Raw genomic sequence first — 57671 nt, 5'->3', positions numbered from 1 at the left:
TTATATTTCATAGAAACTCTCATTCTAGTTTCACCTAATTTAGCCGATGAAGGAACGGTAATAGTACCCGTTTGAGCATTGTTTTTGGCAGTACCAGAATCAAAAGCTACCTCATTAGTGTCAAATTCACCATTTTGATTGTAATCAATCCAAACTTTAAAATATTCAGGAGTAGGGTTTCCTGGGTATCCAGGTGTTAAGGTTGTTGAGGTTGCAACACCTATAGATAATGGTATCGTATTACTTGTTAAATCAATATAAGTTGCAGCGGTAGATGTTTTACTAAATGTACCTACTTGAACTCCTTCGATCCATTCGTAAGTTACTCTTGTACCTGAAGAAGCACAATAGGTAATTGGGGTAGTATCAGGTTCTTTAATAGTTATGTATCCAGTTTTTGATTCAGAATCGCTTCCAGCTGTATTAGTAGCTGTTAAAGTTACTTGGTATACACCAGGTGTGTTATACGTAATTGAAGGATTTTGAACTGAAGAAGTTGATGGGGTTCCACCAGTAAAAGACCATGACCATGAAGTAGGTGAGTTTGTTGATTGATCAGTAAATGAAATAGAAGCTCCTTTGTCTACTGATGTTGAATTTGCAATAAACTCTGCAACTGGAGCAGTAACAACATTTCCGTCATTAGTAATATCTACATTAAAATCTTGAACAGATCCGTCACCGATATTTCCACATGAACTAGCAGGTGCGCCATTATATTTCATAGACACTCTCATTCTAGTTACTCCTAATTTTGCACTTGAAGGGACAGTAATAGTTCCAGTTTGTGCATTCTTTTTTGCAGTTCCTGAATCAAAAGCAACTTCATTGGTGTCAAAAGTTCCATTTTGATTGTAATCAATCCACACTTTGAAATATTCATTGGTTGGGGTTCCTGGATATCCAGGCGTTAGTGTGGTACTAGTAGCTGTGCCTATGTTTAAAGGTATAGTTTTAGATGTTAAATCTGTGTAGGTTGCAGCAACAGAAGTATTAGAGAATGTTCCAATTGTTACTTCAGCAATCCATTCGTATTGAACTCTTGTTCCAGCAGATTCACAATAGGTTAATCCTCCAGAAGCATCTTCTTTAGTAGTGATATTTAAAATAGTACTAGCTACTGATTCATTTGCTTTTGCATCTTTTGCTTTTATAGAAAAAGAATATGATGTATTAGCTGTTAAATTAATTACATTATATGTTGTAGTTGTAATAGATGCTATTTTTATTCCTCCTTGATATATATCATATCCGGTAACTGCTACATTGTCTGTAGACGCCAACCAGTTTAAAGTTAAAGAGGTTTGTGTAATGTTAGAAGCAGTAAGGTTACTAGGAGTAGAAGGAGCCTCTGTGTCTGCAGGTATATCTTCTATTCTTGTAACTGTAATGAAATTATTAGATACATCAAAATCACCAGTTGCTAATCCAATATCTGAAATGTTTTTATTGGTAACCTGTAAATTTCCTTCAAAAGCAATTCCATACACTTTACATATTCCTATTGTTGCTCCTTCAAAATCATGTGAAGATGTTTCAAAAGTTAAAATTTTACCAACTTCATCAGTAATTAAATAAGAATAATTAGTATTAGAGGTGCTTGTATTTTTGAAAGCGATAACATCAGCAATGCCATCTCCAGTTGTAGTTGTTATTTGCGTTTTATCGTCAGTAGTAGAAACTGTTCCTGCATCAATTGGGTCAGGAGTAGTAATAACTCCGTCAAATTTAACTTCAAAAGTAATAGTTTGTACAGCATTTGCATTACAAGTAGTAGTATTAGTAACTGTAGCAGTATAAATTCCAGCATGAAGGTTTGAATCTGCGTTTTCTGTAATTTTTGCAGTACTTAATTTCGAACTGAAATTATTAGGGCCTGTCCAATTAATTGTTCCGTTAAAAGAAGTACTAGGTAATCTTAAGCTAATTTCATCACCTGTTTTTATAGTAACTTGATTATTTGTAGTACTAGTAAAGTTAGCACTATTAATTTTATGTTCTATTTTATTGGTTAAATCTTCTATGCCAACTTTAAGAGTAATTGTTGTTGAAGAATAACATTGTCCGTTATTAAATTCTAACTTGTATACTCCTTCATGTGATTTTTGAATATTATTAATATCCCAGGCAGTAGCTGAATCTGGTGTTGTATCAACAGTACCATCAGGGTATGTAATTTTCATATTTTCAACACCATATTTTGTGTTAGTACCTAAGGTAATATTATCTCCTTCACATGCAAATAAAGTTCTACTTTTTGTCCATTTGTTAGCATTGTCTTTTACCCAACCATCTAAAGCTTCTCTTCTCGGTCTTATTTCAAGTTCTACTGATCCAGAACAAGAAGCAGGGTCATTCCATGTAATAGTATATGTTCCATAGTTTTGATCAGTAATACTTGTGAATTCAAATCCAGTTCCAACATCTGGAGTGTTATCAGAAAAATTATTAGGTCCGGTAATTGTTACATTTTCTAAGCCAATATTTTTAATTCCTAAGTGAACCTTTTCACCAACACATGCTTCAACAAAAGATCGTTGTACCCATTTTCCATTCAAAGCTACCCAAGGAGTAATATTATTCTCGGTTATTAATTCTACTTGAGTAGAATATGTACAGCCTCCCATGTCATATAATATGGTATATACACCTGCATCTTGAGTAGTGATGTTATTAAATTTCCAAACCCCGTTGTCAGCAGCAACTGTGTGTAAATTACCATTTGGTAGTCTTAAGGTTGAGGTTCCTGGTCTATTAGCTTGCATACCTATGCTAATATTAGAGCCAGGACAAGCTTTAAGTTTATTTAAGTTGAACCAGTTTGTAGTAGTATTATCGTATTGTACCCATGGTCTAACTTTAAATCCAACATAAAGTCTAACTGTACCAAAACCAAAATTTCCGTTAGCATCTGTATATTTAATTAGGTAAGCTCCAGCATCACTTTCTTGAACATTATTAATGTTCCAATAGGTGCTAGCGTCAGGAGTGGTATCTATTTCTCCATTTGGTTTTAAAATTTCTACATTATTTAATCCTACATTTTGTATTCCTATTTTAACATTAGTGCCAGGACATACTTCAATCCAAGATGCATTTTCTTTCCATTTTGACCCATCATGCATTCTAGTAGTTACAGCAAGACTACCACCAGTACCAGTGGCAACTAGATTAGCATTTTGCCATAAAGGAAATCTAGCTTCATGATTTAAAGCAGCATACATCCTATCTGTTTGTCCTTTTGTAAACATTTTTGCACATCCACCTGTAGAATCATACCCCATGTAATTTTCATAGTTAATTAATGAATCACCACAATCAGTAGCTCCTGCTAAACAAAAATCATCAGCTGAAGCTACGTCTTCTTGTGGAGTGTCTTCTACATAGTCTTGGTTTATACTAGAACATCCACCTTCAAAAGTATGTAATAGGTTTAACCAATGTCCAAATTCATGGGTTAATATAGAAGCAAATTCATCATCAGTATTTCCTTTTAAGTAACGACCGTTATAAGTTACACGAGCACGCTTGGCGTCAGAATGTGTTTTGTTAGGGTACCAAGCAATACCGCTATTAGTTGTTACACCATCATCATGAATGTCGGCAGTTATATATACATTCATATATTTATAGTTGTCCCAAGCATCAGCAGCAACGATAGGGCTGTCATAGTTTCCTTGGCCTCCAGCTACAGGATGATCTACAATTCCTGAAGTTGGGTTGCCATTTGGATCAATAGTAGCTAGTTTAAAAGTAATATTTGTTGTAGATCGTCTATCTTTAAATAATGGATCAACTGTATGGAAATCTGGATTTAATCCATGAAAATCATCGTTAACCATTTGTAGAGAATTTAGAATTTTTTCATCCGTAACTGTTGCTCCGTTTTGTTCTCTTCCGTAAATGTGAAAGACAACAGGAATAATAATGTTTCCAGAAATACCTTTTGCTGAGGTTTTTAATTTGTTAGCACTTCGCTTTTTTGTGTAATCATTGAATTTTAGGAACTCTGCGTATTCTTTAGGGTTCTCTTTGTAGTATTTATTCATTGCTCTTGAAGTACCACAACCTATCTCTTGAGCTAGAGAGGAAAGTGTAAAGCATAAAAATAAAAATAAAGTAATTGGTTTTTTCATATTTCAGGGTGTTATTATATGGTAAAATCACAATTATCATACTCTCAATTAATTTTATTAAAACTTATGAATATGTTAATTATTTGGCGATATTAATGAAAAAAAACAATCAAAAATAACTTATGGTAATATGATATGTTATTTGGATAGTATTTGAGTAGTATGAAGTTAACTTTAAGATAATGTGAGCTTTTTGGAATAGAAAACTATATTTCTTTAGTTTTCTATTCACTTATGAAATATTGTTTAGGATTTGATTAAGAAAATAAACTTAAAGCATAGAAAAAAAACTTATACGGTTAGTATAAGTTTTTTTAATAAGATTATTATAATCAGAGGTTTTGAAGAACTGATTCAGTAAAGAAATTTTATTTGTTTTTATAAGTTATAAAACTCAAGGCTATCTTTAATTAGTTGATTTTGAACTTTACAATCAATTTTAAAATTTTGGTAATCGTTTAATAAAACAAAGTTAATTTCACCACCAACATTCTTTTTATCGTGCTTCATTAAATCAAAAATAGGAGTAAAATCATCTTCTAATAAATTAGTTTTACCGTATATGGCAATAATAGCTTCTTTAATATCCGTAAGTTTCTCTTTCGGAAAGCCTAAAAGTTTATGAGAAATATACGCTTCACAAACCATACCTATGGCAATAGCTTCACCATGAGTTAAGTTTTCTTTTGCATCGCTTTCTAAAAAATAAGACTCAATACCATGACCAATTGTATGACCCCAGTTTAAGACTTTTCGAACACTCTTTTCTTTAGGATCTTCTAAAACTACTTCATTTTTTATTTCAATAGAACGATGAATTAAGTCTACAATATTTAGCTCAGGATTATCTTTAATTTGGTTGAATAAATTAATATCATGAGTCATTCCATATTTAATAATTTCAGCAGTACCTGATCTAATTTCTCTTGGAGTTACAGTATGTAAGTATTCAGGGTCAATTACAATCATTTCTGGATTAGCAAAAACTCCAATCTGATTCTTTAAAACACCTAAATCTACTCCTGTTTTACCTCCAACAGAAGCATCAACCATACTTAGTAAAGTTGTAGGGATGTTTATAAAATCAATACCACGTTTAAAAGTAGAAGCAACAAAACCACCTAAATCAGTAATAACACCACCACCTAAGGTAATTAATAAACTACGTCTATCAGCACCTAATTCAGTCATAGCATTCCATACACCAACACAAGTTTCAATATTTTTATAAACTTCTCCAGGAGTTATTTGGATAACTTCTATAGGTTTATTGGTATTCAATAATTGCATAAATCGAGGATAACAACATTCTAGTGTGTTATCATCTACTAAAATAAAAATAGACGAGTAATTTTTAGTAGCTATTATTTTAGCCAATTCATCGTATGCTTTTTCTTCAAAATGGATAGGATATGTTACTGCCTGAATTGATGTCATTTTCTATTATTTTATAAAGGTGCAAATTAAATAGAAAAAATTGATATATGTCATACTAGTCGGTTATATTTGTTTTTCAAATTAAACAATAATAGTACTTAGTTGATGAAACTATTTGACAACACACAAACAGCATTTAAACTAAAATCTGACTCAGAGTTAGAAAGAGCGTATTTTTTATTTAGAATGATACAAAATCAACCAATGGTTCGTATTGGTACAGCAGTAACAAACTTTGCTTTAAAAGCACATTTACCAGTAGAAGGATTAATTAGGTCAACAGTATTTGATCATTTTTGTGGAGGAGTAACAGAAGAAGACTGTATTCCAACAATAGAAGAAATGTACAATAAAGGTGGAGTATCTAGTGTTTTAGATTATTCAGTTGAAGGTAAAGCTGAAGAAGCTAGTTTTGACGAAGCTTTAAATAAAATTTTAAAGATAATTCAGTTTTCTGAAGAAAAACAATCAATTCCATTTGCTGTATTTAAGCCTACAGGTTTTGGACGTTTTGCTTTGTACCAAAAATTAACGGAAGGAAAAGAGTTAACAACTAATGAAAAAAGCGAATGGGATAGAGTTGTAAATCGTTTTCATACTGTATGTAAAGCTGCAGTTAAAAAAGATGTTCCTTTATTAATTGATGCTGAAGAAAGTTGGATGCAAGATGCCGCAGATGATTTGATAGAAGAATTAATGGAAATTTACAATAAAGAAAAAGCTATTGTGTTTAATACATTACAAATGTATCGTCATGATAGAATGGAGTATTTACGTAATTTACACCAAAGAGCACACCAAAAAGGTTATCACATTGGAATGAAAGTGGTAAGAGGAGCTTACATGGAAAAAGAAAGAGCTAGAGCTGAAGAAAAAGAATATGAGTCTCCAATTTGTGTAAACAAACAAGCAACAGACACCAATTATGATGAAGCAGTTCGTTATATGATGGAGCATAAAAATATGGCTATTTTTGCAGGAACACATAATGAGGAAAGTTCTTTTTTACTAATGGAGTTAGCAAAAAAACATAATATAGCTGTAAGTGATAAACGTATGTGGTTTGGTCAATTATATGGTATGAGTGATCATATTAGTTTTAATTTAGCAGAAGAAGGTTATAATGTAGCTAAGTATGTTCCGTTTGGACCTGTAAGAGATGTGATGCCGTACCTAATTCGTAGAGCAGAAGAAAATACCTCAGTAGCAGGGCAAACCTCAAGAGAATTAAATTTATTAAAAACAGAAAAAGCACGTCGTAAACTTTAATGAATACTGTTGACGAAATAAAAGAAGCTATTCAAAAAAATAAAAAAAGATTAGCTAAAGAACTTAAAGAAAGCAAAGAGTTGGTTTCTTTAATAAAAAAGTCAATAACTACTTCTTTAACAAGTGAAGAAAGAAATAAGGTAAAAGAACAAATGTTAGACATTTGTAAGGCTGTTCCTGCGTTTACAATTTTTATGTTACCAGGAGGAGCCTTATTGCTACCTTTATTAATAAAACTTATACCAGATATTCTTCCAAGTGCCTTTAGAGAAGATGATGATTCAACAGAAAAAAAGGAAGAATAAATTAATAGCAAATAGAAAAATATATTGATTTAATAGCTAGTTAATTAACCTTTCGGGCACATTTTTAAAATTCGTATTTCAAAATTCATATTTTTTTAATAATAATACACTACTTTTGCGCCAAATTTAACGTAGCAAAATGCAATCAATTAGAAACATCGCTATTATAGCACACGTTGACCACGGAAAAACTACCTTGGTTGATAAAATTATAGATCAAGCTAAAATTTTAGATGACCGTAAAGAACGTACTGACTTATTATTAGATAATAATGATTTAGAGCGTGAACGTGGTATTACTATTTTATCTAAAAATGTATCTGTAAATTATAAAGATGTAAAAATCAATGTAATTGACACACCTGGGCATGCCGATTTTGGAGGAGAAGTAGAGCGTGTATTAAAAATGGCCGATGGTGTTTTATTATTGGTTGATGCTTTTGAAGGTCCTATGCCTCAAACTCGCTTTGTATTAGGAAAAGCAATAGAGTTAGGATTAACACCTATCGTTGTTGTAAACAAAGTAGATAAAGAAAACTGTACACCAGATTTAGTACATGAAAAAGTATTTGATTTAATGTTTGCTTTAGAAGCAACAGAAGATCAATTAGACTTTAAAACAATTTACGGTTCAGCTAAAAATGGTTGGATGAGTACAGACTGGAAAGATGAAAAAACAGATATTATCGATTTATTAGATGCGGTAATTGAAACAATTCCTGAAGCTCCTTACCGTGAAGGAAGTCCACAAATGCAAATTACTTCATTAGATTATTCTTCTTTTAAAGGAAGAATTGCTATTGGACGTGTATTTAGAGGAGATTTAGAAAAGAACAAAGATTATATGCTTTGTAAGGCTGATGGTACAAATAAAAAAGTACGTATTAAAGAATTACACGTTTTTGAAGGAATGGGTAAGGCTGAAACAGATAAAGTACGTAGTGGAGATATTTGTGCTATAACAGGTATTGATGATTTTGAAATTGGTGATACTATTGCTGATATTGAAGCGCCAGAAGCATTACCTAGAATTGAAGTAGATCAACCTACTATGAGTATGTTGTTTACTATTAATAATTCACCATTCTTTGGTAAAGAAGGAAAATTTGTTACTTCTCGTCACTTACGTGATCGTTTATTCAAAGAAATGGAAAAAAACTTAGCATTACGTGTTGATACTACTGATTCTGAAGACAAATTTAATGTTTTTGGTCGTGGAGTACTTCATTTATCTGTATTGATAGAAACAATGCGTCGTGAAGGGTATGAATTACAAGTAGGTCGTCCTCAAGTAATTTTAAAAGAAATTGATGGTGTTAAATGTGAGCCTTATGAAACATTATCTATTGATGTTCCTGAAGATGTAGCATCAAAAGCTATTAATTTAGTATCTCTTAGAAAAGGTGATTTATTAGTAATGGAGCCTAAAGGAGATTTACAACACTTAGAATTTACTATTCCTTCAAGAGGATTAATAGGTTTACGTAATAAAATATTAACTGCTACTGCTGGTCAGGCTATTATTAACCATAGGTTTAGTGAGTATGGACCTTTTAAAGGTGATTTTACTGAAGATATAAAAGGAGCGATAGTTTCTTCTGCAGCTGGTAAAGCAACTGCATATGCAATTGATAGATTACAAGATAGAGGTAGATTTTTTATTGATCCTAACCAAGAAATATATATTGGTCAGGTAGTAGGAGAGAATGCTAAGTCTGATGATATGGGAGTGAATTTAATTAAAGGGAAAAAATTAACAAACGTACGTTCTTCTGGAACTGATGATAGTGTTAAGATTGCTCCAAAAATTGATTTCTCTTTAGAAGAATGTATGGAGTATATTAAAGGAGATGAATATTTAGAGGTTACTCCTGAGAGCTTACGTATGCGTAAAATAACATATAGACCATAATTTGGTTTTTAAATAGTTTAAAAAAGCTCAAGTTATTAACTTGAGCTTTTTTTATGCTTTTATATGATAAAGTATAAGGTGTTATTTTTCAGGTTTTGAATCAATTTCATCAATCATTTTAATAGCTTCTGCTCTTGGAGGAAATATTTTTGATACAATAATACCAATAATCATTGAAACTAGAAAAGAAGGAGCAAGTACGTCAAGAGCAACAAAGTACTCACCTATATTTTCTAATTCTTTAAAAACAAAATTAAATAGTATTACAGCTATAAAGCCTGATACCATGGAAGCAATAGCCCCTTTTTCTGAATAACCTTTCCAAAAAAGAGAGAGAATAATAACTGGGCAAAAAGTAGCTGCTATACCAGACCAACCGAAAATGATTACCCAGAATATTTGTCTGTCAGGCGATAGGTAATTCATTATAATAGCAATTATTAATGCTGTAAATGCCATTATAATAGTTGAAGTTCTTGATATTTTTGTAAGATTTTCATCTTTTATATCTGGACGAAATATTTTTTGATAAAAATCTCTTGTAATAGCACTTGATGCTAAAATTAAAAGCGAATCGATAGTAGACATTATTGCAGATAAAACGATTGCGATAAAAATAGCAACCAGTATTGTGGGTAAAAAGCTTTCAGTAATCATGCTTAATACATCTTCACCGTTATTTCCTAGAATGGCTTCAGGATCTTGTCCTTCCTTTGTAAAATAAATACGAGCAAGAATTCCTATAGTTACTGCCGCTGCATCAGTTAACAATGTAAATATAACAGCAATCCATTTACCTTTATCTATTTCTTTTTTGTTTTTTATAGACATAAATCGGACGTAAACCTGAGGGGAACCAAGAAAACCTAAACCAATCATAGAAAACCCTAAAATTGTAAAAAGATTCATCCATCCATCTTCACTTCTTCCCATTATTTGTGTTAATGTTGGGTCTATAGTATTTAAACTATTAGTAACTCCAGTTCCGTGATCCATAGAAAACCAAACTACTATTGGTAATAAAACGAGACCAAAGAACATGAGTAATCCTTGGAATAAATCTGACCAAACTGCGGCAACAAACCCCCCAATAAATATATAAGCAAGTACTATTAAAAATCCAATTAAAGCCCCTATTTTATAATCAATTCCTAGCATAGATCTAAAAGCAACTCCTGTAACATCTATTTGAGAAGCAACATATATAACTATAAAAATTACTAATACTGATGCGGCTAAAATTCGTAGTGTTTGAGTTGTTGATTTAAAATGACTATGAAGATAATCAGGGATAGTAATTGCTCCATAGGAATCTGATCTTTTCTTGAAACGTTTAGCCATAAACTGCCAAGAAACAAATACGCCTAATAATTCACCAACAACAACCCAATATCCAGAATATCCTGCCATAGCACCCATTCCAGTTAAACCAATGAGTAACCAACCAGATTCACCAGTTGCTCTTGCAGAAAAAGCAACAGCCCAGAAGCCCATGTTTTTTCCACCTACATAATAGTCACTCATACTTTTTATTCGTTTTGAGGCAAATATTCCAATTAAAAAAAGTATTCCAACATAGACTATTAATACAGCTATCTTGATTGTTAAATTTGGGTCTTGCATAATGGTTCAATTTTTGGTTAGTTGTGTACTTTTATGTGCATAAATAACTTATGAGTTTATTAAAAATATTTTAAAGGTTTTGAAAAGTACTCAAAAAATGATCAGAATTGGTGTTTTTTTATATATTTTAAGCTTAAAAATTAATAAAAATCATAAAATTGGCTATATTTGTTAAACTTAGCATGATTGAATTAATCATATTAAATTATTTAGTTGGATTTAAGGAATGACCTTGAATTTGTAAATTAAATGAACCCCAAAAGTAGAAACCTATTTGAATTCTAGCGAACACACTCCAAAAGTACCACAATCATTAGATGAATTAATTACTGCTCTCACTGAGGGAGAGAGGACGACTTTTAGTCACATAATACAATCCATAAAATTTAAACCGAACGCATTTGATAAATATAGTTCCTGGTCTAACGAGTGTTATACTAGAAATTGTATCATTAATAATGAAAATTTTGAACTGATATTAATTTGTTGGTGTGAAGGACATGCTACTCCAATACACGATCATGGAGGTGAAGAGTGTTGGGTGAAAGTTATTGATGGTGAATTTAGAGAGGTTATATATAAAGAGAATGAAGAAGGAGAGTTATATGCTATTAAATCAACAGTTTCTAAACCTAATGAAGTTACTTACATGAAAGATTTTATGGGATTTCATAGCTTGGAAAATGTTTCTAAACAAAGAAGTATGTCACTTCATTTATATGCAAAGCCAATTCGTGAATGTAGAGCTTATGATGAAAAAACAAAAACTTTTATAAGTAGATTTTTAACTTATAATACGACAGTTTAATTAATAATAAAATTTAAAAAGAGTAAAAATGTCTAATATAAATAATGATTTAACTTTATTTAATGAACTAGTAGAAACTCTTATTAAAGAAGAGGAAAGTAGCCCTGTTGCTGAAAGAATTGACGCAAAAAAATTATACGATTCAATTGATTTATCTCTTAATGATTCAGGAATGATAGATGATGAATTTAAAACGTTATTACGTCAAATTCTTGTTTCAACTCCAAAAACAGCAACCAAATTGTTTTTTAATCAACTTTTTGGAGGAAGGCAGAGTAAAGCAATTTTAGGTGATTTATTAGCAGTAATGCTTAATAATAGTATGTATACATACAAGGTGGCTGGTCCTCAAGTTGGTATTGAACAAGAAATTATTAGACAATCTTGTGATTTAATAGGGTATGGATCTAAAAGTAATGGTACATTTCCAACAGGAGGCTCAATGAGTAATTATATGGCATTGGTAATGGCACGTGATGCAAAAGATCCCAAATGTAGATTAGAAGGAATGTCTAAGCCATTAATTGTTTATACATCAAAGGAGTCTCATTATTCGAATTCAAAGAATGTTAGTTTTACAGGAATAGGAAGAAATAATATTCGATATATTAAAGCTGATTCTAAAGGAAGAATGATTCCAGAATTGTTAGAAGAGCAGATAAATAAAGATATAAACGATGGATTTATCCCTACCTATGTTAATGCTACGGCAGGTACAACAGTATTAGGTGCTTTTGATCCAATTGATGATATTGCTAATATTACAGAAAAGTATAAAATGTGGCTTCATGTAGATGGTGCTTATTGTGGAAGTGTAATTTTTAGCGAAAAATATAAACATCTTTTAAAGGGAGTAGAAAGATCAAACTCTTTTAGTTACAATGCACATAAAATGCTTGGTACACCGTTAACTTGTTCAATTATCTTAGTAAATGATAAAAGGCAGTTGTATGATTCATTTAGTAATGATGCTGATTATTTGTATCAAACTGATGGAGATGATTTTAATTTAGGTAAAACTTCCTTCCAGTGTGGTAGAAGAAATGATGCTTTAAAATTTTGGACATTATGGAAATCTGTAGGAGGAAAAGGGTTAAGAAATATTGTAGATAAGCAATTTGATTTAGCTAATGTTGCTCTTGATTATATTAGAAATAATTCTGATTACACATTATATAGTTTTGATGATTCAATATCTATTTGTTTTAATTACAAAAATATTGACCCTACTGAGCTTTGTACTGCATTGTATGAACATCAAGTAACTGTTGTTGGCTTTGGTTCTTTTGAAGAAAATACTTTCATTAGGTTAGTTACGATTAATGCAAATAATGAGAAGGAAGATATACTAAACTTTTTTAAAGTTTTAGAAGGTTTTGTTGAGAAAACACCTAGTTTAAAGAAAATGAAAGAAATTAGTATTTAAAAAAACTTTTATTGAATAAAAAAGCACCTTTTTAAGGTGTTTTTTTTGTTTACAGCGTTAGTTAATTATAGAAGTTTTATTCAATTATAAATATTGAAAAAACGACTCTTTGTAAGTTTAAAAACTTGTATTGTTTTAGAAGTGATAGTAAAAAATAAAAAAGCTATCAAAAACAGGGATGAAATTTTTTTAATTTTTCAAGGGAATGATTGTTTTGATAGCTTAATAATTGAAATTACTAAAAAGGGGAAACAATTAATAAATTCTTTACAAAGATACTAGATAAAATAAGGCTTTATAGCTATGTAGTAGTATTGATGTGTTATATTTTTATACTACAATTATACTTAATAAAATAGCTAAAATATTTGAAAATCAGCTTTTTGTTTTTCTTTTGAAGCGTGTTGGTGATTTTCTAGAGAAAAAAATAAAAATAGTAACGTAAATTAATAAGTGAGGTTTGTATAAAAAACAAAAAAATTACCAAAAATGCAATGTAGTAGGTAATATTATAATTGCTTTTTGGTAATTTATTATAGATGAATTAACAAGGGGAAAATTAATAAATCTTTAATCAAATATATAAGTTGAAATAGCGCAAAAACTCATTGTAGTGTTTTTGAAGTATGTTTATTTTATGTTTAAAAACCTTGATTTATTGCTTTTTATTATTGTTTATTAGTTTATTACATCTAATAAATTGAAGTGTTTAAATAATCATTTTTTTATCATATGTAGTATTTTTGATGTATATTTATAGAACTTAAAAAGTAAGGATTAGGGGTTTTCTTTAAATTTTAACTAAAATTATTTATAGAATTTGGACGTAATGAAAATAAGTACTGCTTTTATGTACTGTTTTTTGGGCTTTTGTAGTTTTTTCTTAAATGCACAGAATTCTGATCAACAGTTAAAACCTAATAATTATAAAGAACAAATAGTTCACAGTTATTATTTGTTTCAAAAACACGAAAATGAACGGTTATTAGATAGCGTATTGCGTTTTATTAAGTTAAATGAGTTTGTAATAAAAGAAGATTCTATAAATAGTAAAATTTATTATTTAAAAGGAGTAAGTAATCTTTATTTGAAGAGGTATGAAAAAGCTGAATCCTATTTTTTAAGATCATTTGATTTAGCTGAAAAAACAAATGACATTCTTTTAAAAGGTACTATTTATAATTCAAGGGGTGTTTGTGTCTCAATGGGAAAAAAGAATTATATAAAAGCAGAAGAATTATATAAAAAAGCGATAAAAAACTATGTAAAAATTAATGAACTTCCCCAACAAATAGATTCTTATTATAATTTGACATTAAATGAAAGGAAAAGGAAGAATTGGGAAAAATCTTCTGAGTATGCAATAACTTGCTTAAAGTTAATTGATGAAGATAAAGAACGTGTTGGAGGAATTAGTCGTTTGTATTATTTTATAGCTGATAATAATTTTGAATTGAATAAAAATGAAGAGGCAATTCAAAACTTACGGAAGGCTGAAAAATATGCAGCATCAGATGATAGTTATGTAAATGGGTTTATTAATGAAACGTATGCTAAAATATATGAATCTAAAAAAGAGTATACTTTAGCCTTAGAAAGGTATAAAAAAGTTAATCAAAACTTGCGACAAACTAATGAGAAAAATGAAGGTAAATTAAGTAAGTCGTTTATAAAAGAACTAGATTTAGAAAGTAAATTAAAGTCAGAAAAAGAAGCAATAATAGATACTCAGAGTAAACAGTTACTATTAAGTGTTTTGATAATTGTAACTTTTCTATTGTTAACGATAGTTCTTTATTGGTTAATCAAAAAAAATAAGAAAAAAAATAATAGAATTAAACAATTAAATTCTGATTTACAAAGTTTGATTTTGAATCTAAAAAATAAGAATCATGATTTAGTCGATAAGAAACAAGAAATAGAAAACTTATTAAAGTTAAACGAGCAAGCTACCTTCTCTAGAGTTTTAAAAATAAATACTTACAATGATGCTATTAGAAAAATAACTGACGATATTGAAATTTATACTGAAAATAATTCTAGCGCTTCTAGTTATTTAATTACAGTAAATAAAAAACTTTTAGCTTTGATTTCTGAAGAAGAACTTTGGCAGGATTTTAAAATACAGTTTGAAAAAATTAGACCTGATTTTTTTAATAAATTGAAAGAACATACACCTAGTTTGTCAATAAATGATCTAAAGCATTGTACATATATTATTTCAAACTTAAAAAGTAAAGAAGTAGCACAGCTTATAAATGTGTCGCCAAGAAGTGTTGAAACAACAAGGTATAGAATTAAGAAAAAAATGGGGCTCGATAAAGAAGATAATATTTATGATTTACTGAGTGTGTTGTAAAATAAAACAAAAGCAGTAAAAATGTTTAAAAATATTTTTTATTAAAAATAACTTGTGTAATCAAAAAAATATTACGGATATTTGCATCAACAAAAATAAGAACATGATTTTTATTCAATTACATCATCATCATCATATTTGCACTCAAGCGAACTGAAGATGTATTGAATAAAAACAAAATATATTTTAAACCCGTTTGAGTAAATCAAACGGGTTTTTTATTTCTGATTAAAAGGAAATTATCTTCACGAAAAGATTTACTCAAACAAATAAACTAACAACATGAGTAAATTAAGAATAGCAATTCAAAAATCAGGAAGATTAAATCAAGATTCCTTACAACTTCTAAAAGACTGTGGTATATCCATAGATAATGGTAAAGACCAATTAAAAGCATCGTCAAGTAATTTTTCATTAGAAATTTTTTACTTGCGTAATGGAGACATTCCTCAGTATTTAAAAGATGGGGTAGTTGATGCTGCAATAATAGGAGAAAACTTATTAGTTGAAAAAGGAGGCGATATTCAGTTTGTAGAAAAATTGGGCTTTTCAAAATGTAAAGTTTCTTTAGCTATCCCTAAAGGAGAAGAGTATGAGGGATTGTCTTTTTTTCAGAACAAGAAAATAGCAACTTCTTATCCTAAAACAGTTCAAGATTATTTAGCAAAAAATAATATCAGTTCTCAGTTACATATTATTAATGGGTCTGTAGAAATAGCACCTAATATAGGATTAGCAGACGGAATATGTGATATTGTATCAAGTGGATCTACGTTATTTAAAAATAACTTAAAAGAGGTAGAAGTAATATTGAAATCAGAGGCAGTATTAGCAGTTTCTCCGAAATTAGAAGTTGCTCAACAAGATATTTTAAATAAATTACAGTTTAGAATTCAATCAGTTTTAAAAGGAAGACGCTCTAAATATATTCTATTAAATGCTCCAAATGATAAGCTTGAAAAGATTATAGATATTTTGCCAGGAATGAGAAGTCCAACTGTATTACCATTAGCAGAAGAAGGATGGAGTTCTGTACATTCAGTTTTAGATAAAAACCAATTTTGGGAAATTATTGATGAGCTTAAAAGTAATGGAGCTGAAGGGATTTTAGTATGTCCAATAGAAAAAATGGTAGTTTAAAAATAAAGCAGATGAAAGCAGTAGAATTGAATAAAGATAATTGGGAATCATTATTGCAAAGACCAACAAAATCTGTAGAGGATATAGAGCAAACGGTTAATCAAATTTTCAAAGAAGTTAGAGTAGGCGGAGACGCTATTATAAATAAATACACACATACATTTGATAAGGTTGAATTACAAACATTAGAAGTAAGTTCAAATGAAATTGAAAACGCTGAAAAATTAGTTTCTAAAGAGTTGAAAGATGCTATTCAAGATGCAAAAAGAAATATTGAGACTTTTCATACTGCTCAAAAAACAGATAAAGTTGAAGTAGAAACAGTAGAAGGAGTTTTATGCTGGCAAGAGAAAAGGGCTATTCAAAAAGTAGGGCTATACATTCCTGGAGGAACTGCACCTTTATTTTCTACCGTTTTAATGTTAGCGGTTCCTGCAAAAATAGCAGGTTGTAAAGAGATTGTTTTGTGTTCGCCTCCTGACGGTGAAGGTAAAATAAATCCAGTAATATTATATACAGCATCATTAGTAGGAGTTACTAAAATTTTTAAGGTAGGTGGTATTCAAGCTATCGCTGGTTTAACGTTTGGAACAGAAAGAATACCTAAAGTGTCTAAGATTTTTGGACCAGGAAATCAATACGTAACTGTTGCAAAACAGTTATCAACCAAATTTGGGGTCGCAATTGACATGCCAGCAGGACCAAGTGAATTATTAGTAATAGCTGACGACTCAGCAGATGCGGCTTTTGTTGCATCAGATTTATTAAGTCAAGCAGAACATGGAGAAGATAGTCAAGTTGTTTTAGTGTCAGATTCATTAGACTTATTTTCTAAAGTTGAAATAGAAATAGAAAAACAATTAGCAAAATTACCAAGGAAGGAAATTGTAATAAAAGCATTAGAAAATACAAAATCAGTATTGATTAAAAATGAGGATGAAGTAATAAGTTTTGTAAATGACTATGCACCTGAACACTTAATAATAGTAACTAAAAATGATGGTTTCTTTATAGATCAAATTGTAAACGCAGGATCTGTATTTATAGGAAAATATACCCCGGAAAGTGCTGGTGATTATGCTTCTGGTACTAATCATACTTTACCTACTAATGGGTTTGCAAAAGCATATTCTGGAGTTAATTTAGATAGTTTTACAAAGAGTATTACGTTTCAAAAAATTACTAAAAAAGGAATTCAAAATATAGGTAAAACTATAGAATTAATGGCAGAAGCAGAAGGATTACAAGCACATAAAAATGCAGTAACTCTAAGATTAAAAGAGATAGATAATGTTTAATTTAGAAAAAATAACTCGCACCAATATAAAAGCGTTAAAAGGGTATTCATCTGCAAGAGATGAGTTTAAAGGAGTCGCAGAAGTTTATTTAGACGCGAATGAAAATCCATTTGGAACCTTAAATAGGTATCCAGACCCAAAGCAAATTAAAGTTAAAAAACGATTATCTGAATTAAAAAATGTTGAATCAGAACAAATTTTTATTGGTAATGGAAGTGATGAAGTAATCGATTTAGCTTTTAGAATTTTTTGTGAACCAGGAAAAGATAAAGCATTAACTTTTTCTCCCACTTATGGGATGTATGATGTATCTGCAGCTATTAATAATGTAGAGTTGATTAAACAACCACTTTTAGCTGATTTTCAAATTAATTTAAATCAATTGCAGCCTTATTTAGAAATGGATGAAGTAAAGTTAATTTTCATTTGTTCTCCAAATAACCCTACAGGTAACTGTTTTAATGATGATAGTATAACTTATATACTTGAAAACTTTAATGGAATGGTGATTATTGATGAAGCATATATTGATTTTAGTTCAAGAGCATCCTATATTACTAAATTAGAAGCATCCCCAAATTTAATTATAAGTCAAACATTTAGTAAGGCATGGGGTTTAGCTGGTGTAAGAGTAGGAGCAGCATATGCTAATTCTGAAATAATAAATTTATATAATAAAGTAAAGCCACCTTATAATGTAAGTACATTAAATCAAAATGCTGTTTTAGAGTCGTTAAACAGTATAGCACAGTTTGAGATAAACAAAAATATTATTATCAATGAAAAGGAAAAATTAGTAAAAGAATTTAGTACTTTAAAAATAGTAACTAAAATATATCCATCAGAAGCTAATTTTATTTTGGTTGAAGTAACTAATGCTAATACTATTTATTCCAATTTAGTAGAACAGAAAATAATTACAAGAAATAGAAATACTTTAGTAGCCAATTGTTTACGAATAACCATAGGAAGTGCAGAAGAAAATACTAAGTTAATAAACGCATTAAAACAATTATGAAAAAAATATTATTTATAGATAGAGATGGAACTTTGATTAAAGAACCAGCAGATGAACAAACTGACTCATTTGAAAAATTAGAATTTTATCCTAAAGTATTCCAAGGCTTAAGTAAAATTGCTTCTGAATTAGATTTTGAATTGGTTTTAGTAACTAACCAGGATGGCTTAGGTACTGAGGTATATCCTGAAAATACTTTTTGGCCTGTTCATAATTTTGTTATGAATACTTTAAAGGATGAGGGTATACTTTTTACAGAAGAAATTATTGATAGAACTTTTGCTAAAGATAATAAACCAACCAGAAAACCTAATACAGGATTGTTAACTAAATTTTTTTCTGATGAATACGATTTAGCAAGTTCATTTGTAATTGGAGATCGTTTAACCGATGTAGAATTAGCAAAAAACCTAGGAGCTAAAGGTATATATATAAATGATGAAACTTTTTTAGGTACAGATGAAATTACTGTTAAAAGAAGTGAGTTAGATGAGTTTATAGCTTTAGAAAGTAATGATTGGAATGCTATTTATGAGTTTTTAAAGTTAGATGAAAGAACAGCTAGTGTAGTAAGAAATACAAATGAAACAAAAATTAACATTCAATTAAACCTAGACGGAACAGGCAAAAGTAAAATTGATACTGGAATTGCTTTTTTTGACCATATGCTTGATCAAATTGCACGTCATGGGCAAATGGACTTAGATATAAATGTTGTTGGCGACCTGGAAGTAGATGAGCACCATACTATTGAAGATACTGCTATAGCTTTAGGTGAAGTTTTTAATAAAGCTTTAGGGAATAAACTAGGAATTGAACGCTATGGTTTTTGTTTACCCATGGATGATTGTTTAGCACAAGTAGCTATAGACTTCGGGGGTAGAAATTGGTTAGTATGGGAAGCGGAGTTTAAAAGAGAGATGGTTGGTAAAATGCCTACTGAAATGTTTATCCATTTCTTTAAATCATTTACTGATGGAGCAAAATGTAACTTAAATATTAAAGCAGAAGGAGCTAATGAACATCATAAAATAGAAGCAATTTTTAAAGCTTTTGCTAAGGCAATAAAAGTAGCTGTAAAACGAGATACTAGTAAAATGATTTTACCTTCAACTAAAGGGACTTTGTAATTAATATGATAGCAATTATAAAATATAATGCAGGGAATATACGATCTGTACAAAATGCAATTACGCGTTTAGGCTTTGCCAGTATAATAACTGATGATGCTGAAGAAATAAGAAAGGCTGAAAAAGTTATTTTTCCTGGGGTAGGTGAGGCAAGTTCTGCAATGGCGTATTTAAAAGAAAGAAAATTAGATGAGGTTTTAATTTCTTTAAAGCAGCCAGTGCTTGGTATTTGTTTAGGATTACAGCTTATGTGTACTTTCTCTGAGGAGGGAAATACTAAGTGCTTAGGTATTTTTGATACAGTTACAAAGCAATTTCCACCTTTAAAAAAAGTACCTCATATGGGTTGGAATAATTTTTCAGAAATAAAAGAATCTAAGGTAGTTGAAAATTTGAATGAATTAGATGATGTTTATTATGTACATGGTTATTATGCAGATGTATGTAGTGACACAGTTGCTAGTTGTAATTATATACTTCCTTTTAGTTCTATAATGCAGAAGAATAATTTTTATGCAATGCAGTTTCATCCCGAAAAATCAGCTAGCGTTGGAGAAAAATTATTAAATAACTTTCTAATCATTTAAAAAATAACCGTTAAATAAAGAAAAATGAGAATTATACCAGCTATAGATATTATTGAAGGAAAATGTGTACGTCTTACAAAAGGAGATTATGCAACAAAAAAAGTATACAATGAAAACCCAGTTGAGGTAGCAAAAGAATTTGAAGACAGTGGCATTCAATTTTTACATTTAGTAGATTTAGATGGAGCAAAATCTAATCATATAGTAAACTATAAAATTTTAGAACAAATAGCTACAAAGACTAATTTGAAAATAGATTTTGGAGGAGGATTAAAGTCTGATGATGATTTACGTATAGCTTTTGAAAATGGAGCTAGTCAAATAACAGGTGGTAGTATAGCTGTTAAAAATCCAGATGTTTTTATAGGATGGTTAACTAAATACGGAAGTGATAAAATTATTTTAGGAGCAGATTGTAAAAATAGAAAAATAGCAACACATGGTTGGTTAGAAACTTCAGAGGTAGATGTTGTTGATTTTATTAAAGAATATGAGGAAATAGGAATGAAGAATGTCATTTGTACTGATGTTGCTAAAGACGGAATGTTACAGGGAACTTCTAATGTTTTGTATAAAGAAATAATAAAAGAAACGAATGTCAATCTAATAGCAAGTGGAGGAGTTTCATCTATTAATGATTTATTAGTATTAAAAGAAATGAAATGTGAAGGAGCTATTTTAGGAAAAGCAATTTATGAGGGGTACATAACCTTAAAAGAATTAGAGCAATTATGTTAAAAAAACGAATTATACCATGCTTAGATATTAAGAATGGTAGAACAGTGAAAGGAGTCAACTTTATAGATATTAAAGATGCTGGAGATCCTATTGAATTAGCGAAGCAATATGTAAAAGATGGTGCAGATGAGTTAGTGTTTTTAGATATTACAGCTACCGTTGAAAATCGTAAAACATTAGTAGAATTAGTTGAACGTATTGCTGAAGAAATTAATATTCCTTTTACTGTAGGTGGAGGAATAAGTTCAGTAGATGATGCGTTAGTTTTAATTAAAGCAGGTGCTGATAAAGTGAGTGTAAATTCATCCGCAGTTAAAAACCCACAATTAATTACAGATTTAAAAAACCGTTTCGGAAGTCAATTTGTAGTTGTTGCTATTGATACTAAATATGTAAATGAACTATGGAAAGTATTTACAAAAGGAGGTAGAAATGAAACTGAATTAGAAACAATTTCTTGGAGTAAAGAAATAGAAAAACTTGGAGCCGGAGAAATTTTACTAACCTCAATGAATAGTGATGGAACTAAAGCCGGATTTTCAATTGATATAACAAATTCAGTTAGTAAAGCTGTTAATATTCCTGTTATTGCTTCAGGAGGAGCAGGAAAAGAAGAGCACTTTAAAGATGTGTTTACAAAAACTGAAGCTAGTGCAGGATTAGCTGCCAGTATTTTTCATTTTGAAGAAATACCAGTGCCAAAACTTAAACAATATTTAAAAAAACAAAATATACCAGTACGATGAATATAGATTTTACAAAAGGAGATGGATTAGTTCCAGTTATAATCCAAAATAATTCCACATTACAAGTTTTAATGCTGGGGTATATGAATAAAGAAGCTTTTTTGAAAACTAAGAAAGAAAAAAAAGTTACATTTTTTAGTAGAAGTAAAAATAGATTATGGACTAAAGGAGAAGAATCTGGTAACTTTTTATTAGTAAAAGATATTCAAATTGACTGTGATAATGATACCATTTTAATAAAAGTTGTGCCAGAGGGGCCAACTTGTCATAAAGGAACGACTTCATGTTTTGCTGAAGAAACGTCAAAAGGCTTTTTATATGAATTAGAAAGAATTGTAAGTAATCGTATAGATAATGATATAGAAACGTCATATACTAATAAGTTGTTTAAAAGAGGTATTAATAAGGTAGCTCAAAAAGTAGGAGAAGAAGCTGTAGAGCTTGTTATTGAAGCAAAAGATGATAATGATAGTTTGTTTAAAAATGAAGCGGCTGATTTACTATATCACTTTGTAATTTTATTAAAGGCAAAAGGTTTTACATTACTCGAAATTGAAGATGTTTTGAAGAAAAGAAATTAATGTTTAACTTTTTTTCTTGTTTGTTAAACAAAAAATCGTATATTTGGATAACGCTTTTAGAAATCTTAATCAAAGCGTTATTTTTTTAGCTAAATCAATTTTGTTTAGATTTTTTGTATAAATGTTAAACAATGTCTAAATTAACCGAAAAAAGACATAAAAAAAAGAGTAGGTATTAATGTAAAATCTATTAGAAATGTTTACTAAAAATTTTAAAACTGTTCTAACACTTAGTTTATTATTGTGTCTTTCATCTTTTACTTCATGTAGCGATGATGATGTAATTGATGAAAAACAAAAAGATATTGTTGAATTAGCATCTGCAACTTCAACATTAAGTACTTTAGTTTCTGCTGTTCAAAAGGCAGGCTTGGTTGATGCATTAAAAGCTGATGGCCCATTTACCGTATTTGCTCCTACAAATGATGCTTTTCAAGCATTGTTAGATTCTAACAGTAGTTGGAATTCATTGGATGATATTCCTGTTGAAACCTTAAAAACTGTATTAATGTTTCATGTACTAACCTCAAAAGTTAAATCAACAGATCTATCAAATGTTTATGTAAATACATTGGCTACTGGTCCGAATGATGAAAATTTATCATTACAAGTTGAAACAACTGGAGGTGTTGAATTTAATGGAGATTCAAAACCTGTTACAGTAGATGTGGAAGCTAGAAATGGAGTAGTACATATTATTGATAAAGTAATGTTACCTCCAAATGTTGTTACATTAGCATTAAATAATTCAGGTTTTACTAATTTAGTAACTGCTTTAACGGATAGTAGGCATACAACTGATTTTGTAACTGTTTTGAAGGGAGATGGTCCTTTTACCGTTTTTGCACCTACTAACAGAGCTTTTGAAGAATTATTAGCCACTAATTCTTCTTGGAATTCAATTGGGGATATTCCAATAGCTACTCTTGATGCTGTATTAAAATATCATGTTGTTAATGGAGCAAATGTTCAGTCTAAACAATTAACGAATAATCAAGAGGTAACAATGCTATCAGGAGACAAAATAACGGTTGACTTGTCAAGTGGTGCAAAATTGAAAACAACTAGCAATCAATCAGTAGTTATATCTTCAACTGATGTACAGGGAGCAAACGGAGTAATTCATGTAGTTGATAGTGTTCTTTTGCCTGCAAACTAGGTTTGTAGTAATTAATATTTAGGGATTAAAAACTGTCTAAAAATAATTTTTTAGACAGTTTTTTTGTGAAATGATAATATGTAAGATTTAGATTTGGTTAACAAAATCTAAAAAAACTTTTTTATGACGTTCAAAATCTAAATTAGATGAAAGTGCAACACGAACAATATAGTCTTTGTCTCCTTCTTTAGTTGTCCCTTGAGTTGAGGTTGCAGGTATTGTCCAGTAGCATCCTTTTAATTGACCATAACTTACACAAAATTTACTTTCATTAGGGATTTCAGTGATCATTAAATTTATTAATTTAAGATTTAAAGCCCTTTTGTAAGTTTCTCTTTCTTCATCAGTATTTCCTTTTGTTGGAAGATCTAATGAAAAAACAGAAGGGGTAAATCCACTTTTTGCTAATTCTTCTGACACAAAATTTATTTTTGCATCTGGTAGATTTTCTTTTATGAAGTTTACAAATTCACGAGTATATTTATAAGCATCATGAATTCTTTGATTCATAGATGGCAATTGTTTTGCTAAGATTTCCATTTGAAGGTTTGTAGCTTCATTATCACAAAGGCGTAAATGAAAATCTATTTTTTCCATTAAAGCTTCCGATTTTTTATTAGCAACACAATATCCAGCTGTACATTGACCACCACTAGGGAATTTAGATCCGCTAACATATGATATAGTTTTGGTAGATGCAAGTATCTCGTTTTCACCTAAAAAATGAGTGTTTGGGCAAAACGTTTGATCTAAAATAAAAACAGGATCAATAGCAGTCTCACCAGTTGATGTAGTTCGTTTTTTATTTAAAACATTTTTCAATTCTAATAAATCAGGTACTTCAACTCTAGGGTTTGTAGGGATCTCTGCTATTATATAAGGAACAGCGTTTTGGTTTGCAATTTCTTCTAAAACAATATCAATACTTTTAACCATGTCATTACCACCATCAACAGGTAAGTCCATTACTTCAACATTATTTATACATGTAGCAACTCTTCTAGCTTGATCATTAGTGCCTCCATAACAATTTGGAGGTACAATTATTTTAATAGCTTTTCCTTTATGATTTTCAACAGCGTCATGAATTAGTCCCATTACAATAGCATATTGCATAGAAAGACCACTTGAAGCAACAACAGCTTTGGTGTTTGCTCCGGTAATTTCTTTAATTGAGCTTAAAACACTTGATTTAGTTATATCAATGTTGTTTGCATTATTGCTAGGTATTTTTAGGTTTAAAAGAGACTTTAAAGCATGAAGAGTATTAGCAGGTGTCATAGCTATAGTTTCTCTTCTTCGAACATGTTGAATTTCTGAAATATAACTTTTGTTATCATTGCCATTTACAACTAAAATGCTTCCTAAATTATCATCGATGTTAATAAAGAAGTCAATATTAGAAGTAAGATTGAAATCACATATTTTGTTTTGTTGAGAAATAAAAATAGTACTTCCATTAAACTCTAACACTTCGTTAATATTTTCAACTTTTATCAACTCAAATTGATAGCCATATATATCTTTTACTATTTCAGTATCAAAAAAATCTGGTAGTTTACCAGTGTAAATTATTCGAGTATTTTTTTTTGCTAATAAGTTTTTTCTTAGAACAGCTAAAACAGGAATAGTTTTAGATGAAAAAGAAATAACATTTTCAGCATCTAAATTATTTAGGTTTGCAATAGCCCATTCAAGTAAGCAAGATAAAGGATGACCTAAGCGTATATAATCAAAAGCAGTTGGTAGCTCGCTTAAAGCTATTGAGTTCGCGTCGTTTTTTTCATATAAAGCCTCAAATTGTTCTAAAAATTGAGTTTTAGCTAATTTTTCTTCGTAAATATCTAGTCGATGTGTAGTTAAATTAAGCCAATCAGTAGGCATGTTTTCTACTACATCTTTAATATAATTTAGCATTTTATTGTCTTGCATAATTGTTATCTTAAGATAGGTTTGCAAGATACGTTAATTAGAAATTTTTTAAATAATTTTTAAGACGTTTAGTTATATATTAACAGTTGATAAATTAGCGTAAATATTTTTATGTTTTTTTTTAAGCCTGTTATTCTATTATTTAATTTCTGAACAATTATCCTACCTAGTTTCTTTGCTTCCTTTCCATCTTTTCCCTCAATTAAAAAACTGAATATTTCAATTTTAGATTTTGAGTTTATTAAATATAAAGTTATATTTTGGTAGTAAGTGTTTGTTCTTGATTTAGTGTACTCACGATATTGAGTCATTTTTATTTTTATGTTAGAATTTAAAGTAAAACATTGAGTTTTTAACTTATGTTTAAATTTAATTTCTTTTTTTGTAATTTTAATATAATTAGAAGTTTGATCAATAAGAGTTAATAGAGAAATAATAAACATTATTCCTCCTAATAAACCTCCTAATATTATTGAAAACCAGTCTGTAGATTTAAAAATTGAAACATATATTATAAATATGCCCCCCAAAAAAATTAAAAGAACACCAATATTAGATTTATTTGAAACTTTAAATACAGATTTGATTATTAATTCTTTTTGATTTTCAATTAATTTAATACTAGCTTTATTCAAGATTGAATTTAATTCAGTATTCATAAAGTGTATTTATACTTTATTATTTTAAACTTTTTTCCCATTGGCGGTAGCCAACACTTAATTTACCATCATTTAGTAAACCTATCCCAATATCAGTTGTAGTATTATTATTTATCCATGTTAAATAATAATATCCAGCTTGAAAAGAAATAATTAGCTCTAATTTTGGTGATTTGACTCCGTTTATATCTGTATATACAATTTCAAAAGTACCTTCAAACCTATTTAAGGTGTTTAGTTTGGTTATTCTTGTACCAATACCAAATCCTTTAGTGATATTTTTATTCTCAGAAAAAATCCATTCAGCTTTAATACCAGATTTTGTTTCGGTATAAATAACACAGCCAATATCGTTCATGATTTTCTTTTTATTTAGTAAGTAAATATAACCTTATTTTTAGTGTCCTTGTCTGGTGTTTAATTAGAAACATATTAACTATTTTTGCATCATGAATGAATTTCAACAATTAAGAGATACTTTAAGTCAAAGCATTTTAAATGCTAATTTTGTGAAAATGACTTTAAGTAAGCCAATAAAGAAGAGTGATGGGTTACCAAATGTATATATAAGATTAGTAAAAATAAAAGGTGCAGAAGTTTTACAATTCACATATCATTATACTACAAATGATAAAGTGAAAAACTATACAATAACTGAAGCTTTGTCTGAATTAGAAATTTTATTATTAGATAATTTTAGAGCTGCAACGTTATTTACTTTAAAAAATGATTTATTAGTTTTTATTTCTAAAAAGAAAAAAGTTTCATATAAACTTAATGCCCCAAGTTTTAAAAATAAGTTACCAGATACTCACGATAAACCGAAAGAGCGTCTAGCAGAGGCAGGTAAGTATTTACAGTATTTAGGTATCACTGATAAAGAAGAGAAGGTCATTCATAAAATGGCAGACAAGTATCGTCAGATAAATAAATATTTAGAAATTATTGAAGGCCTTTTAAAGTCAGCTAAATTACCAAAGCATATTAATATTGTTGATATGGGTTCAGGCAAAGGGTATTTAACATTTGCTTTGTATGATTATTTAGTGAATCAGAAAAAGTTTAATGCTACTGTTACAGGAATAGAGTTACGTAATGAATTAGTTAATTATTGTAATGATGTAGCAAGGAAGAGTGAATTTAAAAATTTATCATTTGTAGCACAACCAATTCAGGAGTATGACAATAATAAAATTGATATTTTAATAGCGTTACATGCTTGTGATACAGCAACTGATGATGCTATTTATAAAGGGTTGTCAGCAAAGGCTGAATTAATTATATGCGCACCGTGTTGTCATAAACAAATTCGCCAACAAGTTAAAGGTAAAGAACAAGAAAGTCCACTTTTAAAATATGGAATATTTAAAGAGCGTCAGTTTGAAATGGTAACTGACACAATTCGTGCGTTAATTTTAGAGAAAAATAATTATAATACTAAAGTATTTGAATTTATAAGCAATGAACATACACGTAAAAATGTAATGTTAGTAGGGAGTAAATCATCTAAAAAGATTGATAGTTCTAAGATAGAATCTAAAATATCAAGTTTAAAAAATACCTATGCTATTGAAAAGCATTATTTAGAAACATTATTATAATCAACTATTCTAGTTTAATTTGTTCAATTAAATTTAGAGTACTAATAAATATAGGTTGTTGGTTCATTTTACTTTTTAGCCAAGCATAGAAGCTCATAACAAAAATATCTTCTTGTTTAGCTCCAATAAACTCAAATGAACTTTCAACTTTATTAAAAAAATCTTTTGTAGTAATAATTTGGGGGTTTTTATAATAAACTTCTACAAGTTTTAAAAAATTGATAACTCTAAACTGTTGTATGTTTTTTAAATAAGTATAATGTTTTCTTTTGAAACTTAATAGTCTTGATTCAAATACATCAATGTTTCTTAATTCTAGGTGTAATAAGATTTCGATTAGGTTTTTCTTTATTGTCCATTCAATTCCATTTTTATCAATATACCATTTATCAGAGTGGTAGAATTTTGAAAATAATTGACTTGCTTTTTTTAGTTGATTGTTTTGAAAATAAAACATGATCAGACTTAGATGAACATCTAAAGCAGTTTTAGTTTCGATATTTTTTTTGGTGATGACATTCTCTAAGATTTGTATGGCTTCACTTTGATTATTAGTGTAATTCTTGTTTAAAGCAAAAAGAAGTAAATAGTTAAACTTAAAATTGTTGTAGTACTTTTTTTTGTTTAATAGCATATAAGTATGCATGAGATTTAAATAATAAATAGATTTTTCAAAATTTTTATTTCTAAATAAAGTATTTGCTATTAGGTAAAGTATTCTGATATGATAAAATAGTTGTTTATTATTTTCTTTTTTGTTTTCTAGTTTTTTATAAGTACTTATTAAAAATGATTCTACTGATATAAAATCTTTAGTAGCAAAAGCAGAAATGCTAACTATAGTTATTAGTTGATATAATGATTTAAATGACATTGAGTCGTTAATACTAATATTATGCTCTTTAAAAATAGAACTAGTTATTGTTTGAAAGTCTAGAAGGTTTCCATTTTTCTGATTAACTTTTTTTAAATTTTGTCTAATTTTAGCATATACTATATTTAACTCTTCTTGAAGAAGCTGATTTTTCTGGTTCTCTTTAAAGGAATCAATTATTTCATTAATGTTAATGGTTGGAATTGTGTATGCGTATTGTATTTTAGTGTGATATATTTCAGTTAAAATTGTAAAAAGTTGAAACTCTCTTGCTACTAGTTCTGCTTTATCTAGTATTTTATATGCTGCTTTATAATTTTTATGCATAAAGAAATCTCTAGCTACTAAAATATATTTTACTAATTGTATGTCAGTTGAATTCTCACCTTGTAATTTATTGGCGGCAATAAAATCAATTAAAGAGTTGTATAATCTTTGTTTAAGTGTATAATAAGCATCTTTTTTTAAGCTACCATATAATGTTTCACAAATAATCTTTGTAGAAGTTTCACCTTTTAAGATGAGTTTAAACAAATCAACATTCTTGGTGTCTTTTCTCTTGTTCTTTTTTTCTAAAAAAATAATAAATTTTTGCTGTTCATCGGTAGAGAAAGAAGAAATTATTATTTCGATATTAGACATTATATAGTTGGTTTAATTTTTATTTTTCTCTGTAAATATAAGGTTAATTGTAATTTTTACGTAGAATATATCATTAGTTTTTGTGTAATTATGTTTTTTTTATAATTAGATCAATTATCATTTTTGTAGCATATTTAAAAATAAAAAACATGAACAATCAAGTAGAAGGTTTTGAAGATAAAAACAAAACAAAAAGAAAGAAAGAGAAAATAAATGAGGTATTTAATCAAAAGCCAACATCAGCTTTTATCGGTGCTTCTTGGTCAGTATTATTAATAGGTATTTCTGCTTATTGTATTGGGTTATGGAATGCTGATATGAAGTTGAATGAAAAGGGGTATTATTTTACAGTATTATTGTTTGCTCTTTTCTCTGTTATTTCTGTACAAAAATCTGTAAGAGATAAGTTAGAAGGGGTTAAAGTGACTGAGATATATTATGGAATGAGTTGGTTTACAACTATTACTTCTATTGTTTTATTGGTGATTGGACTTTGGAACGCTGAGTTATTGTTGAGTGAGAAAGGATTCTATGGTATGTCTTTTACTTTAAGTCTTTTTGCTGCTATATCAGTACAAAAAAACACAAGAGATATAGAATATATTAAAATAAATTCACAAAATGAATAAAGAAGCGAAGATATTTACCTTATAATAAATCGCTATATGATTAGCTTGTAAAAGTTAAAATTAAAAAGAGGCAGTCCCCCCGGATTACCTCTTTTTTTTTCAAACTAACTACTAATTTATTTACTAAAAATGAAAATTAAATTTTAAATTATAGTTTAAAGATATTATAGATATGTACTAAAAGAATTGCTTTTTAGTTAAAGGAACCAAAAGTGTAGATGAATGATTAATTTTAATAAGTGAATAAAAAAAATCTAAGGATTAAAGTAAATAAAGCAGTACATTTATCTACGTAACAATAACTTCATGAAAAAATCAACATTATTAATAATACTAGCGTTTTTCTCAATTTATGTAATTTGGGGATCTACTTATTTGTTTAATAAAATTGCTGTAGCTGAAATACCGCCTTTTTTATTAGGTTCTATGCGTTTTACTTCAGCAGGTATATTAATTATGATTATAGCGAAAGCTATGAAAAAAACATTGAAAATAACCAGAAGCCAATTTTTAAACTCAACTATAGCTGGTTTTCTTTTTTTAGTGTATGGGAACGGTGTTTTTGTTTGGGCGTTAAGATATGTAGATAGTGGTTTTGCTGCTTTATTAGCTTCAACACAACCATTATTTGTGTTGTTTTTAATGCGCTTAATTGATGGTAAAAAAATGCAAAGAAAATCAATTATAGGAGTTGGTTTAGGGGTTTTAGGTATGTATCTATTGGTAAGTCAACAAGAGGTTTCAAATACAGAAGGAAGTATTTTGGGGATTTTTATGATTTTTAGCTGTGTACTTAGTTGGAGTTATGGTAGTGTTTTTGTTTCTAAAGCAGATTTACCTAAAAACTTTTTTGTAAGTACAGGGTATCAAATGTTGATAGCTGGTTTTTTATTATTTGTAGCTAGTTTAGTATTTGGAGAAACTTGGAATCCGCCTACTAACTGGACTTTTAAAACTCAAATATCAATGGTACTTCTTATTATATTTGGAGGTATTGTAGCATTTACGGCATTTAATTATTTATTAAAATCTGTTTCTACAGAAAAAGTAGCCACATCAGCATACGTGAATCCAGTTATAGCATTGTTTTTAGGATGGTATTTTTTAGATGAAGAATTAACAACACAATCAATAGTTGCTTCTATTATATTACTTACTGGAGTTTATTTTATTACTTCAAGGAAAAGAATAGCAAAACTTAAAGTTACCACCAAACCACAAAAAATTTAATTAATTCACCATTACTTTTTTTTAACCAACAAAGAGGCGAATTTTGTTCTGACATAAATATTGTTAGTTCTTGTAAAAATGACGAATGTGTATGCCAATTAACATTCGTATGAGGTATAATAAGCCAATCGTGTTTTTTGGGAATAAAAAATTTACAATCTGAAAATTGAAATAATTCTTTTGTAGAACAATAAAAACCATTAATACATTGATTGTTTATTAGTAAATATTCTTTCTTTATGTCTTTAATAGGAACAAATAGTTGTGCTTTAAAATATATTTGCTGTTTAATTTGATTAATAGGTAGACTTAATTGAGCTAAATATTTTTTACACTCTTCAGAGTAGAGTAGAGGTAGTTGTTTTTCTTTGAGTTTTGTTAGTTTTTGGTATAAAGAATCATTTCTGTTAGGGCCAATCCAATGGTAAATGTCACTCGATCCTTGAGAAGAGTCATATAAATAGAATTTATATATTATTTCTAAATGAATAGAAGTGTTGTTTTGAGTAAGTAAACAATCTAATTCTCCACGGGTAATTTTTTCTCGTTGTATTTGAATGTTTTCTGCAAGTATCTTAATCGAATCTTTTTGTTCTAATTCGAAAGAAACAAACCGTTCTACTAATTTACCGAGCCTAAGTTTCTTTTCAATGGTAGCAGAAAAAGAACTTGTGTTAGAAGTATTACTTTCAAACTGCATCAAATCAAAAACACCTTTTCCATGCCATAGAAAAGGTGTTTGTATAAATCCTTCGTATTGTAATTGCAAATCTTTCGATTTTTGATGCATAAAATTATTCTTTAATGCCTAGTTTACTTAATACTAATTTAGTAATGTCATAACGATCGTCAATATAAGCAAATTCATTTCCATTAGTGGTTAAAACTTGACTATAACCATTAGCTTTAGCTACTTCTTTAACAATCTCATTTAACTTTCTATATAGTGGGCGCATATATTCATCACGGCGAAGTTGCATCATAGTGCTACCGTTTTTACGGAACTTTGCCATATCTTGTTCTATAGCTGCTAATTCTTGAATTTTTGTCTTTCTGTCATTATCAGTAATGGTTTTTTCTACTTTTTTAAAAGCTTCTATTTTTGATTGGTAAGTTTTAGCTTTTAATTGAAAAGAAGAGTCTAATTCTTTACTGTAATTTTCAAGTCTTTTTATAACACTTTTCATTTGAGGCATTTTACCAATAATTAAATCGCTATTAACAGTACCTACTTTAGTTTGAGCACTAGCTAATCCGATAAAAAAAATAGTTATAAAAAAAGTGATTTTTAATTTCATGTTTTCTCGTTTTCAGCAAATATATAAAAGTGAGTGAGGTAGTAATCTAAAAAATAGTTAAAAATTTATTTTAATGAATATAAAACCATTAATTTTTCTTTTGATTAAGTACGTTTAAGTCGGTTAAAATTGAGTTAACTTTAAAAGAAGAGGTTTTTTGCCAAAGTAACCAGCCTTTGTCTTTCCAAACATTTGGTACTTTGGGTTGTTTTTTAGAATCATAATCAGCTACCCATAGAGGATATCTGCTAAAGAGTTTATTAGTTAAGTATTCGTTGGCATAATAATAGCTTGAATATATTATAGGGCGAACTCCTGATAAATTTTCAAGATGGGTAATAAAAGCTAGTAAATTTTTTTGAATAGTGCTTGCATTAGGAATAGAGTTGGTACTCCCACTTTCAATATCTACTATTGGAGGGAAATCGTTAATATTTCTATCTTTAATCCTACTCCAAAAATACTCAGCTTGTTTTACAGGTGAATCTTCAATGATGAAAAAATGGTAAGCTCCTCTTTTTAAATTCATTTTTTGTATTCGTAACCAATTTAATCGAAACATAGGGTCAGTTAAAGTTAAACCTTCTGTAGCTTTGCATATAACAAATGAAAGACTATCAGGAAGAGAGTGGTTTAAAACATTTCCATTCCATCTTGAAATATCTATTCCGTATTTTTTAATAGCAACTTTAGTTGGAGTAGTTATTATTGGTTTTTTATGTGGGATTATGGAATCGTACTTTTGTAGTAATTGTTGTGTTTTTTTGTGATGATGAGTGAAAAATAAGCCTGTTAAACATAGTAGTAAAAAAGCGGGTATAAGGCTTAGTAAATGAAACTTATGAAAAAAGTTTGTTTTTGGTTTAATGATTTCTTCTGTTTGAGGTTCAAAAGATTTTATAAGCTCAAAAATACGATCGGATATTAATAGTTTTCCAATCATGTTTTTAATAATGAAAAAACTATCATTAAATTCAATTCCTTTATAAAGTACTACACCGTTTTTATTTTTAATTTCTTCAGGTTTTATACTATGTAAACCTTCATTATTTAAAACTAATTTTTTGTTTTCAATTCTAGGGTTAATAAACTCATCACTTATAAAGCTTACTCGTTCTCTTACATAATGATTATTTCTGAATATAGAAATATATCCATGTGAATCTAAATAATTTAATACAGTAACAAACTGACTAAATTCTTGAATGGCAGTTTTTCTTTTGTCAACATCATCAAAAATTTCAACTGATAAAAAATACATTGCGTATTGTTCATTTAGTTGTATAATAATTGCTTTACCTTCAGATTTGTTAAAGAAGATTTTTTCCAAGATGTTTTTTACATCAGTAATCTCATTAATAGGAGACTTACTAATTTCTTGTATAATTTTCTTTTCAAAATCATTAAAAGTTTTCATTTAAATAAAGGACTTTCTAGGAGTGTTTTTAAATTAAAATAGTAAGTAGCGTTATATTTAACGCTACTTACTTAAAATATATAAAGTTCTATTTAATAGTTTATTATTCCATTTTTAGTTTTAAAACGTAACCATGGAAAGCTATTAATTAAACTATTCATCAGAAGCACCAGAACTGTCAGAAGTGCTTGATGTGCTAGAAGTACTACTAGTACTATCATCAGCGGCACCAGCCTGATTGTATTTGTTTGGATAGTATTTTGCTAACCAAGCTCTTGCTATTTCAGATTGACTTATTGGTTTTAAGTAATAGTTTACAGGTACACCAAGGTTATCACCACCTTCAATACATTTATTCACGTAATCTTCTAATGCTGTCATCATAGAGTTAGTATCGATAATTTGATTTTGCCCATCATCAATATCTGATACACCACTAAGAGTTGCTGCAATAGTAGCGTTTTTAAGCTGAATCATTTGTTCGCCAGTTCTAGCAGCAGTTGCAGCTTCACCTATAGTGTTATTTTCACTAGCAGTAGCTCCTTGTAAAGTAGCTAGCTCTTCCATAGATTTTTGAGGATCAAAATCAGTAAAGCTTTTAACAGCCATTGCTACTTGATTTGATTTAATAGAAGGTATTATACCCATAGTTATAAGGGTAGCATGTGAAGTAACGTTTTGTGTGCTTAATAAATTTTTAGCACTATTAGAAAATGAAGAACTTACTCCAAAACCACCAGTACCAGAGGCAAACCATCCACCAATATCAAATGTTTCTTGCATAGAAGCAGCAATTGATTCCATACTTTGACTAGACTGAGATTCAGTAGTATTTAACACATGTACCATACCAACAAAAGATGATCCATAAGTTGCTCCTGACAAAATATTGAAAGAGCCATCTTCTTTAGTGTCAGATTTAGCTTCTATAGCTGCAATTGAACCAGGGTCGTTAGTCTTAATCATATTGTCTGGGTTCATACTGTTCCATACTCTAACAGCTTTATCAACATCAAGTATATAAGGTGCAAATACTTGAGCATTTTTATGTGTACAAGTAATAGTTACCACTAATGTACCAGCAATACTATGGCGTGAGTGTTGACTATTCATTTGTGTTTGAGCAGAAGCTGAAGCTTGAGAAGATCTTCCTTCTCCAAAAATACTTAATGATTCACTAACAAAAGCAGAAACTGTTGCTGCATGACTAGCTGAGCTCTGAGTGTTTTGATCAAATGAAAAATATTGACAGTTCATTTGTAAAGAGTCAGAAGAAATAGCTAATTTTTTTAACTGACTTTTATTGTAGTCAATTGGACTTTCAACACTTTCGTTAACAGCATTCATTTTAGACTTTAAAGGCTGTATTTTTTTCTCTGATGCAATTTTAGCTTTAGCATATGCAACCACTGCTGTTTTTATTTGATCTCCTACTTGTTGAGATTCTTGAATAACTTCATCAGCATCTATTCCCATACCAATCATTTCTTGGATGGTCATGTCTATACTTCTCTTTAACGCTATAAGTGAATTCATTTCACTTTCAGCAGCATCAGCAGGAGTTTGTAATTTTGAAATTTGAACAATGTTTTCTAATTTTTGTTTAGAAACAATATTTCCTAAAACTAAGGAAGGGTCATATGGAATTGTAGATGGCATATATATAGTTTTATTTTAAGTTTGAATACGTAAAATTATTGGTAAAAAAATAAAATATATAGCCGAATTCCTTTAGAAATACAAATTTGAGAACAAGCGTAACTTAATAAGGAATTAAAGCGCCAAAATAATAATTAATATGAGATGTAGAAAAAAACAAGATGCTTTTTTATAAAAAAGAATCAATTTTATTTATGATTGTTAAATGATTTTCTTTAAAATCAAACCAATTAATATTTGGATCTTTTCTAAACCAAGTTCCTTGGCGTTTAGCAAATCTTCGCGTATTTTTTTTAATTTCCTCTACCGCAAAACTTAAAGGAAAATCACCATCAAAGGAAGAGAATAATTCTCTATAACCAACTGTTTGCAATGCGTTTAAATGTTTATGTTGATATAAACTTTTTGCTTCTTCAAGTAATCCAGAATTCATCATAATGTCAACACGTTTGTTTATACGGTTGTACATGATTTCTCTATCAGCTGTTAAACCTATTTTAATACTTTTAAAATTACGAAGTGTTTTAGGTTTGTTTTTAAAAGAAGAATATGTTTTGTTAGTGCCAATACAAATTTCTAAAGCACGAGTTAATCTGTGAGGATTGTCTATAGCTATGGTGTTAAATGCTTCAATATCTAGTTTTTCTAATTGTTGTTGAAGGTGTTCAATTCCTTTTTCTTCTAATTGTTGTGTTAAATCTATTCTAATTTGTGGATCAACATCAGGAAAATAGTCTAAGCCTTTTAAAACAGCGTCTACGTATAAACCACTACCACCAACCATTATTTGAATAGGTTTTTTCTTAAAAAGTGTATCTAGTTTAGCTAATGCCTCTTTTTCAAACTGACCTACATTATAATCTTCAAAAATGCTTCTGTTTTGAATAAAATGATGAGGCGCAGATGCAAGTTCATTGTCATCAGGAACTGCAGTTCCAATTTTCATTTCTTTATAAAATTGACGAGAGTCGCATGAAATAATATCACAACCAAAGTGCTGTGCTAGTTTAATACTTAAAGCAGTTTTACCTATAGCGGTTGCGCCAACAATAGTAATTAGAGTATTTGTCATTAATTGTGTAATTTACTACCACAATGATTACAGTATATGGCATCATCATTATGGTCTCCATGAGAACAATTCGGGCACGATTGAGTGTTTAGGTTTACATCAAAAATTTTAGTCATTTCAGAAGTAACAATACCTGTAGGCACAGCAATAATTCCATATCCTAATACCATAATAATACTCGCAACAAATTGACCAAAAGGAGTGTGGGGAGCAATATCTCCATAACCAACTGTGGTTAATGTTACTACAGCCCAATAAACACTTCTAGGAATGCTTGTAAAACCATTTTCACCTCCTTCTATTAAGTACATAATTGTACCAAGAATCATACATAAAATAAGTACAAAAAAAAGAAACACCGCTATCTTAGCTCTACTTGCTTTTAATGCTTTTATAAAATTATTTGACTCTCCAATAAATCGAGCTAGTTTTAAAATTCTAAAAATACGTAATAAACGTAGTGCTCTTAAAGCAACTAAACTATGGGTTCCTATAAAAAATATAGAAAGATATTTAGGAATAGTTGATAAGAAATCAATAATACCATAAAAGCTAAAAATGTATTTTGATGGTTTTTTTATTGAGATTATTCTAAGAATATATTCTATGGAGAAAAGAATGGTTAAAACCCATTCTCCAACATTTAAGATGTTACCATATTTTAATTGAATATCATCAACACTTTCTAACATAACAAAAAGCACAGAAGATAAAATAGCGATTAATAAAATAATATCAAAAAACTTACCACCACGCGTGTCAGCTTCATAAATAACTTCATGAAGTTTGTCTTTCCAATTTTGTGGTTGCTTTTTCAAAAATGATTTTTATTTATTTAATAGTATAGCAAAAGTATGTTTTTGAATTTGTGTAGCCAAATTTTGTAGTTGTTAGAAGAGAGAATAACAATTTAAATATTGGTAGATTATAAATCTATTTTTACGTTATAAGCTTCTAAATCTTTAATATAATTATTGGGTGTAAAATGATCACTGTCAAATTCCTCTTGTCGATTTTTTTTCATTTCAATACGTTTAATTGCCTTTAAAAAACGTCTCATTTCAATATCGTCATTAATAATAATTCCAGGAACAGAAATCCCTTGGCCATCTTCGTTTTTAGAAACCATAGTAAAATAAGAAGAATTACAGTGGTTAACTTTCCCTGTTTGAATATTTTCAGATTCTACACGAATTCCTACAACCATTGAGGTTTTCCCTACATAATTAATTGAAGCTTTCATTGTTACCAGTTCACCCACCTCTATTGGATTTAAAAAATCAACTGTATCAACAGAAGCAGTTACACAATAAGTACCTGAATGTTTTGAAGCACAAGCAAAAGCAATTTGATCCATTAAATTTAGAATATAACCTCCATGTATTTTACCACTAAAATTAGCGTGTGAAGGAAGCATAAGTTCAGAAATCGTAATACGAGTTTCTTCTACATTTTTAAAATTATTTTTCTTTTGTGTCATTTGTAACTCCTCTAAAATGTGGCGATTGTTCTTCTTCTACCTTTGTGATGAAATATTTAGTATCTCCTAACCAAAAAAAAGTACTAAAACGTTCAGTGTAATGTACTTTTACATATCGACCTTGGTATTTTTGTAAGTCTTTAATTACTTTCTCATTTCTGTCTTCTACAGAAAAAGCAAAAATTTGTGCTCCAGATATTCCTTGACTAATTTCGCCCTCCCATGTTTTTATAGCAATACCTTTATAACTAATTTTTATAAGTTCACCTGAACGTACACCTTCACTATAAGGAACAAAGTATATAAATGCATAGTATAATCCAGCAATTAATGTTATTATAATTAATATTAAAGCAAGTATTTTCTTCATAAATATATTTTATGATGTAAAGATAAATATAAAAACTATAGGTAGGGTTTTTTGTATTGGAACTGTCGTATAAATAATGTTTTTATGTATTAATTTAATGATTGATAATAAATTAATTGTAATTAACGTATATTACTAACGACTTAAACTAAATATTAAAAATCCAATAATTATGAGGAAAGACTACTTTTTTAAATTAACACTATTTTTAATTCCTTTATTAGGCTTTATGTTTATTTCTTTTTCAGGAGGAAGGGATAGTGCTTTTTCAAGCTCTCCAGGAGATTCAAATAATAATTGTACTACTTGTCATGCGGGTACAGCAACAGCTGCAAACTTGTCGGTAACAACAGATATACCAGTAACTGGGTATGAGTTTAATACAGAATACAATATAACTGTTACAAACTCAGGAGGAGGAACTAGAAATGGATTTCAAGTAACAGCAGAAAAAGATTCGGATAATTCTAAAATAGGGACTTTTGCAGCTGGCGGTGCAGATACAAAAGCAGTTAACAGTAATTCTAGAGCAACTCACACTAGTTCAGGTAATAGTCAAAGTACATGGAGTGTGAAATGGACATCGCCTTCTAGCGATCAAGGAAAAGTAACTTTTTATGCAGCCTCAATATCTGGTAATGGAAATGGAAATACTGGTGGAGATGCTACATTTACAGGTAAATCAGGATCAACACCTTCTTTAGGTGTAGATGATGCAAAATTATTAAACTTTAAAATGTATCCTAATCCGGTAGGAAATGTTGTAAAGATAGATTTACCTTCAGACACAAGAGAAGCTAAGGTACAGGTATATGACTATACTGGAAAATTATTGAAATCGGAGAATGTATCTTTACTTCAAAAAGAAGTTAATATTGAAGAGCTACCAATAGGAATGTACTTATTAAAAATAATTTCTGAAGATAAATTAGGAGTAAAACATTTTATAAAAAAATAACGAAAATAAAGGACTATTTTTCTAACCGATTGTAATTTTTACAATCGGTTTTTTATTGTAAGTTTGTTCATCTTCAAAAATAAGAATAATGAATTATATTTTATTTGATGGTGATGTACGAAATGCTTTATTACCATTTACATACACTAAACCTGTAGCTGACTTAAGAGTTGGTATTTTGACTATTAGAGAGAAATGGGAGAACTTTTTAGGGGGTACAACCACTACAGTTACTGAAGAGTATTTAGAAGAGAAGTACCCAATGGTTGAAATGGAAGAAAATGTATTAATTAATGCTTCTTTTTTACCAACAGAAATATTGATTGAAAATATTAAAGGTTTAAAGCCGAATCAAGCAATATTTAAAGATGAAGATGTAATAGCTTTTTATACTACGGATACACAAGAAGAAGTTGATTTTTCAAGATATGAAGCTATAGAGTTTGAAGGAGAAGTATTACAAATTAAAAATACTTGGGATATTTTTTCATTAAATGCGAAAGCGATAAAAGCTGATTTCGATTTAATAACAGAAGGACGAGAGTCTGAACCAATTCCAGAAACAGTTAATTGTATAAACAAAGAAGATATTTTCTTAGAGGAAGGAGCTAAGTTAACTTTTGCTACTTTAAATGCAACTAATGGACCTATTTACATAGGTAGGAATGCAGAAATAATGGAAGGTTGTGTTATTAGAGGAGGATTAGCAATGTGTGAAAACTCTGTTTTAAAAATGGGAGCAAAAATATATGGAGCTACTACATTAGGTCCATATTGTAAAGTAGGAGGAGAGGTGAACAACTCAGTGCTTTTTGGGTATTCAAGTAAAGGTCATGAAGGTTATTTAGGTAATTCAGTACTAGGTGAGTGGTGTAATTTAGGAGCAGATACCAATAATTCTAATTTAAAAAATAATTATGCTGAGGTTAAATTATGGAATTATGAAACAGGTAGATTTGCTAAAACTGGGTTGCAGTTTTGTGGCCTAATGATGGGAGATCATTCTAAATGTGGTATCAATACAATGTTTAATACAGGTACAGTAATAGGAGTGTCTGCTAATATTTTTGGTAGTGGTTTTCCTCGTAATTTTGTACCATCATATAGTTGGGGAGGAGCATCAGGCTTTACAGAGTATAAGACAAATAAAGTTTTTGAAGTTGCTGAGGTAGTAATGAAAAGAAGGCATATAGAATTTGATGATCAAGAAAGAAAAATTCTTGAGCATGTTTTCGAAGAAACTAAACAATATAGAAATTATTAAAAATAACCCCCTCAGTTTTTTGAGGGGGTTATTATGTTTAAAAAATTTTATAAATAGGAAGTTTTAGATGAGCTTGTTCATAATGCGGCGTTTTTTTGTAGACAAAATACAATTGCGCATATGGGTTTTTAGCAAAGCCATCATCTACTTTTATTTTTTCTTCTAACTCTTTTTTAACTACGGGGTTTTCTTTCAAAAATTGGACTGCAATATTTTCAAAAACATAGCTAGAGAAACCTTCTTTTTGTTGTAAAATAGTATCAAAAAAATTCCAGTTAAAAAAAGAATCAGTAGCTTCAGCTTCTAGAGTTTCAATAATGTATCGTATTCCTTTTTGTTGTGTTGAAATGTAAATATCACCTTTTCTGAATTTAATAGTTTTAGTTGCTTTCTTTACCGTAGTATTATAGTGTAAATAATGTCCTTCATAAGCTGATTTTCTAGTATTGAAATTAGCTATATGTTGAGTCTCGACAGTTAGGGTTGTGTCATTTTTAAAGTGTGTGAATACTATTTTATTGTTTTTAAGCCTTTCAATTACTTTATGCCAACCTTGCTGTATGATATAAGCTTTTGGGATTGTTATTTCTTTTGTTGTATTAAAGTTGTTGTAATAAGATATTTTTTTATTGTAAGGTTTAGATTTATCATAAAACAAGCGTTTTCCATTGGTTACTTCACTATTAATATAAATACCTTCATAGCCTTTAAAATTTAAAGTACTAGGATTGTTTTTGTCTACTTTGAAAGTAATTGGATATGTTTTCTGAGTTAGTAACTCTTTAAGGTTTCTTTTTCGTAGGGTTTTAATTCTCGATGATTCTTTTTCTGAAAAATCTAATGTAGAAAGTAATAGTTCATAGGTTTGCTCAACACGAACTTTATAGGGTTTTAACATGTGAGTTTCTACCATTAACCCTAGAGTGTTAAATAAAGTAGTATATCCTGTTGAATATCTTGGAGAATCGAAAAATTGAGACCAGCCTTTCTCTGGAGTGTTTCCCCATACATTTACATAAGGAGTAATAGGGATTTGTTTTTTAGCCAAAGATTTTTCAATATGCGGACGCATTTCTTTTTCTAAAAAAACACCAAGGTTTCCACCTAACTTATTGTGTTGTGTAAATAAATGGGTAATTGCATATTGATAATCGGCACCATTACTTACATGGTTGTCAATAAAAATATCTGGATTTACTGAGTGGAAAATAGTTGCAAAAGCTGCTGCGTTTTTAGTATCTTGTTTTATGAAGTCTCTATTTAAGTCAAAATTCCTGGCATTACCTCTAAAACCGTATTCTTTAGGACCGTTTTGATTAGCTCTAGTGTGTGAGTTTCTATTAAGAGATCCACCAATATTATATATTGGTATAACACAGATTAAAGAGTTATTATATGCTTTTTTTAAAGAATCATTTTGAACAATATCTCTTAATAACATCATGGAAGCGTCAATCCCATCTGATTCACCTGGATGAATACCATTGTTGATTAAAATTCTATTTTTTGAAGATTTTTTTAAACTTTTTAAATCGATTTTACCATCGTTATTAAAAACAGCTAAATGTAGTGGTTTTCCAGAATCTGTTTCACCTATTTCAAATAGTGAAATTTCGCTGTAGGAATCAGCTAAGTTTTTATAAAAAGAAATTACATCATTGTATTCAGGAGTCTCGGTACCGTTAGATTTTTCAAATAATGTTGTGAAGTTTTTCTTTTCAAATTTTATGGCTTCTTTACAAGAATTTAAAAATATGAATAGTAGTAGTAGCGATAGTTTTTTCATGATTTAAATTTTTACAGCATCAGGTACTAGTCCAGTGTAATCACCATCATTTCTTATAACATCACGAACAATTGACGATGATATGTAGCTCTTTCCAGATGAGGTTAATAAGAAAACTGTTTCGATTTCAGAAAGTTTACGATTAGTATGTGCTATAGCTTTTTCAAATTCAAAATCAGCAGGGTTACGTAAACCTCTTAAAATAAACTGCGCATTAACTTCTTTACAAAAGTTAACAGTTAATCCGCTATAAGTAACTACTTTAATTTTTGGTTCATGTTTAAATGTTTCTTCAATAAAACGTTTACGTTCTTCTAAGGAAAACATGTATTTTTTATCTGAATTTATACCAATAGCAATAACTAGCTCATCAAATAAGGTAACTCCACGTTCAATAATATCAACATGGCCTAATGTAATAGGGTCAAACGATCCTGGAAAAATAGCTTTCTTCATATATTTTGTAATTCTTGATTTATATCTTATTAAAAACTGTATTGCGTATATTTATTATTTGATAGCCATTTCAATAGCATTTTCAAATAACTCACTTAACGATATTCCTACTTCATTTGCCTGTTGCGGTAAAATACTAGCCTCTGTTAAACCAGGTACGGTATTCATTTCTAAAAAATGAGGTTCATCATTTACCAAGATATATTCAGATCTAGAAAAACCACTCATATTTAATATTTCATATGCTTTTTTAGCTATTTCTCTTACTTTGGCTTCTTGTTGTTCTGTTAATCGTGCTGGTGTAATTTCTTTTGATTTACCTAGGTACTTTGCTTCATAGTCAAAAAAGTCATTTTCAGAAACTATTTCGGTAATTGGTAAAACTGTTGTTTCTCCTTTATATTGAATAACTCCTACAGAAACTTCAGTTCCATCTAAAAAACTTTCAATTAAAATTTCAGAATCTTCTTTGTATGCTTTTTCTATTGCAGGAATAAGTTTTTCAATAGAGTGTACTTTTGAAATACCAAAACTAGAACCTGCATTGTTTGGTTTTACAAAGCAAGGAAGTCCTACTTTTTGAATAATATCATCCGTAGAAAATGTATCTCCTTGATTAATATATACTGATTTAGCAGTAGGGATACCATAATGTTTTACAACACTTAAGCTATCTCTTTTATTAAATGTTAAAGCCATTTGGTAGAAAGGAGCAGAGGTGTGCTTCATTTGTATAAGATCAAAATATGCTAAAAGACTACCATTTTCTCCAGGGTTTCCATGTATTGCATTAAAAACACAATCAAAAGTAATTTTAGTAGTGTTTTTTGTAAATGAAAAGTCATTTTTATCTATAGGATATTCAGTTTCATCAGCATCAACAACTACCCATTTGTTAGATAAGATATGAACTTTATATGTATTGTATTTTTCTTTATTAAGATGTTTGTAAACAACTGCACCGCTTTGTAAGGATATATTTACCTCTGAGGAATACCCTCCCATAACAATAGCTATATTTTTTTTCATGAATAATCTGAGTTATTTATACAAACTTACCAAAAAAACTCGTTTAAGAGTTGTTGAATTTTAAATTAGTAATAAATTTTACAGTAAATTTGTATCATCTTACAAAAAATCAATATGAGTAAATTTTCAGAACGTATTAAAGGTTTATTTGAGTTTATTAAAAGTAAAAGCTTTTTTATGCAATTAGGAATTGCAATTTTGAGTGTTGTTGTTTTAATATTCCTATTGCAATGGTGGTTAGGTATTACTACTAATCATAATCAAAAAATCGAAGTGCCTAATTTAGCTAAGTTATCATTAACAAATGTTGAAACTAAGTTGAATGAACTTAATTTAGATTACGTAGTTATTGACAGTGCTACTTATAATCCTAATTATCCTAAAAAGGCAGTGTTAGAGCAAAATCCTGAAGCCGGTGATTTTGTAAAAGAAGGAAGAAAAATATATTTAACATTGAATCCTTCAAAATATCGTGATGTTGAAATACCAGATTTAAATGGACGTACTCGTAGGCAAGCAACAACACATTTAAGATCTATTGGTTTTAAAGTTGGAAAAGATGTTACTTGGGTTCGAGATTTGGGTAAAGATGTAGTAAGAGGATTAAAGTATAAAGGAAACAAAATTGAACCAAAAACTAAGTTACCAAAACAATCTACAATAGATTTAATTTTGGGTGATGGTAATTAATATTATAGATTAGATTGATGCAGGAAGATACAACTCCAGATTTAGAAAACGACGATTTATACGAACATTATAAATTTGTAGCAAATGATGGGCAAATTCCATTAAGAGTAGATAAGTTTTTAATGAATTTTATAGAAAATGCTACGCGTAATAAAATTCAACAAGCGGCAAAAGCGGGGAATATTTTAGTGAATGATTTAGTGGTTAAATCCAACTATAAGATCAAACCAAAAGATATAGTTAGGGTAGTACTATCGTATCCACCAGCAGAGAACTTATTAGTTGCTGAAGATATACCCTTAAATATAGTATATGAAGATGATCAGGTAATTGTTGTCAATAAAGAACCAGGAATGGTTGTTCATCCTGGTCATGGAAACTATTCAGGTACTTTGGTTAATGGATTAATACATCATATTGAAAATTTACCTACAAACAGTAGTGAGCGTCCAGGTTTAGTTCATAGAATAGATAAAGATACTAGTGGTTTATTGGTAGTTGCAAAAACTGAGTTTGCTATGACGCATTTATCTAAACAGTTTTTTGACAGGACTACAGAACGTTTATATTATGCTTTAGTTTGGGGAAATATAGAAGAAGATGAAGGAACTATTGAAGGTAATATAGGAAGAAGTTTAAAAAACAGATTACAAATGGCTGTTTTTCCAGATGGTGAATTTGGTAAACCAGCAATAACACATTTTAAAGTTTTAGAACGTTTGACTTATGTTACTTTAGTACAATGTAAATTAGAAACTGGAAGAACACATCAAATTAGAGCACATTTTAAATATATAGGCCATACACTTTTTAATGACGAACGTTATGGTGGTGATAAAATATTAAAAGGAACAACATTTACAAAATACAAACAGTTTGTAGATAATTGTTTTAAAGTTTTGCCAAGGCAAGCATTACATGCAAAAACACTAGGGTTTACGCATCCAACTACTGGAGAGTTTTTAAAATTTGATTCAGAAGTACCTAAAGATATTGCTGAATGTATAGAAAAGTGGAGAACATATTCTACGCATACTAAATTTGAAGAAGATTTATAAAAAGATCTTTTTTATAATAAAGTTAAAGTATTTGAAAACCAGTTTTGTATAAAACTGGTTTTTTAGTATGATACTGTTTATCAGTAGATTTAGTTTTTTGTTAACCCTTCTGAGAATTGAGTATTTAAATTTAATACGTATTTGTGTACAAATAATTAATTCTGAGAGATCACTTGTCGATAAGTAAAAACAAATAAATAGTATTGATATATTGTATTATTCTATAGCTGTATTAACCAAGCTCATAATCCTGTTAAATTGATCTTTTAATCCCATGTTTGAGTTATCAAATTCAATAGCATCATCTGCTAATATTAAAGGAGAATCTTCTCGGGTAGAGTCTATACGGTCTCTTTCTTCTACATTTTGTAATATCTCTTCGTAGTTAACCTTATCACCTCTATCTATAAGTTCTTTATAACGTCTTTTAGCGCGCTTATCTGCAGAGGCAGTCATAAATAATTTTAATTCTGCATTAGGGAAAACAACAGTTCCAATATCACGACCATCCATTACAACACCTTTATTTTTACCCATTTCTTGTTGTTCACTAACTAGTTTTTTTCTTACTTCCGAAATTGTAGAAATTTTACTTACTAGTTTTGAAACTTCAAGAGTTCTTATTTCTTTCTCAACGTTCTTTTTATTTAAAAACATTTCAGCAAAACCCATTTCTTCATTAAAGCCAAAAGAAAGAGAAATATTGCTTAAATCACTTATTAAATCATCAGTGTTAAAATGTGTTTCTGAAATATAATTTTGTTGCATAGCGTATAATGTAACGGCTCTATACATAGCTCCAGTATCAACATAAATATAACCTAATTGTTTTGCTAATTGTTTTGCGATGGTGCTTTTTCCTGTAGATGAAAAGCCATCTATAGCTATGGTAATTTTTTTTGTCATAGTAAAAGAATTAAGAACAACAAAGATACGTTAGATATTCTAATATCGAGTAGGATTTTTTCCTTTTGGGCGCTTGTCAAGATCAATTTGTAAGCTGAAAGTGCTTACGTTTGAAGCTGAATGAAACTTAGAATATGCGTAGTTAAACTTTAGTTTGTTCATCTTTAAACCAAAACCAAAAGATAAACCACCAAATGAACGTACATTTTGTAATTGTAGTTCTTTATTTCTTCTAAAATTATAACCCACACGTATGTTTATGGCACTATCAGGAAATAATTCTGTACCAACAATAACATGTCTAAAAGCATTGTCTAAAAAAGAGATACTTTCTTGTGTAGTATTGCCTTCTAAATTAGTAGTTTGATTTGTAGGGTTTGAAACTCCAACTTTCCATTTTTGAAGGTTGTCTAGGGTGAGGTACCATCGTAGAGGTACTTTTTCTAATTTATAAGAAGCGCCTAAAATTACTTCAAAAGGTAGTTTTTCACGAGTACCATTAAAAGATGTTATTTGCGTACCTATATTTCTTGCTACTAATGCTATGATAAAAGGATTGTTAGCGCTGTAATAGGTGATTCCAAAGTCAACAGCAATACCGCTTGAAGAAAAAGAATCTATAGAAGAGTAAATTAATTTCAAATTAGCTCCATAATAAAAATCACTTCTTGGAATGTTTTTAGCGTACCCTATAGAAATAGCAATGTCATTGGCGCTAAAAGAACCTTGTTCATTTCCTTCTTCATCAGCTCTTATAATTTCACCATAATTAACGTATTTTATGTTTCCATGAAGAGTCTCAAAATGTTTGTTGATTTCATAGGCATAAGAAACAGATCCTATATTTATTCCTGTTAAGTAACTTGTATAATTTACAGAAAGCTGTTTATGAAGACTATTACTAATAGTGGCAGGGTTCCAGCTAGGTTGGTTTACATCATCAATAAATGTTAAAATTTTACCTCCTAAAGCTACTTGACGAGCAAAGGTAGGAGTGTTTAGAAAACCATAAATGTTTTCACCACCAGTTTGAGAATGTACATAATTACTGAAAATTAGTAAGAAAAAAAGATATATTGATTTATTCACAAGTAAATATAAACGTTACTACAAAAAACGTAAAAAATATTTATTATTTCATAGCTGTAGCATCTTTTCTTGTAAAAGTGATTTATATTTTTTAACTTTCCATGGTGTAAAATTTATTTTTTTGATTGTTTTTATCAAAAAATGTTTAAATTTGGCACCCCCTAAATATCCCTTAAATGAGTGAAAAAATAGCTAAAAGCGTAAAAATACTTTTAGTAATATGGTTGTTATGTTACACGGCAGGCTTGTTTTCACAGGTCTTGTTAAAACCTGAGCTAAAATTTAGCTCGGCATGTAGCAACGCTACAACTAAAGATTTTTCTATAGATTTTCAGTTTACAACTACACCTTTTAATGCAGATAATCAGTTCTTTGTTCAGATTTCTGATCAAAATGGGGTCTTTCCTTCAAATACTACTGATAATAGAGCTTCTGCTGCCATTGTAGGTCAGAATACTAACTTTCTTAAAATAAGAACTTCATTTCGAGTGCCCAAAGATACTTATGGAACAGGGTATAAGGTAAGAATGGTGTCAACATCACCAGAAATGACTGGGCCAGAGTCAGATGCTTTTGAAGCGTATGATATGGTTGAAGGAAGTTTATCAATAAATGGAAATATAACAACAGACTTTATCTGTGGTTCGGGTTCATTAGAATTGAAATTGAACACAGATAAAGAAGGGGTTTACCAATGGTATAGAGATAGAACTATTTTAGTTGATACTACTACTGAACCTAAAATAACGGTTACAGAAGCTGGAACGTATGAAGCAAGAGTAGATTATGGAAAATGTGGTAGAGTGAATTCTATTTTAATTAATGTTGTTCGAATTAGTACAGCAGATGCACAGATAAAAGGAAGTACACCAGTTGAAATTTGTGCAGATGAAACCCATACTTTTGAAGCTACAACAAATAACAGTGCGCTTACCTATAGATGGTATAAAGATGATGTATTAGTGTCAACATCTAATACCAGTACTTATACAACACCTAATACTGGGCAGTTTGGTATTTATAGATTAGAAATTGAAGCAAATGGATGTATATCTAAATCACAAAATGTTGAGTTAAAACAAAAAACAGCAGCAACTTTTAGGATAACTTTAGTAGGAGAACAGACTGCAGTTTGGTTACCTACTCAAACAAGATTGTTGGAAATTACAATAGAGCCATCATCTACACCTGTAACAGTGCAATGGTATAAAGATGGAGCACTTTTACCTGGTAAAACTGGATTGAAAATTAATGCTACTGAGGCAGGTGTTTATCACGCTGTAGCTACTGATAGTTCAGGGAGTTGTCCTTTTTCTGTTGAATCTGATAAGTTTACGTTATTAACCACAAAATCTATAAATACTGTAATAAAAACTGCAGATGATTATGTAGAGTGTGATAGTGATAAAACGGTATTAACAATAGCAAGTATAAAAGCTACTGGTTCTGATGATGTTGAATATGATTTAACACCTGAACAAATAGCAATATTAACCTACCAATGGTATAAAGATGATGTTTTGCAAACAGGTAAAACATTAAATGAATATGCAGTTGATTCTTATTTAGATAATGGAGTATTTGATTTAGAGGTAAGTTCAGGTGTAGGGCTTAGTAATAAGTCGAATAAATTAGATGTTAAACTAACAATTGCAAGCCCAGCTATAGCTTCAACTTCTGCATCAAATTCATTGTGTCCTGGAGGAACAATTACACTTACCGTTTCTGATATTGTAACCGGATTTACTTATAAATGGTTTAAAGATTCTGTAGAGTTAACAGTTGCGGATCCTAAAACTTTAGAAATAATCGAAACAGGTGAGTATAAACTTCAAATTTCAGGCTTTGACTGTGTAAAGGACTTAGCACCGATAAATGTGGTGCCTTTTGATGATTCAGCGGTACTTTTATATGATAGCTCAGGGAATGAAATAGGGCCTTCTGGAAAAATAGTATTATTAACAGGACAGCCAACAACAATTAGAGGTGAAGGAGCAAATACGTATCAATGGGTAGATAGTAATGGAGACCCATTATCGTCAACAAACATTGTTAGTGTAACTCAAGCAGGTTTTTATACATTAATAGCAACTGTTGATAGTTGTGAAGTAAGAAAAACAGTAGAAGTAGTTGAACAAGATGATCAAATTATTGTACCAAATATTGTGTCTCCAAATACAGTTGATGGTATTAATGATACCTGGGAATTATCTAATAGATATGCATTTCAACCATCTGTAACGATAGCTATTTATAGTTCTGATGGTAAGGAAGTATTGATGACAAAAGAATATAAAAACGATTGGCCTTCTGAAGATTTAGGTAATCAACGAATTTTTTATTATAAAATAATTAGAGATGACAAGCTTATTAAAGCGGGTAGTATCTCTGTTTTAGATTAAAAGTATATGATTAAAAGAAACACTATTTTTATATTAATGTTCATTAGCTCTTGTGTGTTTTCACAAGTGTCTAATAACGCTGAAATATACAATAGTTTCACTTCTCGTAGTTTTATGAAGTTTAACCGCTTTTTAACGGTACCAACTTTTTCTGCGTTAAGAGAAAATAAAACTTCAATGAGTGCTATTGTTAGAAACAGTAATGTGTCTTTTGAAGATAACCCTAAATTATATTTGTTAAGCTATTCTGGAAAAATGAGAGAGAATGTTGGTGGAGGTTTAGCTGTTTATCAACAAGAAATAGGTGTTTTTAAAGATTTTGGTGCTATTGCAAATTATGCACAAAGAATTCAAATGAATGAAAATTTAGATTTAACATTTGGATTTAACGTATTATACAGTCGAAGGAGTGCTGATGGTTTAAAAGTAAACTCTCAAGTTCCTGATCCTGCATTAAGTAATTTTCAAGATATTCCAATTGTTAATTTTCAACCAGCAGTAACTGTTTCGTTTGGAAAATTTGATGTAGGAGTGTTTTTTGAGAATTTATTAGATTTTAATTTAAAAAGTAATGAATTAGCTACGTCATTTTCAGAAAAAACATTTTCTGGTCATGCAATGTATTCTCATGAGTTTACATATGCTAGTGGAATTTTTGAAGGAGCTGATTTACGAGTATTAGCATTAGCAAGAAAACCAGGTAATGGTTCTTTTGGTTTTGGAGGAAATGTAATTCTTGATTTGCCTAAAATGGGTTGGTTAAAAGCAGGTTATGATAAGCAATATGGTATATCTGCTGGAGCTGGTGTTAATTTATCGGATAAATTATCAATAGGATTCTCTTATGAAAAAGGAGATTTTGCAGCAACTAATGAAGTTGGAATTATTTATAATTTCGGAGAAAAGAAGTTTAGCAGAAGAAGACCAGTGAGAAGAACAGGGAGTGTTAGTATTAAATTACCTGAAAGAAAGCCTAAGCAAGAGTATAAAAATGAAGAACATAACGATTTATCGGATGAAATTCAAGAAGCATATGACTCTATTAGTAAGTTAAATAAAAAAGTAGATGAAATTTTAAGGTTACTTAATAATAAACCGAAAATTGTTGATGTAATTAGAGAAGAAAATAAAGCTAAAGATTCAACAGCAACATCTTCTGATGAAAAGGACACTTCTTTAAGAAGGAGAAAAAATACACCATGGAGAGAAAAAACAGTAACTCGTACAGGTGGTGGTGGAACAATGTATTATATTGTAACAGATAGGTTTAGAAAGAAAGAGAATGCGGATGCATATGTAAAAGAAAAAAAGAAAATTTTTGAAAAAGCAGATTTAAAAATAAGGTATGTTTTTGACCCAAAAACAAAGCATTACTATATGTATGTAGATAGATTTGCTAAAAAGAAAGATGCAGAAGAAAGAAAAGACGAGTTTAAAGAGAATACTCTTTTTGAAAGTAATAGTAAAGGTGAATTAGCAGGCCTAGGAACAAAGACAGCAAAAGATGCAGTGTATGTTTTTAAAATAACACTTGGTGATGATGTAAAACCTGAGAGTTATAAAGAACCTAAATCAAGACCAAAAGCAAGGGTGTTAAGAATGAAAAAAGTAGGAGGTTTAGAAGAAGGTTTCTATTTACAAATAGGTGTTTTCTCTAAAAAAGCCTTTGCTGATAGGTTTGTTGATGAATTACGTAGTGATAACATAGATGCAAATTATTTTGTGAATCCTACAACAGGCTACAGGCATATATATATATTAAAAACAAGTAGTAGAAGTGAAGTGATTAAATTATATGAGAATAATTTAAATGGTTCTTTTTATGACCCAATATCTATCATAAATATTAAATAAAATAAGTACAATACAATACTAGCTAAATATTAAATTCTCCCCTGAATCCATGAAAAAAATAGTATTAATATTAATAGCTTTCATTAGCTTTATAACTAACTCGTATTCTCAAGATAAGAATGCGAAAAGAGTTAGTAATTACATAGAAAATAATAGAAAAAAAGTTATTCTTAAAGAAAGTGCTGTTAGGCTTCGACCAGATAAAGCATTTACACAAAGGTTAGCTGCTGGAGGTGTCAATGTTAGAGGTAACATGACGTTTATAGCTAATAGTATTGTAAATAGAGAGTATGTAACTACATATACAAGAAGTTCTCGTAGAAGTTGGATTTGGAATGCGGCTTGCGGTTTTTGGTATAGAGACTATACCTATACGGTTTCAGGAACTACTTTAGATGCTAATGATAATTTTCCAAGTGCACTAACTTTATATGCATTAACATCTACGGATGGTTGTGGCATTAATTACTATTCTAATATTAATAATTTAAACAATGGACAGCAAAACATGCAGTACATTGATGTTGATGATGCTGATGGAATTACAGGAAGTGGGATTACTTTTTCATCTAGTAAATCAACTTTAACTTTACCAAGTTGTTCTAGAGTTGTTTATGCTGGATTATATTGGGCTGCAATTTATCCCTATGAAACCTGGGCAGGACAGGAGACAAGAAGTAGTAGTTTTAATACAATTAAATTTAAATTACCAAGTGGGGATTATGAAACTGTAACTGGAGAAGTAATTTATGATGATGGTTCTGCTACACAAAAGCCTTACGTATGTTTTAAAGATATTACTACTGAGGTTGCTGCTCAGGCGAATGCAAACGGAGATTATTATGCTGCTGATATTAAGGCGGTAACTGGTACTGATACTAATGGATTAGGAGGTGCAGGTGGTTGGACAATGGTAATCATTTATGAAAACCAAAATGAGTCTAGTAAAAATATTTCTATTTTTGATGGTTTTCAAACTATTGACGGTTCAAATGATGTAGATGTAACCTATAGCGGTTTTAAAACAATTCCTGCAGGTCCAGTAAGAGCTGAATTTATTGTAGGAGCTTTAGAAGGAGATGATGGAATTGGAGGAGATCAGTTTCAAATAGAAGATAATACAAATACATATGTAGATATTTCTAACGCTGTAAATCCAGCAAATAACTTTTTTAACGGAAGTATCTCAAGAAATGCTGCCATTACAACTACAAGAACTCCATCAAGTACTAATACATTAGGGTTTGATGTAGATATTTTAAGTATAAGTGGAAGTACGAATCCAAGTAATAGTATAATAGGAAATGGAGATACCACTGCTGATGTAAGATTTACCACAAGTGGAGATGTATATTGGCCATTTTTAAATGCAATGTCTATAGAAATCATTGAACCAAAAATTCAAATGATTAAAACGATAGAAGATTCTGCAGGAAATGATATTTCTGGTACTTCATTAGCATTAGGAGCTGAATTATGGTATAACGTTAGTTTCCAGAATGTAGGTACAGATAATGCTTTAAATACGGAGTTTGTTGATATTTTACCTAAAAATGTTGATTTAATTGTTGCTGATATTACTTTACCAGCAGGTATAGATCGTAATGATCCTACTCAATTTCAATATGAACCACCAGCTTTAGCTAATGGTTTTAGAGGAAAAATTACCATTAATATACCAGATAGTATGGTAGAAGAAAATGGCGCAAAATATGATATTCGATTTAAAGTTCAAGTAGTTTCAGATTGTAATCAATTAAGAGATGTTTGTTCTAATCGTATTGAGAATCAGGCTTTTGCAAATTACGATAGTGATAGAGGAGGTACACCAAGAACACTTAATGAACCAAGTTTTGCAGGAATAGATGCCTGTAATTTTGGAGTAGTAGGAACTTCAAATTTTCTTGCTGATACTAGTGGATGTACTTTTGAAAGAGATGAGATTTTATGTGGTGCTAATTTAACTTTAACTGCAGGTAGTGGATTTGCTTCCTATGAGTGGAGAGATGCTGGAGGTACAATAATTGGAACTACGCAATCTATTGTAGTTACAGCAACAGGAACATATACTGTAAGAAAAACAGCACCAGTTGGTTGTATAGATGCAACTGAAACTATTAATGTTATTCCTTATAATTCTGAACCAAATCCATTAATTCCATTTGCAGACAGAATGTTAACATGTCCTAATGATGGTTCAGATTTAGCTGAAATATTTTTATGTGGTACAGGTAGCTCTAGAAGTATAAATTTACCATTTGATCCTGCTTCAGCTACAACAGTTAAATGGTATAAATTAGATGAAACTTCTTGTCCTGATGTTACAACAGTTGGTTGTGCAAACGTAAATACAAGTTGTACTTGGAATGAAATAGGTTCAGCATTTAATCAAAGTATAGCTGATGAAGGAGAATATCGTGTAGATGTACTATATGATGGAAGGTGTCCTAATACATATTATTTCAATGTATTCAAGGCAACATTAACACCAGATATTATTAAGCAAGATATAACGTGTGGTAATGATGGTCAAATAGTTATTAATGGAATACCAGCTGGATATCAGTATAGATTAACAGGACCTTCTGGTTATGATGTAGGATTTCAAAATTCAAATACATTCTCAGGATTAACTAATGCAGGAGATTATAATTTACAAATACGTATAAATAATCCTACAGCAGCTTCTTGTACTTATGATTTTGGACCAATAAATATTCAAAATAATGATATAACTATTGATGTAACACCTACACATATAGTTTGTTCTGGTGATATAGGGAAAATTAGAGTACAAGTTAATAATGTACCAGGTCAATATACCTATACATTATTACAAGGAGCTACTACAATTGGAACACAAGGCCCAATAAATAGTAATGATTATACATTTGATGTAACAACTGGAGGAGCATATCAAGTAAGAGTTACAACTGCAGATTGTTCAATAACTGAAAATGTTACTATAAATCAGGCTCCAGATTTAACACTTACAGCTGCTAATACAAAAAACATTTCCTGTACAGGAGGATCTTCTGATGGAATTATTACTTTATCAGGAAGTGGAGGAACTTTAACTACGGGTAGTCAATATAGTTATGCAGTATGGACAGATAAAGGAACAGATTTATATACTGCAATTTCAGATATTCCTGCTGGTGCTTATTTTTCATCAAATACTTATTCTGTAACAAATGGAAATGAAGGAACGTACAGATTTGTAATTATTGATAGTAATAATTGTTACACGATTTCTAATCCAATAACTATTTCTGTTGAAGCTCCTTTAGCATTTAATCATACTGCAACAGATATTTCTTGTACAGGTCAAGTAGATGGTTCTATTAATGTTTCAGTTAATGGTAGTAATCAAGGATATTTAGTTGAGTATAGTATTGATGGAGGTTCAAATTGGGATACTTCAGGTAATTTTACAGGGTTAGCTGTTAACACATATACCATAGATATTAGAGCTTCTAAGCCTTCATATTTATGTACATATTCCATTGCTAATGTTCAAATTGAAGATAAAACACCTATTGTTAGTTCTGCAAGTTTAACACAGGATTACACATGTACTACTTTTGGACAAATAACTTTTGTAGCAGCAACTGGAGGTACTCCAACTTTTACTTACGGTATTAATGGAGTTTACAATACTGATTTAGTTTATAACAATTTAACTGAAGGTACTTATGCTATAACAGTACGTGATTCAAATAATTGTGTTTTAACATTACCAAGCATAACCATTGATCCATTACCAGTAATACCAGTATTCACAAACAGTGTAGCTTATAACTGTGATGGAACAGGTAATATAACATTAACACCACCAGCAACACCAACATTAACCTATAGTTATAGTTTGGATGGAGGAACTGCTCAAACAAGTAATGTTTTCAATAATGTCGCTACAGGAGCACATACAATTACTGTTACTGCACCGCGAGCTTGTCCAAGAAATGTAGTCGTTAATGTAGCTTCAAACCAGGAGTTTAGAGGAAGTATATTAGGAAGTGCTGATAGTGTTTGTCATGGAAGTGATAATGGATCTATTACTATATTTGCAGAAAACTTCACAGGAGCTAGTTATGAATATTCTACTGATGGAGGAACAACATGGAGAGAAGCAGTAGACAATCCTTATAAAATAGTAGGTTTAGCTAATGGTTCATACAATATTTTCATTCGTGAAAATGATGGTGTAGTAAATTGTCAAGTAGATTTAGGTTCTGCTACTGTAAATGAACCACCAGCATTAACATTAACAGCTTCAGTTGATAATCCACCTTCATGTGTTGGAGCTGGGGCAACATTAACTTTTACAGCTGTTGGAGGTGTACCACCTTATGAATATAGTATAGATGGTTTTGCAACATGGCAATCATCACCAGTTTTTCCAAATGTACCTCCAAGTGCAACACCTTATATAGCAAATGTAAGAGACAGTAGAAACTGTGATGAATGTGGTTGTTCAGTAGATCCTTTCCAAAACGGAGGTTTTGAAACGCATCCATTTACAATTTCAACATATAGAATAGTAAATGAAGATGATGTACCTGGTTGGGATACAACTGCTTCTGATAATAGAATTGAAATATGGAGGTCTGGTTTCAATGGAGTACCAGCTTCTGAAGGAGAATATTTCTTAGAATTAAATGCAAATGTCAGTTCTTCTTTATATCAAGAATATTGTACAAAACCAGGAGATGTTATTACATGGTCTGTTGATCATAGAGGAAGAGCTGGTACTGATGTTGCTACCGTTAGAATTGGTGGCGATTTAGCAACAGCAGGAGTTCAAGAAACAATGAGTGACGGAACATCTGCTTGGGGTTCTTATTCAGGTACATATACAGTTCCTGCTGGACAAACAACAACAATTATAGCTTTCGAAGCAGTTTCTACCGCAACAGGTAGTTTATCTGTAGGTAACTTTATAGATAATGTTGACATTGCCATTAATAAGGTAGGATGTACACCTGTTACAGTTAATGTTAATCCTCCTAGAACAATAGATTTTACAGCAGTACCAACGACATGTTTTAATGGAAGTAACGGACAAATAGATATAACAGTAAATGATGGAAATGGTGATTACCAATTTATTTTAAATGGTGGGTCAGCACAAACTCCAACACCAACTACCTCTAATACGTATACTTTTAGTGGGTTAAGTGCAGGAACATATACAGTTGACGTAGTAGATGGAGCTGGTTGTAATGGTGTTCAACAAAGTATAACCATCAATGGTCAGTTAACCGGAACAGCAGCTACAACGAATGTTACATGTAATGATGGAAGTTTAACAATCACACCACAAGGAGGAGATGGAACTTATACGTATGCAGTAATAGCAACTGGAAGTGGAGCTACTCCAAGTTATTTAGGAACAGCAACTTTCCCAATCACTACTTCAGGAGATTATGATTTCTTTATTTTAGATGGATCAGGATGTAGCTATAGTTCAACGATAAATGTAGGACAAACTACAAATCCATCATTTACCACCACAGCAACCCAAATAAGTTGTAATGGAGGAACCGGAAGTATTAATGTAAGTATTTCAGATGGTATTGCACCATATACAATAAACTTCAATGGAACTAATACGACTCAAAGTGGAAGTACCATTTTATAT

General features: G+C 29.9%; 44 protein-coding genes and 1 pseudogene (1 of these 45 running past the window's edge). 25 read left to right on the top strand and 20 right to left on the bottom strand.

Annotation, left to right across the window (positions count from 1 at the left end; all coding sequences use genetic code 11):
• Both ACKTTQ_RS16080 and aroB read right to left on the bottom strand, forming a co-directional pair.
• A protein-coding gene (locus ACKTTQ_RS16080; protein ID WP_408049796.1) for a M43 family zinc metalloprotease crosses the window boundary here: on the bottom strand, positions 1-4136 show its 5' portion. 1090 nt of this gene lie to the left of the window's left edge; only the first 4136 of its 5226 coding nucleotides appear in the window; its start codon is at positions 4134-4136; its stop codon lies beyond the left edge, outside the window.
• Positions 4137-4514: 378 nt separating this feature from the next.
• On the bottom strand, positions 4515-5573 hold the full coding sequence (gene aroB, locus ACKTTQ_RS16075; protein WP_408049795.1) for a 3-dehydroquinate synthase: 1059 nt from the start codon (positions 5571-5573) through the stop codon (positions 4515-4517).
• Between the two features lie 105 nt (positions 5574-5678).
• Between aroB and ACKTTQ_RS16070 the strand changes: the two genes are divergently transcribed.
• The 3 genes from ACKTTQ_RS16070 to typA all read left to right on the top strand — a co-directional run bounded on the left by ACKTTQ_RS16070 (position 5679) and on the right by typA (position 9059).
• On the top strand, positions 5679-6842 hold the full coding sequence (locus ACKTTQ_RS16070; protein ID WP_093870793.1) for a proline dehydrogenase family protein: 1164 nt from the start codon (positions 5679-5681) through the stop codon (positions 6840-6842).
• Positions 6842-7147, top strand: a complete 306-nt coding sequence (locus ACKTTQ_RS16065) for an LETM1 domain-containing protein (RefSeq protein WP_113785977.1) — start codon at positions 6842-6844, stop codon at positions 7145-7147. Before ACKTTQ_RS16070 ends, ACKTTQ_RS16065 begins: the two co-directional genes overlap by 1 nt.
• A 139-nt stretch (positions 7148-7286) precedes the next feature.
• The gene (gene typA / locus ACKTTQ_RS16060) at positions 7287-9059 is read left to right on the top strand and encodes a translational GTPase TypA (protein WP_299136119.1); all 1773 of its coding nucleotides are present in this window, start codon (positions 7287-7289) and stop codon (positions 9057-9059) included.
• Positions 9060-9140: 81 nt separating this feature from the next.
• Here typA and ACKTTQ_RS16055 read toward each other — a convergent pair whose 3' ends face one another.
• Positions 9141-10682 carry a sodium/proline symporter gene (locus ACKTTQ_RS16055; protein ID WP_408049794.1) on the bottom strand — a complete coding sequence of 514 codons (1542 nt, stop codon included), beginning with the start codon at positions 10680-10682 and terminating at the stop codon, positions 9141-9143.
• Positions 10683-10956: 274 nt separating this feature from the next.
• Between ACKTTQ_RS16055 and ACKTTQ_RS16050 the strand changes: the two genes are divergently transcribed.
• The 12 genes from ACKTTQ_RS16050 (at position 10957) to ACKTTQ_RS15995 (ending at position 23672) form a co-directional block, all read left to right on the top strand.
• Positions 10957-11490, top strand: coding sequence for a cysteine dioxygenase (locus ACKTTQ_RS16050; RefSeq protein ID WP_113785975.1), 534 nt, complete (start codon positions 10957-10959; stop codon positions 11488-11490).
• 28 nt (positions 11491-11518) lie between these two features.
• Positions 11519-12916 carry a pyridoxal phosphate-dependent decarboxylase family protein gene (locus ACKTTQ_RS16045; RefSeq protein ID WP_408049793.1) on the top strand — a complete coding sequence of 466 codons (1398 nt, stop codon included), beginning with the start codon at positions 11519-11521 and terminating at the stop codon, positions 12914-12916.
• Positions 12917-13745: 829 nt separating this feature from the next.
• Entirely contained in the window at positions 13746-15275 is a 1530-nt protein-coding gene (locus tag ACKTTQ_RS16040) for a tetratricopeptide repeat protein (protein ID WP_408049792.1), read from the top strand.
• Positions 15276-15557: 282 nt separating this feature from the next.
• Positions 15558-16415, top strand: a complete 858-nt coding sequence (hisG, locus tag ACKTTQ_RS16035) for an ATP phosphoribosyltransferase (protein ID WP_093870802.1) — start codon at positions 15558-15560, stop codon at positions 16413-16415.
• A gap of 11 nt (positions 16416-16426) precedes the next feature.
• Entirely contained in the window at positions 16427-17713 is a 1287-nt protein-coding gene (gene hisD, locus ACKTTQ_RS16030) for a histidinol dehydrogenase (protein WP_408049791.1), read from the top strand.
• Complete coding sequence (gene hisC, locus ACKTTQ_RS16025) at positions 17706-18731, top strand: histidinol-phosphate transaminase (RefSeq protein WP_408049790.1); 1026 nt, start codon at positions 17706-17708, stop codon at positions 18729-18731. Before hisD ends, hisC begins: the two co-directional genes overlap by 8 nt.
• The gene (hisB, locus tag ACKTTQ_RS16020; protein WP_408049789.1) at positions 18728-19861 is read left to right on the top strand and encodes a bifunctional histidinol-phosphatase/imidazoleglycerol-phosphate dehydratase HisB; all 1134 of its coding nucleotides are present in this window, start codon (positions 18728-18730) and stop codon (positions 19859-19861) included. The genes hisC and hisB overlap by 4 nt, the downstream gene beginning before the upstream one ends.
• Positions 19862-19866: 5 nt before the next feature.
• Positions 19867-20448, top strand: coding sequence for an imidazole glycerol phosphate synthase subunit HisH (gene hisH, locus ACKTTQ_RS16015; RefSeq protein WP_299136140.1), 582 nt, complete (start codon positions 19867-19869; stop codon positions 20446-20448).
• A gap of 24 nt (positions 20449-20472) precedes the next feature.
• Positions 20473-21186 (top strand): 1-(5-phosphoribosyl)-5-[(5-phosphoribosylamino)methylideneamino]imidazole-4-carboxamide isomerase, encoded by a 714-nt coding sequence (gene hisA, locus ACKTTQ_RS16010; RefSeq protein ID WP_113785967.1) that lies wholly within the window; start codon positions 20473-20475, stop codon positions 21184-21186.
• The gene (gene hisF / locus ACKTTQ_RS16005) at positions 21180-21932 is read left to right on the top strand and encodes an imidazole glycerol phosphate synthase subunit HisF (protein ID WP_408049788.1); all 753 of its coding nucleotides are present in this window, start codon (positions 21180-21182) and stop codon (positions 21930-21932) included. Before hisA ends, hisF begins: the two co-directional genes overlap by 7 nt.
• Complete coding sequence (gene hisIE, locus ACKTTQ_RS16000; protein ID WP_093870808.1) at positions 21929-22513, top strand: bifunctional phosphoribosyl-AMP cyclohydrolase/phosphoribosyl-ATP diphosphatase HisIE; 585 nt, start codon at positions 21929-21931, stop codon at positions 22511-22513. The genes hisF and hisIE overlap by 4 nt, the downstream gene beginning before the upstream one ends.
• Before the next feature lie 196 nt (positions 22514-22709).
• Positions 22710-23672, top strand: coding sequence for a fasciclin domain-containing protein (locus ACKTTQ_RS15995; protein WP_093870809.1), 963 nt, complete (start codon positions 22710-22712; stop codon positions 23670-23672).
• An 87-nt stretch (positions 23673-23759) separates the two neighbouring features.
• Here the strand turns inward: ACKTTQ_RS15995 and ACKTTQ_RS15990 are convergent, their stop codons facing one another.
• The 3 genes from ACKTTQ_RS15990 to ACKTTQ_RS15980 form a co-directional block, all read right to left on the bottom strand.
• Complete coding sequence (locus ACKTTQ_RS15990) at positions 23760-25604, bottom strand: PLP-dependent transferase (RefSeq protein ID WP_408049787.1); 1845 nt, start codon at positions 25602-25604, stop codon at positions 23760-23762.
• A gap of 68 nt (positions 25605-25672) precedes the next feature.
• Positions 25673-26263 carry a hypothetical protein gene (locus ACKTTQ_RS15985; RefSeq protein WP_408049786.1) on the bottom strand — a complete coding sequence of 197 codons (591 nt, stop codon included), beginning with the start codon at positions 26261-26263 and terminating at the stop codon, positions 25673-25675.
• A gap of 19 nt (positions 26264-26282) precedes the next feature.
• Positions 26283-26621 carry a hypothetical protein gene (locus tag ACKTTQ_RS15980; protein WP_408049785.1) on the bottom strand — a complete coding sequence of 113 codons (339 nt, stop codon included), beginning with the start codon at positions 26619-26621 and terminating at the stop codon, positions 26283-26285.
• A 91-nt stretch (positions 26622-26712) separates the two neighbouring features.
• Between ACKTTQ_RS15980 and ACKTTQ_RS15975 the strand changes: the two genes are divergently transcribed.
• Positions 26713-27864, top strand: a complete 1152-nt coding sequence (locus ACKTTQ_RS15975) for a class I SAM-dependent methyltransferase (RefSeq protein WP_408049784.1) — start codon at positions 26713-26715, stop codon at positions 27862-27864.
• 4 nt (positions 27865-27868) lie between these two features.
• On the opposite strand, the gene ACKTTQ_RS15970 is transcribed toward ACKTTQ_RS15975, so the two are convergent.
• On the bottom strand, positions 27869-29380 hold the full coding sequence (locus tag ACKTTQ_RS15970) for a hypothetical protein (protein WP_299136158.1): 1512 nt from the start codon (positions 29378-29380) through the stop codon (positions 27869-27871).
• Between the two features lie 149 nt (positions 29381-29529).
• Between ACKTTQ_RS15970 and yiaA the strand changes: the two genes are divergently transcribed.
• Together yiaA and ACKTTQ_RS15960 are read left to right on the top strand one after the other, a co-directional pair.
• Positions 29530-30009, top strand: coding sequence for an inner membrane protein YiaA (gene yiaA / locus ACKTTQ_RS15965; RefSeq protein ID WP_093870815.1), 480 nt, complete (start codon positions 29530-29532; stop codon positions 30007-30009).
• 306 nt (positions 30010-30315) lie between these two features.
• Positions 30316-31239 (top strand): EamA family transporter, encoded by a 924-nt coding sequence (locus ACKTTQ_RS15960; RefSeq protein ID WP_408049783.1) that lies wholly within the window; start codon positions 30316-30318, stop codon positions 31237-31239.
• On the opposite strand, the gene ACKTTQ_RS15955 is transcribed toward ACKTTQ_RS15960, so the two are convergent.
• The 8 genes from ACKTTQ_RS15955 to ACKTTQ_RS15920 all read right to left on the bottom strand — a co-directional run bounded on the left by ACKTTQ_RS15955 (position 31214) and on the right by ACKTTQ_RS15920 (position 38535).
• Positions 31214-32029 (bottom strand): DUF1853 family protein, encoded by an 816-nt coding sequence (locus tag ACKTTQ_RS15955; RefSeq protein WP_408049782.1) that lies wholly within the window; start codon positions 32027-32029, stop codon positions 31214-31216. The genes ACKTTQ_RS15960 and ACKTTQ_RS15955 overlap by 26 nt on opposite strands.
• A gap of 4 nt (positions 32030-32033) precedes the next feature.
• Complete coding sequence (locus ACKTTQ_RS15950; RefSeq protein WP_093870818.1) at positions 32034-32537, bottom strand: OmpH family outer membrane protein; 504 nt, start codon at positions 32535-32537, stop codon at positions 32034-32036.
• Between the two features lie 88 nt (positions 32538-32625).
• Positions 32626-33954: a glycoside hydrolase family 25 protein gene (locus tag ACKTTQ_RS15945; protein ID WP_093870819.1), complete on the bottom strand. Its 1329-nt coding sequence runs from the start codon at positions 33952-33954 to the stop codon at positions 32626-32628.
• Between the two features lie 153 nt (positions 33955-34107).
• Complete coding sequence (locus ACKTTQ_RS15940) at positions 34108-35613, bottom strand: hypothetical protein (protein WP_408049781.1); 1506 nt, start codon at positions 35611-35613, stop codon at positions 34108-34110.
• 169 nt (positions 35614-35782) lie between these two features.
• Positions 35783-36685: a tRNA (adenosine(37)-N6)-dimethylallyltransferase MiaA gene (gene miaA, locus ACKTTQ_RS15935; RefSeq protein ID WP_093870822.1), complete on the bottom strand. Its 903-nt coding sequence runs from the start codon at positions 36683-36685 to the stop codon at positions 35783-35785.
• Complete coding sequence (locus tag ACKTTQ_RS15930; RefSeq protein WP_408049780.1) at positions 36685-37503, bottom strand: ion transporter; 819 nt, start codon at positions 37501-37503, stop codon at positions 36685-36687. The genes miaA and ACKTTQ_RS15930 overlap by 1 nt, the downstream gene beginning before the upstream one ends.
• A 107-nt stretch (positions 37504-37610) precedes the next feature.
• Entirely contained in the window at positions 37611-38165 is a 555-nt protein-coding gene (locus ACKTTQ_RS15925; RefSeq protein WP_093870824.1) for an acyl-CoA thioesterase, read from the bottom strand.
• Entirely contained in the window at positions 38146-38535 is a 390-nt protein-coding gene (locus ACKTTQ_RS15920; protein ID WP_093870825.1) for a 6-phosphogluconate dehydrogenase, read from the bottom strand. The genes ACKTTQ_RS15925 and ACKTTQ_RS15920 overlap by 20 nt, the downstream gene beginning before the upstream one ends.
• Positions 38536-38707: 172 nt before the next feature.
• On the opposite strand from ACKTTQ_RS15920, the gene ACKTTQ_RS15915 reads away from it, so the two are divergent.
• Positions 38708-39493 carry a choice-of-anchor V domain-containing protein gene (locus tag ACKTTQ_RS15915; RefSeq protein WP_093870826.1) on the top strand — a complete coding sequence of 262 codons (786 nt, stop codon included), beginning with the start codon at positions 38708-38710 and terminating at the stop codon, positions 39491-39493.
• An 88-nt stretch (positions 39494-39581) separates the two neighbouring features.
• Entirely contained in the window at positions 39582-40757 is a 1176-nt protein-coding gene (locus ACKTTQ_RS15910; RefSeq protein ID WP_093870827.1) for a GlmU family protein, read from the top strand.
• Between the two features lie 37 nt (positions 40758-40794).
• Here the strand turns inward: ACKTTQ_RS15910 and ACKTTQ_RS15905 are convergent, their stop codons facing one another.
• The 3 genes from ACKTTQ_RS15905 to ACKTTQ_RS15895 are packed head-to-tail and all read right to left on the bottom strand — an operon-like array spanning position 40795 to position 44028.
• A complete protein-coding gene (locus ACKTTQ_RS15905; protein ID WP_408049779.1) occupies positions 40795-42543 on the bottom strand; it encodes a M14 family metallopeptidase in 1749 nt (582 codons plus the stop codon).
• A 3-nt stretch (positions 42544-42546) separates the two neighbouring features.
• Complete coding sequence (gene coaD, locus ACKTTQ_RS15900) at positions 42547-42999, bottom strand: pantetheine-phosphate adenylyltransferase (RefSeq protein WP_093870829.1); 453 nt, start codon at positions 42997-42999, stop codon at positions 42547-42549.
• A gap of 54 nt (positions 43000-43053) precedes the next feature.
• Positions 43054-44028 (bottom strand): D-alanine--D-alanine ligase, encoded by a 975-nt coding sequence (locus ACKTTQ_RS15895; RefSeq protein ID WP_093870830.1) that lies wholly within the window; start codon positions 44026-44028, stop codon positions 43054-43056.
• A 114-nt stretch (positions 44029-44142) separates the two neighbouring features.
• Here ACKTTQ_RS15895 and ACKTTQ_RS15890 point away from each other — a divergent pair, with 114 nt between their 5' ends.
• On the top strand, positions 44143-44718 hold the full coding sequence (locus ACKTTQ_RS15890) for a PASTA domain-containing protein (protein WP_408049778.1): 576 nt from the start codon (positions 44143-44145) through the stop codon (positions 44716-44718).
• A gap of 17 nt (positions 44719-44735) precedes the next feature.
• Positions 44736-45776, top strand: coding sequence for an RluA family pseudouridine synthase (locus ACKTTQ_RS15885; RefSeq protein WP_408049820.1), 1041 nt, complete (start codon positions 44736-44738; stop codon positions 45774-45776).
• Between the two features lie 216 nt (positions 45777-45992).
• Here ACKTTQ_RS15885 and cmk read toward each other — a convergent pair whose 3' ends face one another.
• Positions 45993-46682: a (d)CMP kinase gene (cmk, locus tag ACKTTQ_RS15880; protein WP_299136175.1), complete on the bottom strand. Its 690-nt coding sequence runs from the start codon at positions 46680-46682 to the stop codon at positions 45993-45995.
• Positions 46683-46721: 39 nt separating this feature from the next.
• Positions 46722-47771: a type IX secretion system protein PorQ gene (gene porQ / locus ACKTTQ_RS15875; protein WP_408049777.1), complete on the bottom strand. Its 1050-nt coding sequence runs from the start codon at positions 47769-47771 to the stop codon at positions 46722-46724.
• Positions 47772-47947: 176 nt separating this feature from the next.
• On the opposite strand from porQ, the gene ACKTTQ_RS15870 reads away from it, so the two are divergent.
• The 3 genes and pseudogenes from ACKTTQ_RS15870 to ACKTTQ_RS15860 all read left to right on the top strand — a co-directional run.
• Positions 47948-50173: an Ig-like domain-containing protein gene (locus ACKTTQ_RS15870; protein WP_408049776.1), complete on the top strand. Its 2226-nt coding sequence runs from the start codon at positions 47948-47950 to the stop codon at positions 50171-50173.
• 6 nt (positions 50174-50179) lie between these two features.
• Positions 50180-52027, top strand: coding sequence for a PorP/SprF family type IX secretion system membrane protein (locus ACKTTQ_RS15865; RefSeq protein ID WP_093870835.1), 1848 nt, complete (start codon positions 50180-50182; stop codon positions 52025-52027).
• Positions 52028-52076: 49 nt separating this feature from the next.
• A pseudogene (locus ACKTTQ_RS15860) lies at positions 52077-57671 on the top strand (hypothetical protein); the annotation flags it as partial.

This window comes from Tenacibaculum halocynthiae, from assembly GCF_964512825.1.
In the GTDB taxonomy this organism is placed as follows: domain Bacteria; phylum Bacteroidota; class Bacteroidia; order Flavobacteriales; family Flavobacteriaceae; genus Polaribacter; species Polaribacter halocynthiae.
Note: the sequence above shows the minus strand (reverse complement) of the source record. Positions and strands in the feature narration are given on the sequence as shown.

Bases quoted from the DNA above. Each gene is read 5' to 3' on its own strand.
- aroB (WP_408049795.1), bottom strand. From the start codon at position 5,573: ATGACATCAATTCAGGCAGTAACATATCCTATCCATTTTGAAGAAAAA.
- ACKTTQ_RS16070 (WP_093870793.1), top strand. From the start codon at position 5,679: ATGAAACTATTTGACAACACACAAACAGCATTTAAACTAAAATCTGAC.
- ACKTTQ_RS16065 (WP_113785977.1), top strand. From the start codon at position 6,842: ATGAATACTGTTGACGAAATAAAAGAAGCTATTCAAAAAAATAAAAAA.
- typA (WP_299136119.1), top strand. From the start codon at position 7,287: ATGCAATCAATTAGAAACATCGCTATTATAGCACACGTTGACCACGGA.
- ACKTTQ_RS16055 (WP_408049794.1), bottom strand. From the start codon at position 10,682: ATGCAAGACCCAAATTTAACAATCAAGATAGCTGTATTAATAGTCTAT.
- ACKTTQ_RS16045 (WP_408049793.1), top strand. From the start codon at position 11,519: ATGTCTAATATAAATAATGATTTAACTTTATTTAATGAACTAGTAGAA.
- ACKTTQ_RS16040 (WP_408049792.1), top strand. From the start codon at position 13,746: ATGAAAATAAGTACTGCTTTTATGTACTGTTTTTTGGGCTTTTGTAGT.
- hisG (WP_093870802.1), top strand. From the start codon at position 15,558: ATGAGTAAATTAAGAATAGCAATTCAAAAATCAGGAAGATTAAATCAA.
- hisD (WP_408049791.1), top strand. From the start codon at position 16,427: ATGAAAGCAGTAGAATTGAATAAAGATAATTGGGAATCATTATTGCAA.
- hisC (WP_408049790.1), top strand. From the start codon at position 17,706: ATGTTTAATTTAGAAAAAATAACTCGCACCAATATAAAAGCGTTAAAA.
- hisB (WP_408049789.1), top strand. From the start codon at position 18,728: ATGAAAAAAATATTATTTATAGATAGAGATGGAACTTTGATTAAAGAA.
- hisH (WP_299136140.1), top strand. From the start codon at position 19,867: ATGATAGCAATTATAAAATATAATGCAGGGAATATACGATCTGTACAA.
- hisA (WP_113785967.1), top strand. From the start codon at position 20,473: ATGAGAATTATACCAGCTATAGATATTATTGAAGGAAAATGTGTACGT.
- hisF (WP_408049788.1), top strand. From the start codon at position 21,180: ATGTTAAAAAAACGAATTATACCATGCTTAGATATTAAGAATGGTAGA.
- hisIE (WP_093870808.1), top strand. From the start codon at position 21,929: ATGAATATAGATTTTACAAAAGGAGATGGATTAGTTCCAGTTATAATC.
- ACKTTQ_RS15995 (WP_093870809.1), top strand. From the start codon at position 22,710: ATGTTTACTAAAAATTTTAAAACTGTTCTAACACTTAGTTTATTATTG.
- ACKTTQ_RS15990 (WP_408049787.1), bottom strand. From the start codon at position 25,604: ATGCAAGACAATAAAATGCTAAATTATATTAAAGATGTAGTAGAAAAC.
- ACKTTQ_RS15985 (WP_408049786.1), bottom strand. From the start codon at position 26,263: ATGAATACTGAATTAAATTCAATCTTGAATAAAGCTAGTATTAAATTA.
- ACKTTQ_RS15980 (WP_408049785.1), bottom strand. From the start codon at position 26,621: ATGAACGATATTGGCTGTGTTATTTATACCGAAACAAAATCTGGTATT.
- ACKTTQ_RS15975 (WP_408049784.1), top strand. From the start codon at position 26,713: ATGAATGAATTTCAACAATTAAGAGATACTTTAAGTCAAAGCATTTTA.
- ACKTTQ_RS15970 (WP_299136158.1), bottom strand. From the start codon at position 29,380: ATGTCTAATATCGAAATAATAATTTCTTCTTTCTCTACCGATGAACAG.
- yiaA (WP_093870815.1), top strand. From the start codon at position 29,530: ATGAACAATCAAGTAGAAGGTTTTGAAGATAAAAACAAAACAAAAAGA.
- ACKTTQ_RS15960 (WP_408049783.1), top strand. From the start codon at position 30,316: ATGAAAAAATCAACATTATTAATAATACTAGCGTTTTTCTCAATTTAT.
- ACKTTQ_RS15955 (WP_408049782.1), bottom strand. From the start codon at position 32,029: ATGCATCAAAAATCGAAAGATTTGCAATTACAATACGAAGGATTTATA.
- ACKTTQ_RS15950 (WP_093870818.1), bottom strand. From the start codon at position 32,537: ATGAAATTAAAAATCACTTTTTTTATAACTATTTTTTTTATCGGATTA.
- ACKTTQ_RS15945 (WP_093870819.1), bottom strand. From the start codon at position 33,954: ATGAAAACTTTTAATGATTTTGAAAAGAAAATTATACAAGAAATTAGT.
- ACKTTQ_RS15940 (WP_408049781.1), bottom strand. From the start codon at position 35,613: ATGCCATCTACAATTCCATATGACCCTTCCTTAGTTTTAGGAAATATT.
- miaA (WP_093870822.1), bottom strand. From the start codon at position 36,685: ATGACAAATACTCTAATTACTATTGTTGGCGCAACCGCTATAGGTAAA.
- ACKTTQ_RS15925 (WP_093870824.1), bottom strand. From the start codon at position 38,165: ATGACACAAAAGAAAAATAATTTTAAAAATGTAGAAGAAACTCGTATT.
- ACKTTQ_RS15920 (WP_093870825.1), bottom strand. From the start codon at position 38,535: ATGAAGAAAATACTTGCTTTAATATTAATTATAATAACATTAATTGCT.
- ACKTTQ_RS15915 (WP_093870826.1), top strand. From the start codon at position 38,708: ATGAGGAAAGACTACTTTTTTAAATTAACACTATTTTTAATTCCTTTA.
- ACKTTQ_RS15910 (WP_093870827.1), top strand. From the start codon at position 39,582: ATGAATTATATTTTATTTGATGGTGATGTACGAAATGCTTTATTACCA.
- ACKTTQ_RS15905 (WP_408049779.1), bottom strand. From the start codon at position 42,543: ATGAAAAAACTATCGCTACTACTACTATTCATATTTTTAAATTCTTGT.
- coaD (WP_093870829.1), bottom strand. From the start codon at position 42,999: ATGAAGAAAGCTATTTTTCCAGGATCGTTTGACCCTATTACATTAGGC.
- ACKTTQ_RS15895 (WP_093870830.1), bottom strand. From the start codon at position 44,028: ATGAAAAAAAATATAGCTATTGTTATGGGAGGGTATTCCTCAGAGGTA.
- ACKTTQ_RS15890 (WP_408049778.1), top strand. From the start codon at position 44,143: ATGAGTAAATTTTCAGAACGTATTAAAGGTTTATTTGAGTTTATTAAA.
- ACKTTQ_RS15885 (WP_408049820.1), top strand. From the start codon at position 44,736: ATGCAGGAAGATACAACTCCAGATTTAGAAAACGACGATTTATACGAA.
- cmk (WP_299136175.1), bottom strand. From the start codon at position 46,682: ATGACAAAAAAAATTACCATAGCTATAGATGGCTTTTCATCTACAGGA.
- ACKTTQ_RS15870 (WP_408049776.1), top strand. From the start codon at position 47,948: ATGAGTGAAAAAATAGCTAAAAGCGTAAAAATACTTTTAGTAATATGG.
- ACKTTQ_RS15865 (WP_093870835.1), top strand. From the start codon at position 50,180: ATGATTAAAAGAAACACTATTTTTATATTAATGTTCATTAGCTCTTGT.